The sequence below is a fragment of the Pseudomonas gessardii genome, assembly GCF_001983165.1.
In the GTDB taxonomy this organism is placed as follows: domain Bacteria; phylum Pseudomonadota; class Gammaproteobacteria; order Pseudomonadales; family Pseudomonadaceae; genus Aquipseudomonas; species Aquipseudomonas gessardii.
Window position 1 is genome coordinate 1 of sequence record NZ_MNPU01000052.1, and the last position, 41,549, is coordinate 41,549.

A 41,549-nucleotide genomic window follows, 5' to 3' on the forward strand; every position below is an offset into this window, starting at 1 on the left:
ACGACAAGGGCGGGCACCTTGCCACTGTCGACCTGAATGGCCGGACCCTCACCTCACACCTGTTCCAGGCCGGCCGCGAGCACCAGCGCCAGCAGGGCCAACTGCTCAGCCACTACCACTACGACGACCAGGGCCGCCTGGCCCAACACGAACACGCCCACGGCCTGCGCCGCTACACCTACGACAAAAGCGGCAACCTCACCCGCCGGCTCGACACCCGCCAGGGCCAGCACGACTACCACTACGACCCTCTCGACCGCCTGACCCGCGCCGACCACTCCCAGGCCCCCACCGAACGTTTCACCCACGACCCGGCGGGCAACCTGCTGATGCAAGACCGCCCAGGGCCCGGCATCGTCGTCGGCAACCGCCTATTACTGCAAGGCGACCGGCATTACGACTACGACGCCTTCGGAAACCTCATACGCGAACGCCGTGGCCGCGCGCAGCAGTGGGTCACCGAATACCGCTACGACTGCCAGCACCGCCTGATCGGCGTCACGCAACCGGACGGCAGCCAGGCCAGCTATCGCTATGACCCGTTTGGGCGGCGTATCTGCAAAACCGTGGCGGGCAAAACGACTGAGTTTTTCTGGCAAGGCGACAAGATCATCGCCGAACACACGGCGGGGCAGCATCGCAGTTATCTCTACGAGCCTGACAGCTTCAGGCCGTTGGCTTTGTTGGAAGGGTTTGGTCCGGCCAATACCCAGGCCTTCCACTACCAACTGGACCATCTGGGTACGCCGCAGGAACTGACCAACGCGCAAGGCAAAATCGTCTGGTCCGCCCACTACCTTGCCTACGGGAAAATCACCCGGCTAGACGTGAGCACCGTCGATAATCCACTGCGTTTTCAGGGGCAGTATTTCGACCAGGAAAGCGGGCTGCATTACAACCGGCATCGCTACTACAATCCAGATAATGGCCGCTATTTGACCCCCGACCCGGTGAAGTTGGCGGGTGGGGTGAACGGGTATTTGTATGTGCCCAACCCTACGGGGTGGGTGGATCCGTTGGGGTTGAATACGTGTCCGGGTGGGGATGGGTGTAAGCCAAGCACTGATATTGGAGATCCAGCAAAAAAGAAGGCCAACGCAGGAACACCTTCGGTTTCAGTCGTATCAAACACTACCCCTGAAATGGGCTACCACAAGGAAATCTATGCGAGTAAACCGGTAAAACCAGAAGAAGTCACTCTAAAATGGGGTGAGTTTTTAGGTGATGGCCCCTATACAAACATTCATCCAAGAACTGGAAAACCAGACCCCGACAGGTTAGTTTCTGCAGATGGTACAAGAAGTATTCGTTATGGGCCTCACGAAATGAATAGCAAACCGACCAAGCATCACTACCATGAAGAAACATGGACTTTAGAACTAAAAAACAAAACCATGAACGTCGACAACTCAGTCATCAGAGTACCACTACAGAAGAAATAAAATGATTGTAAAAATACTAAAAATATTTTCTCACGACGACAAACCTTATGTTAATTATGAGACATCTGCCGGATGTGGTGTAGCAACGTGGATAGGCCCGATACCGAAAATCGGAGAGCATATTGATGTTGAATTCGACCTGAATGATATTTTTTGTTGGAAAAATAATATTACCCAATCACCCCAACATGAGGAAAAAATAGAGATCATAGACAGCATTACCTACATAACTGCAGAACTGATCTTAGGGAATGATGATAATTACGCAGCCCTACGCATTGGATCTTCAATAATCCTTATAGACCTGAAAGAAAAACCCGACCATGCTCCAAAATATGTAAACTTAAAAACAACAAGCATTTCACTTTACCCAACAGACGTCTAGACGAGATCCATTCACTTGAAAGTCAATACTTTAATGCGCCCAGTATCGACAGCCTTGTCCAGAACCGGCATATCAGCGATAAAAGTGACGAGCATATTTAATCCGAAATGAAGTTCCGTAAAGATGGAACAGTATTCACACTACCCCCCAGAGGAGGAAGATAAAAATGCTATCCCATCCACTTTCCAGCCATATACCTTTCGATGCAAGCTTGAATTATTTTGTGGGCACTTTTGATATTTATGACCAAGAAGAGAGCAAAGAATTTGAACTATCAAAGTACAACCCAAACAACTCAGAAGATAGAGAAAAACTGATCATCAAATACTGTCTTGATCCAGACGAGCAGCTTTCATACAGACACAGATACACTCTTATGAAAACCTTGAAGCACTCTCTAGACAGCAAAGATTTTAATTTTCACGCTTTCTTTGAGGACAATCATGATGAATATACAAGCATGGCCTGGAATGAAGATGAAATAGAGGATCCTCGAGATTTTTTTGAGGAAATTTATAGATTAGCCAGTGATAAATGGAAAGATGATCTGGACAAAGCCAGCCAGGAAGATCCGTCTAGCTGGTAACGATAAATAGATCCGTCCCTTAGCTCCCCAAAAAAACCTATTGCAGGAACAGTACTACCGTTACTACCCCACAACAGTGAAAGTCAGGGCCATTGTGGCTAAACCATATAGCCAGCAAATTAAACGAACATATAATCGCAGAGCAAAAACCATAATAAAACAAACGAAGCAAAAGTGAGACTCGACAAAAACAATCCTACCCGCCCATTCACCGCATGTCCATATTGAGCACCCTATGCTGACCCCCCCTTTCACAGACAAACCTTTTGAGCCGGCCCTATCATATATATTGGCTGCATTATCAATATACGACCGAGAAGAGACCAAAGGCGAGGCACTTTGGAATTACAACCCTAACAATATAAAAGATAGAGAAACGATCATTAGATCTTTTATTTTAAAAGACCTCATGTACCTGCCCTACCGTCATCGCTACGTATTAATAGCGATACTCAAAGACGCACTGTTAACACCCGGCTTCAATTTTTCCAAAGAATTTGAAAGTGACCATGACGCACACATAACGATGGCTTGGGATGAGACAGAAATAGAGAACCCGCGAGGATTCTTCATGGAAATTTATCGCATTGCAAATGAAGAATGGAAAGATGAACTTCAAAAGGCTAGCCTTGAAGACCAGCATACTTGGTAAATTATTTTTCCTAAAGCCCTTAACCCCTACAACCGACCTTTACACAAAAAAAACACATTAGAGCACATAAAAAAGCCAAATATGAAAAACATGGAAATAAAAATAATCAAGAAAAACAAAATCGAAACCGCGACTATCGAATACGACAAACACACATGCACCTTACATATAACATTCGCCAATCAAACCCATAAGAAATACTCCACCCCTAGTATCTTTCACAGCTTTGGGTTATTACGCAAAGACTTCAGCGACATAAAATTTTTATGCAAAGGCTCAAAAGTCAACGTATTTTACTCTTCATACACAAGACTAAGCGGAGTCGCGCTCCATGAGTCAACATTAGGCGACCCGAACCAAAAATTGGTGCGAATATTCGATCATGAAGAAAACAACCTGACCAACGACATTCAAGAACAAGCTGAATTCCATACCAAGTGGAAAAATTCTTTTCAACCTGACCACCCGATGCCCAGCCACTTTAAGCCCCTTGGAAATATCCGCACAAAAACCATAAAGGCGATCATAGACGGCCAAAAAGTAGACGCGGAGGTAAAATACGACTCTACACGCATGATGTTAGGCTTTTCAGAAGCCGACGATTTCAAAAAAATCTATCGAGAAGCAAACATATATAACTGTTTCGCAAAAATGAGAACCGACCTACCCCATATAGTATTTCTCTGTAAAGGCGCAAAAATAAATGTCAGACCTTCCAGCATGGCCTCGCAGATGGCGGCCGGTTTGGTTGCATATGAGCTGACCTTAGGCAAACACGCCACCCACGAAGATATCGTTCATATATTCGACTACGAAGAACACAATCTGACAAATGACCCGCAAGACCAAGCGACTTTTTATAAGCAATGGTTAATTTCAATAGGTGCGTGCGGATAAACGGGACAAATCTATTTAATCGCGAGTCAATACTGCGATAGATCCGTCCCCTTTATCGGTCCCCTTTATCGAAAAACATCCAGGACCTTAAGATGAAGAAACTTCCCGTTTCAGACGGAACAATAGAAAAACTAATGTGCGATAGAAGCACGCTATCAATAGAGTTTTCAGACTGGCAGGAGCAGCTATGGCTAATAACCTTCCACGAACTAATCGCCTTCCAAGGGATAGGTACGATCGGATCTGAAATATCCGAAATGTACGAAACCACTGACACGCCTCTCTCAGTGGAGGCAACAAGAGTAGATCCAAATGAGACAGGGACTAGTTATTGCTTCACATCCAGTGATGGAGGCGATGTGATTTTTATAGTAATTGCAGGTAGCTATACAGCTGAAAAACTTGACTGCACACAAAACATATACACTACCAAACGTAACAAACGGGACGATTCTATTTGATCGCAAGTCAATGCAATAATAGGTCCGTCCCTTCCCCCCTTACCCAACAAACGTCTAGACGGGAGCTATTTACTTGAAAATCAATACCTTAACGCCCCACTCCCCTTTAACTTGTGCATCTGGATGAAGCCAACCACTAAGGCATGATGCTCGGCAAACGCTTACAGTCGTTATCTGTGCACTTTGTTAAATAGATCCGGCCCATTTATCGGCTCACGAATCGGAGCACCGTGATGAATCATCTAGAAAAAGAATTAGATGAAACTCTAAACACGTTGAACATCGCCTCAAGAAAGCTCAACTCTGAAGAGCTTGAAACATTAATATCCACTTTAACCAAAAAATATTTTAAAACCGAAAAAAATGTACTAGATCCAGTAGATTTCAACGAAAAACACACCGAACACAACCCTGATTTTTGGAAGGAAATACCAGGCCGAATAAAAAAGAACGACCTCATTCTTTTGGTTTTTGAGACTAGTTATAGAGCATGGAAACTCGAAAACGCAAAAGATCTTGCGCTGCTAATAGGCGAAACAACTGGTTATCCGTTCTGGGTCACTGATCATAATCTATCGTTTTTGGTTCATCTGGATGACCATGATTGCGTGCTCTGGGCTTAAACATCAAAGCGAAGTACGGGACAGATCTATTTGATCGCGAGTCGATGCAGTAATAGATCCGCCATTGATCGCCTATCATTCCTGAGTTTGTATGCTTGGATGAAACCATCCACTACGGTGTGATGAGCGTTGATAAAAAGTGACGGACATATTTAATCCCGAGCCAATTAAAAAAGTCCGCCATTAATGCCCCTCTTAACTTGTGCGCCTGGATGAAGCCAACCACTAAGGCGTGATACTCGGCAAACGCTTATAGTCGTCATCTGTGCACTGTGTTAAATAGATCCGCCTTCTTTATCGCCTTAGACGGACTTTTAAAATAAAACGACAGCCAAAACTATCAATAATTCGCGGCTTGCTTTTCACATACAATATAGAAAACACAAAAAATCTGGAAAGAGAGGAAATCATAGTATCAAAAAATGTCAATGACCGAAAAGAACTCTCTGAACTATTCGACACTCTGACAAAGCCTGAATTCTTCACGTATACGAAAGAGGAACAACAATGGTTTATAAATACGATTAGCCACTACCTGTCAATCAACGACACTTTCGACTCCGTTTTTTATCTTTTAGATACTTATTTTGAAGACGAAATAATAGACCAAAGACAGTTCATGGAAGTACTGCTCGAATGCCTTATCCGCTACCACGGAGAGACAACGAAAAATGGATAAACGGGACAACTCTATTTAATCGCGAGTCAATACAGCAGTAAGCTTCCATTGGTCCGCCCACGAGCCATTAATCTCTGCATGAACGGCGGAAAACACTCACGATCAGTGTTCTTGCGCAGCGTTAAACAGATCCGTCCACTTAGTCCGATGGGGCTCACGAAATGAATAGCAAACCGACCAAGCATCACTATCATGAAGAAACCTGAACTTTAGAACTAAAAAACAAAACCATGAACGTCGACAACTCAGTCATCAGAGTACCACTACAGAAGAAATAAAATGATTGTAAAAATACTAAGCATATTTACTTATCGCGACAAACCTTATGTTAATTATGAGATATCTGCCGGATGTGGTGTAGCAGCGTGGATAGGCCCGACGCCGAAAATCGGAGAGCATATTGATGTCGAATTCGACCTGAATGATATTTTTTGTTGGAAAAGTAATATTACCCAATCACCCCGACATGAGAAAAAATAGAGGTCATAGACAGCATTACCTACATAACTGCAGAACTGATCTTAGGGGATGATGATAATTGCGCAGCCCTACGCATTGGGTCTTCAATAATCCTTATAGACCTGAAAGAAAAGCCCGACCATGCTCCAAAATATGTAAATTTAAAAACAAAAAACATTTCACTTTACCCAACAAACATCTAGACGGGAGCTATTCACTTGAAAATCAATACCTTAATACCCCATTCCCCTTTAACTTGTGCATCTGGATGAAGCCAACCACTAAGGCTTGATGCTCGGCAAACACTTACAGTCGTTATCTGTACACCTTGCTAAATAGATCCGCCCCATTTATCCAAAATCTAATTTCAAATGAAGCCATGAACGGTACCGAAATGAAGTTCCGTAAAGATGGAAAGCCATTCACACTACCTCCCAGAGAAAGAAGATAAAAATGCTATTCCATCCACTTTCCATCCATATAGCTTTCGATGCAAGCTTGAATTATTTTGTGGGTATTTTTGATATTTATGACCAAGAAGAGAGCAAAGGAGTTGAACTGTCAAAGTACAACCCAAACAACTCAGAAGATAGAAAAAAATTGATCCTCAAATACTGTCTTGATCCAGACGAGCAGCTTTCATACAGACACAGATACACTCTTATGAAAACCTTGAAGCACTCTCTAGACAGCAAAGATTTTAATTTTCACGCTTTCTTTGAGGACAATCATGATGAATATACAAGCATGGCCTGGAATGAAGATGAAATAGAGGATCCTCGAGATTTTTTTGAGGAAATTTATAGATTAGCCAGTGATAAATGGAAAGACGATCTGGACAAAGCCAGCCAGGAGGACCCATCCACCTGGTAACCCTGGACAAAAAGGAGGATTTATTTAATCGAATTTAAGAAATTCGCCCCCTCCCCCTCAGATTTCTCCGACAGCGTTTTAGGGTTGCCACTCGGAAGACGCCCCAATAATCTTCGGCAGTCGCTGCAAATTCAGCGACCGGGTTTCGCAGCCCGGTTAAACTCTAGACGCACAGCGTCCCCCACAAGATAGCGGGCGCTTTTTTATGCCTGATGTTATGGCGGCTGTGCGCGGGATACCTTCGGGTATGCCGGGTTCCTAGAGTCCCGGTCTGCGAACCTGCGTACAGCTGCCACCCGGTATCGTTTCGCAGCGATGGGTAGTAGCTCCATAACTCTAGGAGCTTTGCCATGATCAAACACAGTCCCAACCCGCCATTAGACTCAACCTCGCTTCACGCGGCTGCTCACCGAGCGATTGACTACTATCTGAACCCTCCTACTGAAACAAAGCGGCCGGCTGAAGACCATGGCATCTTCATCGTGCGCAAAGGAATAGATGCAGAGACGTTGTTGATCAACGCTTCGGAGGACCTTGCGTCGGCTCAAGCACTGGCAACACATTTAGCGTTTGAAATAGACGGCACTGCACGGTGTGTAGCGCTAGGGATATGTCGGATGCTGGAAGGAGTTGAGCTATTGGTGAACAGCGCCATCGTTCAATGTGGAACGGGGGATGAAAAAGGAAGGCCGATTAACCATCCAGATTAATCGGCGATGACCAGTCCGCCATCTCGTCGAGCAACTGGCCGAGCGCGGTATGAAGCACCTCTATATCGATGGCGGCCAGACCATCCAGGCATTTCTTGAAGCAGGCCTGCTCAATGAGTTGATCATCACCCGTATTCCGATTCTGCTAGGTCAGGGAATTCCGTTGTTCGGTCAAATCGGGCATGAATGTGAGCTTCGCCACATCGCCACCTGTACCTCGGACAATGGCTTTGTCCAGAGCCGGTATGCCATCAAGCAGCCTTGACTCACCAAACCACCACAAACAAAAACGCCCCGTACCAGTCGGGGCGTTTTATTCAGTTTGAAGCAATCAGCCGTCAGTCAGCCAAACGCCACGTCGTCCCGCCCTTGCCGTCTTCCAACACCACGCCCATGGCGGTGAGTTGGTCGCGGATGCGGTCGGACTCTGCCCAGTCCTTGTTGGCACGGGCATTCAGGCGGGCCTGGATCAGGGCGTCGACTTGGGCTGCGTCCACACGCCCTTCGGCGCCGGCTTGCAGGAAGTCGTCGGCTTCCATTTGCAGCACGCCCAGCACGCTGGCCAATTCCTTGAGGCGGGCCGCCAGGCCGGCCGCGGCGGCGAGCTCGCTCTCGCGCAGGCGGTTGATCTCGCGGACCATCTCGAACAGCACCGCGCAGGCTTCGGGGGTGCCGAAGTCGTCGTTCATCACCGTGGTGAAGCGTTCAACAAATGCCTCGCCACCGGCCGGCGCCACCACCGGCAGGCCTTTCAACGCGTGGTAGAACCGTTCCAGGGCGCCCTTGGCGTCCTTGAGGTTGTCTTCCGAGTAGTTGATGGCGCTGCGGTAATGACTCGATACCAGCAGGTAACGCACAACCTCTGGGTGATACTTTTCCAGCACGTCGCGGATGGTGAAGAAGTTGTTCAAGGACTTGGACATCTTCTCGCCATTGATGCGAATCATGCCGCAATGCATCCACGCATTGGCGTAGGTCTTGCCGGTGGCCGCTTCGCTTTGGGCGATTTCGTTTTCGTGGTGGGGGAACTCAAGATCGCTACCGCCGCCATGAATGTCAAAGGTCTCGCCCAGGCAGCAGGTGGACATCACCGAGCATTCGATGTGCCAGCCCGGACGCCCGGCGCCCCAGGGCGATTCCCAGCTCGGCTCGCCGGGCTTGGTGGCCTTCCACAGCACGAAGTCCAGCGGGTCTTGCTTGGCTTCGTCGACTTCGATGCGGGCGCCGATGCGCAGGTCTTCGATTTTCTTGCGCGACAGCTTGCCGTAGCCCATGAACTTGGCGACGCGGTAGTACACGTCGCCATTGCCCGGGGCGTAGGCGTAGCCCTTGTCGATCAAGGTCTGGATCATCGCGTGCATGCCAGGGATATGGTCCGTGGCGCGTGGTTCCATGTCTGGCTTGAGGATATTGAGGCGCGCCTCGTCCTCATGCATGGCGGCGATCATGCGCTCGGTCAGCGCGTCGAACGACTCGCCGTTTTCATTGGCGCGGTTGATGATCTTGTCGTCGATGTCGGTGATGTTGCGCACATAGGTCAAGTCATAGCCGCTGAAACGCAACCAGCGGGTCACCAGGTCAAAGGCAACCATGCTGCGGCCGTGGCCGATGTGGCAATAGTCGTACACGGTCATGCCGCACACGTACATGCGCACCTTGTTGCCATCCAGCGGCTTGAAGACTTCTTTGCTCTTGCTGAGCGTGTTGTAGATCGTTAGCACGACGAATCCTTAAGACTGAATCACTGGCCCCACGAATCACGCAAGGTCACGGTACGGTTGAATACCGGCTGACCAGGTTTCGAGTCCTTGATATCCGCGCAGAAGTAGCCTTCGCGCTCGAACTGGAAACGGTCTTCCGGCTGTGCGTCGCCCAAAGACGGTTCGGCACGACAACCGGTCAGCACTTGCAGGGAGTCAGGGTTGATGTTGTCCAGGAAGCTGGCGCTGTCTTCGGCCTTCTCGGGGTTGGCCGAACGGAACAGACGATCGTACAGGCGCACTTCGCACTCGATGCTGGCCGCCGCCGGCACCCAGTGCACCACGCCTTTGACCTTACGGCCTTCCGGGTTCTTGCCCAGGGTGTCTGGATCGTAGGAGCAACGCAGTTCGACGATGTTGCCCTCGGCGTCCTTGATCGCTTCATCGGCGCGGATCACGTAGCTGCCGCGCAGGCGCACTTCGCCGTTCGGCTCCAGGCGCTTGTAGCCCTTGGGCGGCGCTTCCATGAAGTCATCGCGGTCGATGTAGATTTCACGAGCGAACGGCAGCTTGCGCACGCCCAGCTCTTCTTTCTGTGGATGGCGCGGCAGTTCGAGGTGCTCGACCTGGCCTTCTGGGTAGTTGGTGATCACGACTTTCAACGGACGCAGCACGCACATGGCGCGCGGTGCGTTCGCGTCGAGGTCCTGGCGGATGCTGAACTCAAGCATGCCGTAGTCAACCACACCGTCGGAGCGGTTGGTGCCGACCATCTCGCAGAAGTTGCGGATCGAGGCCGGGGTGTAACCGCGACGGCGGAAGCCCGACAGGGTCGACATGCGTGGGTCATCCCAGCCGAACACGTGCTTTTCATCGACCAGTTGCTTGAGCTTGCGCTTGCTGGTGATGGTGTAGTTCAGGTTCAGGCGGCTGAACTCGTACTGATGCGGGTGCGCCGGCACCGGCAGGCTGTCGAGGAACCATTCGTACAGCGGGCGATGGCTTTCAAACTCCAGGGTGCAGATGGAGTGGGTGATGCCTTCGATGGCGTCCGACTGACCGTGGGTGAAATCGTAGTTGGGATAGATGCACCACTTGTCACCGGTCTGGTGGTGATGGGCGTGGCGGATGCGGTACATGATCGGGTCGCGCAGGTTCATGTTCGGCGAGGCCATGTCGATCTTGGCCCGCAGTACGCGGGCGCCGTCCGGGAACTCGCCGTCGCGCATGCGGGTGAACCAGTCCAGGTTCTCTTCTACCGAACGCTCGCGGAACGGGCTGTTCTTGCCAGGCTCAGTCAGGCTGCCGCGGTATTCCTTGGCCTGCTCCGGGGTCAGGTCGTCGACATAGGCCTTGCCGGCCTTGATCAGCTCCACGGCCCAGTCGAACAACTGGTCGAAATACTTGGAGGCATAGCGCACTTCACCGGACCATTCAAAGCCCAGCCACTTGATGTCGCTTTCGATGGCGTCGATGTATTCCTGGTCTTCCTTGGCCGGGTTGGTGTCGTCGAAACGCAGGTGCGTGACGCCACCGAACTCCTGGGCCAAGCCGAAGTTCACACAAATCGACTTGGCATGGCCGATGTGCAGGTAACCGTTGGGCTCAGGCGGGAAACGGGTGACGATCTGCGTGTGCTTGCCCGAATCCAGGTCCGCCTGGATGATCGGGCGCAGGAAATTGACCGGGACGGCAGGTCCGGCCTTGGAATTCGAGGTAGGGTCGACAGTGGGCTTGCTCATAGGATCCTTGAACAGACGAAGTACGTGGCCCGAAGTAGGGCCGATAAAACAAAGGGCTTATCATAGCCGAACCTGTCAACCGCCTGACAGAGCACGACCAAAAACTGCTGCTTTAATTACCCGGGCGGTAAAAAACCACCTCGAAATTCCTGACGGGCACGCTAAACTGCGCGCCTTGGTCGCAGTTTAGCCAACCCGGTTGGGTGCCCAGGCGTCCGAACCCACGAATTCCCTGAAAAGAGTAATGAACATGACTCAAGTCAAACTGACCACCAACCACGGTGACATCGTCATCGAGCTGAACGCCGAGAAAGCGCCGACCACCGTCGCCAACTTCATCGAATACGTTAAAGCCGGCCACTACGAAAACACCGTTTTCCACCGTGTCATCGGCAACTTCATGATCCAGGGCGGCGGTTTCGAGCCCGGCATGAAAGAAAAGAAAGACAAGCGTCCAAGCATCCAGAACGAAGCGGACAACGGTCTTTCCAACGACAAGTACACTGTCGCCATGGCCCGTACCATGGAGCCGCATTCGGCCTCCGCGCAGTTCTTCATCAACGTGGCCGACAACGGTTTCCTGAACCACAGCGCCAAGACCGTACAGGGTTGGGGTTACGCGGTATTCGGTAAAGTCACCGAAGGCACCGACGTCGTGGACAAGATCAAGGGTGTTTCCACCACCATGAAGTCCGGCCACCAGGACGTACCCGCAGACGACGTGATCATCGAGAAAGCCGAGATCATTGCGTGATATTGCTGATTTCAGATTTGCATCTGGAAGAGGAGCGCCCGGACATTACCCGGGCGTTTCTGGATTTACTCCACGGCCGCGCCCGTGGCGCGCAAGCGTTGTACATCCTCGGGGACTTTTTCGAAGCCTGGATTGGCGACGATGGCATGACCCCGTTCCAGCGTTCGATATGCGCGGCTCTACGTGAGCTGAGCGACAGCGGCACCCAAATATTCCTGATGCACGGCAACCGCGATTTCCTGATCGGCAAGGCGTTCTGCAAAGCAGCAGGCGCGACCTTGCTCAAGGACCCCAGCGTCGTGCAGATGTATGGCGAGCCCGTGCTGTTGATGCACGGCGACAGCCTGTGTACCCGCGACCTCGGCTATATGAAGCTGCGACGCATCCTGCGTAACCCCGTCGTGCTGTTTATCCTGCGTCACCTGCCCTTGCGCACCCGCCATAGACTGGCGCGCAAGCTGCGCAGTGAAAGCCGTGCCCAGACGCGCATGAAGGCCAACGACATTGTCGATGTGACGCCCGAGGAAGTGCCACGGGTGATGCAGGCCTTCGGCGTACGGACCCTGGTCCACGGCCACACCCACCGCCCGGCCATCCACAAATTGCAGATTGGCGAACAGGCGGCCAAGCGCATCGTGCTCGGGGATTGGGACAAGCAGGGATGGGCGTTGCAGGTGGATGAGCAAGGGTTTCAACTGGCGGCGTTTGACTTCGTCAATCCGCAGTTAGCGTTGCCTGGCGCATAACCCCAGGCACAACACCGATCAACATGTGGGAGCTGGCTTGCCTGCGATGGCATCACCTCGATGTAACTGATGCACCGAGGTGTCTGCATCGCAGGCAAGCCAGCTCCCACATGTTGATTGCATTGCCCTGCAAGATCAGTGACCTGACGCCGCCGGCCCCGCCTTCGCCATAAACGGCGGCCTGGCCAGCCACACCAGCAGGATCAAGCCCATGAACATCCACCCCAGCAGCGTGAAGTAATCCACGGTGGACATCATGTACGCCTGGCTGGTGAGGATCTGGTCCAGTTGCGCATAGGCCTTGTGGCCGGCGCCGCCCAGGGTGTCCAGTGCATCGCGGGTGGCCGAGTCGTACACACTCATGCTCTCGTTCATGTAGGCATGGTGCTGGTCCGCCCGGCGAATCCAGATCCAGGTGGTCAGCGATGCGGCAAAGCTGCCACCCAGGGTCCGCAGGAAGGTCGCCAGGCCAGCGCCGTCGGCGATCTGGTGCGGTGGCAGGTCGGACATCAGGATGCTCAAGGTCGGCATGAAGAACAGCGCCACACCGATGCCCATGAACAGCTGCACCATGGCGATGTGCTGGAAGTCCACTTCATGGGTGAAGCTGGCGCGCATAAAGCAGCTCAGGCCCATCGCCAGGAATGCCAGGCCGGCCAGCAGGCGCAGGTCTAACCTGTGCGCATACTTGCCGACAAACGGCGACATCAACACCGGCAGGATGCCGATCGGCGCCACCGCCAGCCCGGCCCAGGTGGCGGTGTAGCCCATCTGTGTCTGCAGCCATTGCGGCAGGATCAGGTTGATCCCGAAGAACCCGGCGTAGCCCAGCACCAGCACAATGGTGCCAATACGGAAGTTGCGGTGGGCAAACAGGCGCAGGTTGACCACCGGGTGTTTGTCGGTCATTTCCCAGATCACGAACACCGCCAGGGCGATCACCGAGATAGCTGTACCGATGAGGATGAAATTGGACTCGAACCAGTCCAGGTCATTGCCCTTGTCGAGGATGATCTGCAAGGCACCGACCCCGACGATCAGGCTTAGCAGCCCGACATAGTCCATCGGCTGGTGGCTGGTGACCACCGGGCGTTTCTTGAGCTGCGCACGCACCACCATCACCGCAAAAATCCCGATGGGCACGTTGATAAAGAAGATCCACGGCCAGCTGTAGCTGTCGGTAATCCAGCCGCCGAGGATGGGCCCGGCAATCGGCGCGACCACCGTGACCATCGCCAGCAATGCCAGGGCCATGCCGCGCCTGGCCGGTGGGTACACCGCGATCAGCAGGGTCTGGGTCATCGGGTACAACGGGCCCGCCACCAGGCCTTGCAGGACCCGGAAGCCGATCAGCTCGGGCATCGAAGTGGAGACACCGCACAGGAACGAGGCCAGCACAAACAACAGGGTGGCCCATAAAAACAGCTTCACCTCGCCAAAACGCCGGCTCAACCAGCCGGTCAGCGGCAGCGCGATGGCATTGCTTACGGCAAATGAGGTGATGACCCAAGTGCCCTGCTCCGAACTCACCCCCAGGTTGCCGGAGATGGTCGGCAACGCCACGTTGGCGATGGTGGTGTCGAGCACCTGCATAAAGGTCGCCAGGGACAGGCCAATGGTGGCCATCAGCAAGCTGGGCGGCGTGAAGGAAGCGTTATGGCTCATCAGCGTTGTGCTGCCTTGGGCGCGGCCACGCTGTTGTCATGGATCAACCGGGTGATCATCGCGTCGGCCTCGGCCAACTGGCGGTCATACACCGGGGTACTGAACGATGCTTTTTGCGGCGGCTGTTGCGCCAGCACCGGGCCGCTTTGGTCGTGCAGGTTGACGTTCACCAGGGTCGACAAGCCCACCCGCAACGGGTGCTGGGCCAACTCCTGGGCATTGATATGAATACGCACCGGCACCCGTTGCACGATCTTGATCCAGTTACCGGTGGCGTTCTGCGCCGGCAGCAGGGCAAAGGCGCTACCGGTGCCAGCACCGAGGCTGTCGATGGTGCCGCTGTATTTCACATCGCTGCCATAGAGGTCGGTCTCGATATCCACTGGCTGGCCGATCCGCATATTGCGCAGTTGGGTTTCCTTGAAGTTGGCATCGATCCACAGTTGGTCCAGGGGAATCACTGCCATCAACGCAGTCCCTGGCTCAACCCGCTGGCCCAGTTGCACAGTGCGCTTGGCCACGTAGCCGGTGACCGGTGCAATCAGGGTGCTGCGCGCATAGGCCAGGTAGGCCTGGCGCAGTTGCGCGGCAGCGGCCTGCACATCCGGGTGGGACGAAATCACCGTGTCATCCACCAACGCGGTGGAGGTATTGAGCTGCTGTTGCAGGTTGGCCAGTGAGTTGCTCGCCGCGCTCAGGGCGTCGCGGGCATGGGACAGTTCTTCCAGGGAAATCGCCCCACCCTGTGCCAGGATTCGGCGGCGGTTGAAGTTGTCCTGGGCGGTTTGCACCTGGGCTTTTTGCGCCAGCACCTGGGCCTTCATGCCATCCACATTGCTGTACAGGCCGCGCACCTGGCGCACCGTGCGCGCCAGGTTGGCCTGGGCACTTTGCAGGCCGACGGCTGCGTCGTTGGGGTCGAAGTTGATCAGCACCTGGCCTTCATGGACCAGGTCGCCATCGTCGGCACCAATGCTGACCACGGTGCCGGTGACCAACGGGGTGATTTCCACCACGTTGCCGTTGACGTAGGCATCGTCGGTGCTCTCGCTCCAGCGGCCATACAGCGTGTACCAACCCCACACGCCCACGACGCCGAGCACGACGAGCAGCGCCAGGCCCAGCAACAGGACTTTGCGTTGGCGCGGGTTGCTGTCGTTGGGTTGGGGTTCAGCGGTGTTGTTTGTTTGGGCAGTCGCCATGACCAGTACCTCGGGTTAATCAGTACGCCCTACGCGCTGGAGCGTGATGGGATCACCTGCCGCGATAAGGATTTTTTTGAGGATGTGTTCCAGGGTCTGCAACTCGCCGGGCTCCAGCGCGCCGGCCAGTTGGTTAAGGGCCTGGGCGCCGATGTGCGGCAGCCTGTCCGCCAGGCGTTGGCCGGCGGCAGTGAGCACCAGTTGCACCTGGCGTCGGTCCTGTTCGGAACGCTTACGCGCCAGCAGGTCTTTTTGCTCCAGGCGGTCGAGCATGCGGGTCATCGAGCCGCTGTCCAGGGACAGGTGGCGGCACAGTTCCGCCGGGGTGTCGACGCCAAACTGGGCCATGATGATCAACACCTTGAACTGCGCGGCGGTGATGCCGTGGGGTTCCATATGGGTGTCGATGATGCGGTCCTTGAGAATCGCGGCGCGGCCCAGCAACAGGCCTAAATGGCAGTTATGAAAGTTTTCCGGGGTGAAGTGTGCCATCGAAAGTCACCTTATTACTGCCTAGGCAGCCAATATGTGACGAAATATTACTGCTTAGGCAGCGAATGTCAAACAAATAGTTAGGTTGCTTGGTAACTGGCCGGCAGTGCCAATAGCGATGTCACCTTTATCGCGAACTACCTGTAACAAACTAAGGATCGTCTGATTTTTCCTACACCCGGCTGTCCCTAGAGTGCCGGGATGAGATTAAAGAACTACCTCCATCAGATCAGCCCGGTCCTGTCCACACCCCATGCTGCGCGGCGTCTGCTGCGCATTTTTGCGTTGGTGCTGCTGGTGGGTATCCTCGGTGGCGTGTACAGCTTCCTGTGGTTCACGTTCAACAATGAAGTGTCCCAACGGCGCAGCTATATGAGCAGCGCCATCGCCGAGGCACACACCTTTTTCACCACCCGTGAAGCCCTGCTGGAGAGCCTGAGCCTGTCGGCCACGCGCAAGACCAAGCAGAACCTGCCCGTGTCGAATGAAGAGATCCGCCTGCTGCTGGGGCAGACCCCAGGCAAGCAGTGGAGCATCTGGCTGACCCAACGCATGCGCGACTATTTGCAAGCCAAGCGGCTCAACCTGCTCTATGTCAGCACCGAGGGCCAGGTGCTGCGCCTGTATAACGCCACGGCGGTGCCCGCCGACTTCCCCCGGGCCATGCTGGACCGGTTGCACACCCTCAGGCTTGAGAACACCTTGCAGGAACTCTGGCTGACCCACGCGTTCGACGGGCACTCGCAGTTGTACATTTTTATCCGCCTGGACGAACGAGACGTGAACTCCGGCTGGCTCGGCCTGGAAATGGATGACCGCGAAGTGTCCAGCGCCCTGGATGACCACAGTGCCGGCGAGTTCACCATGTTCAACTCCCAGGGCATGGCGCTGTTCAGCAACAGCCAGAAACCGCCACCGGGGCAGCACCTGCCGCAACTGCACCAGCAGGATTTTTTCGGCTTTGTCGGCCCGGGCTGGTTGCCCGAGCAGTTGGTGCTGCGCAAACAATTGAAATCCTCGGACTGGCAGCTCACCTACTCCATCGACCTGCGGGCGGTGTTGCAGGCTCTGTGGCCGCAAATGGCCGGCGCCCTGTTGTTCTGCCTGCTGAGCATCAGCCTGGTCTGCCTGTTGACCCGGCGCCTGGAGCTGCGCGTCATCACCCCGGCGCTCCACCGCATCCAGGCCCTGGTGGAAAGCGAGCTGTTCAGCCGCGACGTGATCCAGACCGCCCCCGTGGCCCTGTGCGTACTGCGCCGCACCGATGGCCAGGTGGTGCTGAAAAACACCCTCGCCCAACACTGGCTGGGCCACTGTGCCGAGGAACTGGGGCCCGGCTGGATCCGCGACGCGTTCCACCCCACCGTCCCTCGCCTGAGCGACTACTTTGAAACCGCCGATGGCCGCCACCTGTACCTGAGCAGCGCGCCCACCCGCTATAAAGGCGAAGACGTGTTGCTGTGCGCCTTCAGCGACATCAGCGCGCGCACGCAAATCGAAGCGGCGCTGGAGCAGGCACGCCAATCGGCGGATGCCGCCAACCAAGCCAAGACCTTGTTCCTGGCAACCATGAGCCACGAAATCCGCACGCCGCTGTATGGCGTACTGGGCACCCTGGAATTGCTCGCCCGCACCCAGCTGGATGCCCAGCAGAAAAACTACCTGCACGCCATCGAAGGCTCTTCGGCCACCCTGCTGCAACTGATCTGCGATGTGCTGGATGTGTCGAAGATCGAGGCCGGGCAACTGGCCCTGGAGTTGAGTGAGTTCTGCCTGCCGACCCTGGTGCAAGAGGTGGTGCAGGGGTACGCGGCGGCGGCGCAGCGCAAAGGCTTGCTGTTGTATGCCTGCCTCGACCCGCAATTGCCGCAGTGGCTGATCGGCGATGTCAGCCGCGTACGCCAGATCCTCAACAACCTGCTGAGCAACGCGGTCAAGTTCACCGACTCCGGGCGCGTGGTGCTGCGGGTCAAGCCGTTGAGCCGCGACGGTGAACGTGTGTGCCTGCAGTGGCAAGTCTCGGACACCGGCAAAGGCATTGCCCATGAAGACCAGCCGTCTATTTTCGAGCCGTTCTACCAGACCGAAGGCAACCACCAGGTAGTGGCCGGCACCGGCCTTGGCCTGGCGATCTGCCTGCGCCTGACCCACTTGATGAATGGCACCCTGCGCATGGTCAGCGAGCCTGGCCTGGGCAGCAGTTTTTCCCTGATCATGCCGCTGGAACAGCCGTCCGCCAGCAGCACGGCCCCGCAGGCCCAGCCGCTGTTGGCGCCAGAGGTCGTGTATGTGGTCTCGCCCATCCGTGAGCTGGCCGAGAGTATCAGCGGCTGGTTACGCCGCTGGGGCGCCCGGGCGCAGGTCGGCCTGCCGCCCGGCACCGAACCGACGGCAACTTGCGTGTTGCTCGAACTGCACCCCGGCGCCATCGCCGAGCCGCTGACCGCCCAATGGCATGGCCCACAGGTCCTGGCCAGCGCCGATGGCTGGAAGGTCAACCTCAATGACCTGCACGCGATCCACCGGGCCGTTCACCAGGCCCAGGGTGGCCAGGCGGCGCAGCCCCAGGCGCTGACTGAGCTGCGTGACTTATCGCCGCTGCACCTGCACATCCTGGTCGCCGAAGACAACGTCATCAATCAGTTGATCCTGCGCGACCAGCTTGAAGAACTGGGCTGCACCGTGGAACTCGCCAGCAATGGCGAGGAGGCCCTGTCACGCTGGCACGACGATGCATTCGATATCGTCCTGACCGACGTCAACATGCCGGTTCTCAACGGTTACGAACTGGCCGAAACCCTCCGGCGCCGGGGCTGCACCGTCCCGATCATCGGCGCCACCGCCAATGCCCTGCGCGGTGAAGACACCCTCTGCCTGGCCGCCGGCATGAATCACTGCCTGGTCAAACCCTTTACCCTGCGAGCCCTGTTCAATACCCTGGCTCCCTACGGACGAGTTCCCCATGAAGCGCTGTAGCATTTTGATTGTCGAAGACCACCCCTTCCAGCACCTGTTCCTGCAGAACCTGTTCAACCAATTGGGCGACTTTGACCTGACGTACGCGAGCGACGGAGAGCAGGCACTGGCCTGCCTGGGACAACAGGATTTTGACCTGGTGCTCACCGACCTGCTGATGCCGGGCATGGACGGCGTGCAATTTATCCAGGGCCTGGCCGCCCACCCTTCGCGACCGGCCCTGGCGATCATGAGCGCCGCCTCGCGGCGCATGCTGATGGGCGCCAGCCTGGTGGCGAGCAACCTGCAGGTGAAAGTGCTCGGGCTGATTTCCAAGCCGGTGAATGCCGCCGCCCTGCGCTGCCTGACTGACCAACTGAAGCTGCTGCGCCACACCGCACCGGCGCAAACCCAGCCTGGTATCGACCGCCAGGCGATTCTGGCCGCACTGGATAACGGCCAGTTGCAAGCCTGGTTCCAACCCAAGAAAGCCCTGAGCAATGGCCGCATCGTCGCCGCCGAAGCCCTGGTGCGCTGGGATCACCCCGAGTACGGCACGCTGCTGCCCGGCCTGTTCCTGCCGGCGCTGATCGCCTGCGGCCTGGAAGAACGCCTGCTGTGGCGCGTGCTGGAACAGGCGATGGCGGCCCAGGCCGTCTGGCGCCAGGAAGGCTATGACATCCCGGTGTCGATCAACCTGCCCACGCACCTGCTCAACAGCCACGACCTGCCCGACCGCATCCTGGCCTTCGTCCTCGAACACCAAGGCTTGCCCGGGCGGATTTGCTTTGAGTTGATGGAGTGTTCGGTGCCCGACGACATCAGCAATTTCTACGCCGGGACCTGCCGCCTGCGGATCAAGGGGTTCGGCCTGTCCCAGGATGATTTCGGCAAGGGCTACAGCTCTTATATGAACCTGGTGTCGGCACCGTTCACCGAGCTGAAAATCGACCGCGCGCTGGTGCAAGGCTGCAACGCCAATGAGGAATTGGCCCAGGCGCTCACCAGTATCGTCAGCCTGGGCCGCCAATTGGGCTTGACGGTCGTGGCAGAAGGCGTAGAAACCGCACAAGAACTTGCGCTGTTGCGTAAAATCAACTGCACTCAGGTCCAAGGCTTCCTGATCTCCCACGCCGTGCCTTCGGACCAGTTCCAGCACTTGCTGAGCCATGACGGCCCGGCAAACGCTTATTGGCCTTCGCCAGGGTGTTGACGAACGTCGCTCGCTATCGAGGTCATTGTGTTTAAAAGCTGTGCCCCTACTGCCGTAAAGGCGCCGTAATGCATCATCCCAACGCCTTCCTGGAAAAACTGGCCAGCAGTTCGCTGCGCCGCAATAAAGGCTTACTGGTACTCGGCGCCCTGGCGCTGTTGCTGCTGGGCATCAGTTTCCTGGGGGTGCAGCGCATGGTCGATGAACAGCGCGATACCTTGCAGTTCCACTTTGCCCGCCTGATGGAGAACATCCACGAGCAGGAAGTGTTCCTGGGCGCCATCTCCCGGGAAAGCAGCAAGGGCCAGTTGAACCCCAAAGGCATACTGCCCCCCTATCTGCAACAGCCGTTGCCCGAAGAGGGGCCGAATATCTACCTGGGCCGGGGGTTGCGGTTTTCCCTGCCCTATAGCGTGAAAATCAACCCGGACAAGATTGCCGCCAGCCAACACCCCAAAATATTCGCCCTGGGCGCTTACCTGGCCGCCTACTACAGCGCGTTCTGGGCGGCCTCGCACTATCACTCGCCCCAGGTGTTCCTGATCAATGGCCCGGATAACTTCGACCTGACCGTGCCCGCCACCGGCCGGACGCGCGGTGGCGAACAGGTGCAGATGACGACGCTGGTGGACATCATCACCCGCTTGAAAGAACGCCAGCGCCTGCCAAACCCGTCGCAATCGGCTCATCAGGTGCACTGGGAATCTTACCAGCCGCCTCCCGGCCCCCCGCAAACCCCTGTCCTGCTGGCCTATGTCAATATCAACCTGGCCCCCACCGCAATGGCCGTCGAAGGCGCCAACAACTGGGCGGTGGTGGCCTCGCTGTTGAGCCTGTCCCAGGTCAATAACATCGAGCGCTTGCTGCAGTGGTCGATCTACGATCGGGTCACTTTGATCAGCCCCGCCGGCGCGGTCTTGACCGGGGCCGTCCAACCCGGCCAAGCGCTGGACGAAGGCGTCAATGTCACCCGCGACGGCCTGGTGTTCAAGCTGATCAGCCCCGGCGCACAACACTGGACGGCGATCTACGTGATCACGCTGCAACGGTTCCTGGACTACGCCTTCTGGCCATTGCTGGGCCTGGTGGCCCTGGTGCTGGCGATGCTGGGCTGCAGCCGGGCCTTCAATCGCTGGTACAAGGCCCGTGTGGTGTTGCCGGCCCATCAGGCCCACGCCAGCATCGCTGAAAGCGAGGCCTTCAGCCGGGCCGTCATTGACACCGCGCCGACCGGCCTGTGGGTCATCCGCCGCAGCGATCACCACAGGCTGGTGCAAAACCAGCATGCCCGGCAATGGCACGACACCCGGCAACTGATCGACCTGCTGCAACAGCAACCGCCGACCGCACCGGGCCAGGCCAACCTTGAGATCGACGGGCGTCACCTGCATGTCGCCTTCGTGCCCACCCGCTACCAGGGCCAGGATGCCTGGCTGTGTACGGCACATGATGTGACCCGGCATATCGAGGACACCGCCGCCCTGGAAGACGCGCGCCAGGCCGCCGACTCGGCGAACCAGGCCAAGAGCCGCTTCCTGGCGACCATGAGCCATGAAATCCGCACCCCGCTGTATGGCGTGCTGGGGACCCTGGAACTGCTCGGCCTCACCCCGCTCGCCCCGCGCCAGCAGGATTACCTGCACACCATCCAGCGCTCCTCGACCACCTTGTTCCAACTGATCAGCGATGTGCTGGATGTGTCGAAGATCGAGTCCGGGCAGATGACCCTCGAACTTCAGGACTTCTGCCCGCTGGAACTGACCGAAGACAGCGTGCGCACCTACAGCGCGTTCGCCCGCAGCAAAGGCTTGCAGCTCTATGCCTGCATCGATGCACAACTGCCGGCCCGGCTGCGCGGCGACCCGTTGCGGCTTCGCCAGATCCTCAACAACCTGCTGAGCAACGCGATCAAGTTCACCGATAACGGCCGCGTGGTCCTGCGGGTACGGGTGCTGGGCAGCGCAGACGGCCATGTGCGCCTGCAATGGCAGGTCAGCGACTCCGGCGTGGGCATTTCCCCAGCCCAGCAACCGCAACTGTTCGACCCGTTCTACCAGGCCGACGATGCCACCAGCCAGGCCGGGGCCGGTCTGGGCCTGGCGATTTGCAAATGGTTGTGCGAGTTGATGCACGGCCAATTGAACGTGGTCAGCGAGCCCGGCCTGGGCAGCAGCTTTACCTTGCAAGTCGAGCTGCAAACGCTGCCGGGCACCTTGGCCGACTGCCCCACATTCAGCCCCGGTACACCCGCCGTCTATATCCGCGGGCAGGTGCTCGAACAGGCGCAGCACCTGCTGGGCTGGTTCGAGCGCCTGGGCCTGGACAGCCGCCTCGCCATGGCGGACACGCCGCCTTCCACGGCGCTGCTGGTGGACCTGTCGCCCCTGCCCGGCTGCCCGCCCTGGCCCGGCCAACGGGTCATCGCCCTGCCGGGCGGGCCGAACCCGCCACAGATGTGCGGTGCCGATTGGGTCGTCGATGCTGACGATCTGCGCGCGATTGCCTGGGCGGTCTACCTGGCACAGTACGGCGCCGACGCGGACAACCGCCCGGCCCTGCCGGCCAAAGCCCGCCCGCTGAACTTGCAGGTGCTGGTGGCCGAAGACAACCTGATCAACTCGGCGATCATCAAGGAACAGCTGGAGGCCCTGGGCTGTGCAGTGGTGCTGGCCGCCAACGGCGAACAGGCGCTGGCGCAGTGGTTGCCCGGGCGCTTCGACCTGGTGCTGACCGATGTGAATATGCCGGTGATGAACGGCTACCAACTGGCCAAGGCTTTGCGTCAACAGGATGCAACCTTGCCGATTATCGGCGTGACCGCCAACGCGCTGCGCGAAGAAGGCGAGCGCTGCGCCGACGCCGGTATGAATGCCTGGGTGGTCAAGCCGCTGAACCTGGCAACCTTGCGCGCCCAGCTGGAAAAGCACTGCAAGGTCGCCATGCCCGCCCTGGTCGATACGCCACAGCTGTCGCCGAAAATGCGCGAGCTGTTTGTCAGCACCTTGCGCCAGGATGTCCACACCACGCTGGCGGCACTCGAACGCAACGATGCCAACGGCGTGGCGCAGCACCTGCACAGCATGGCCGGCGCCTTGGGCGCCGCGCAGGCCGGCGACATGGCCATGGCCTTTGTCGAGCTGGAATGCCGCCTGACCGGCCTGGCCATGACCCCGGCCCTGGCCCTGGAAGTCCGGCAAAACCTGGCTCGGTTGACGACCTTGCTCGACGCCCTTGAATCCTCTCACTTTGGATAATCGCCCCATGGAAACCCTCAATGTTGTTATCGCAGACGATCATCCCATCGTGCTGGTCGGGGTACGGGAACTGATCGAGCGCGATGCACGCTTTCGCGTGGTGGGCGAGGCCCTGTGCTCGAACACCCTGGTCAGCCTGCTGGAAAGCACCGCCGTGGACCTGGTGATCACTGATTTCAATATGCCCGCCGACTCGCCCTACGGCGACGGCCTCAAGCTGGTGGAATACCTGACGCGGCACTTCCCGACGGTACGTGTGCTGGTGCTGACGATGATCTCCAACCCCCTGATCCTGACGCGCCTGCAGGAACTCGGGGTGCTGGCCGTGATTCAGAAAAACCAGATGTACGAGGAGATCCAGACCGTGCTCAAGGCCATCGGCCGGGGCAACCCGGTTCGCCATACCGGGCCGCAATCCACCTCGGTGATGGACTCGGGCGCCGACCTGGATCAGCGCTTTACCCGGTTATCGCCCAAAGAGCATGAGATTCTGCGTTTATTTGTGGCCGGGCAAAGCGTCAATGAAATTGCCCGCGGGCTGAACCGAAGTGCCAAAACCATCAGTACGCAAAAAATATCGGCCATGCGCAAGTTGGAAGTCAGCAGCGATCAGTCGCTGCTGGCCTACTGTATTGAACGCAAACTTTTTAACTAACAAAAAATACAACTAACAGAACTGGCTGCACCGCTCAAAACTGCGCTTCTAAGGATCGTCTGATTCCTCTCTTAGGGCCGGCTCTATATCGTGCTCCTGCACTTCATAGAACCTCTTAACCCTAATAATGGAATTGAGCATGAAAAAGTTTTCCCTCGCACTTCTGACTCTTTCGATGTTTGCCGCCACTGGCGCCGCCTATGCCGCCGGGGAGGCTCCTGCCCCTGTCAAAGCCGGCAGCGGCACCATTAACTTCACCGGCGTTATTAACAACGACGCCTGCTCCGTTGAAGGTGCGGGCCTGAACAAGAATATTTCAGTGGCAATGGGTGAAGTGTCCATCAAAGATATGGGCACTGCCTCCGCACCGATCGGCAGCGGCAAGTTGAGTGCTGAAAACTTCGATATGAAGATCAACTGCAACGCCGGCACCAAAGTATCGCTGATCTTTGAACCGACCAGAGGCGAAGGCACAGGCCTCGTAGCCGGCACTAAAGTCTTGAGCGTGATCGGTGGCCTGGGCGCTGCCAAGAACGTCGGTATTGCCCTGCTCGATGCCAATGGCGGCCTCATCGACCTGAGCTCGCCAGCCACCGCCAAGATCGAGAGCAACCTGCAAGATAGCAACGCGACCCTGAAATTCTCGGCCGCCTACGTCACCACTGCCGCACTGGACAAAGTCGTTGCCGGTCAAGCGGATGCCACCCTGCCGTTCACCCTGCAATACGAATAAGCCTTCGGGAAACCCATGCCTTGGCGCGGGGCTTTAAAGCCCCGCCCTTTCTTCCCAACCAGCGGTCATCATCATGCTTTCTTTCTCCTCTCGGGCCTTGTGCCTCAGCCTGCTTGGCCTGTTTGCCATCAGCCAGGCCCACGCCAGCATTTCCCTGAGCGCCACCCGCCTGGTGTTCGACGGCAAGCACAAGGAAGCCGGTATTACCGTGCGCAATAGCGGTGACACCGTGCTGATCCAGTCCTGGATCGACACCAACAGCACCGACGCCAACCCCGTGCCTTTTGCAGTAACCCCGCCATTGGCACGGGTCAGTGGCCAGGAGCAGCAGTTGCTGCGGGTGATCTACGAAGGCCAGGGCATGCCGACCGACAAAGAGTCGGTGGTGTGGCTCAATGTCCAGGAAATCCCCCAGGCCTCGGCCACCCCGTACACCCTGCAGCTTGCGGTCCGCCAGCGCATCAAGGTGTTCTTCCGCCCTGCCGGGCTCCCGTCCGATGCCTACCTGGCGCCCACCGCGTTGTCTTGGCGGCTGCAAGAGCGTGCCGGTAAAACGCTGCTGCGCGTTCACAACCCGGGGCTTTATCACGTTTCGATCGCGGATATAACGCTTGAATCAGGACAACTGAAAGATAAGCCGTTCGACTCCACAATGATTGCACCGGGCGAACAAAAAGAGTTCCCACTTAAACAACTGGATCACACCCATACCGCCACGTTGTTATTTAGCAGTATCAACGATTATGGCGCACAAGATCGTTATACCGCGCAACTGTCCAACACTGCCGACTCCCAAGCCAGCCCGAATACAGAGTCGCCTTAATGTAGCTGCCGGACGTGCAGACGTATTGCTCCCGTATTTCTCTTCGCTCCGTTAGTTCGTATCGGAGGTGATATAGGTTTCCTACATGTTTTTACTTATGCGCAGCAGATTCAATCTTGGCGGGAACTACCGTGGACGGCTGACCCCGTGGGCGCCGCTGTTTATTGTCATCACCGCCAGCACAACCTGCCTGGCCGAAGGCAACGAGCAGGAATCCGTTGAGCAGTTCAATACCTCATTCCTGCAGGGCGCACCGTCCTCCGTCGACCTGCAACTGCTGCTGGCCGCCAACAGCGTACTGCCCGGCAACTACCGGGTTGACCTCTACAGCAACGAGACCCTGGTAGGGCGCCGCGATATCGACTTTCGCCGCAACCCCGCCAACGGCCAGGTCGAGCCCTGCCTGACCCTGGACATGCTGCAACAACTGGGCATTGATATGGCCAGGTTACAAGCCACTGACAAGCTCACCGCCGCTGGCCCACAAGCGTGCTACGACCTGCCCGCCCTGATTGAACACGCCAGCGTGCGCTACGACGTGGCGCGCCTGCGCCTGCTGGTCAGTGTGCCGCAACAGGTCATGGAGCGTGGCCGCCGTGGGTATGTGGACCCGGCATTATGGGACGACGGCGTTTCGGCAGCGTTTATCAACTATCAGTTGAGCAGCAACCGCAACCACACCGCCTACACCACCACGCTGTCCAATAATCTGGGCCTGCGCAACGGTATCAACCTGGGCGCCTGGCGGCTGCGCAACGAATCGAACTTCAACAGCAGCACCGGCCGGCCCAACACGTTCACAAGCAACCGCAGCTACCTGCAACATGACGTGACCGCCTTGAAGGGCCAATTCAGTGCCGGCGATATTTTCTCCGATGCCGACCTGTTCGACAGCGTGCGCTATCGCGGGCTGAAACTGGCCTCTGACGAAGGCATGCGCGCCGACAGTGAGCGCGGCTATGCGCCGATCATCCGTGGCGTGGCGCAGACCAGCGCGACCGTGGAGATCCGCCAGAACAACTACATCCTGTACACCGCCAACGTGCCGCCGGGGCCGTTCGAGATCAGCGATATCTACCCCAGCGGCTCCAATGGAGACCTGGAAGTGACAATCATCGAGGCCGATGGCCGGCGCCGGGTGACGCTGCAGGCGTTTTCCAGCCTGCCGATCATGGTTCGCCAGGGCCAACTGAAATACAGCGTCTCGGCCGGCCAGTTCAACAGCAACAGCGACGACCAGGCGTCACCACAATTTGTCAGCAGCACCCTGGCCTACGGCATCAGCAGCAACCTGTCGGGCATCGCCGGGGTGCAGGCCACGGAAAACTTCCAGGCCCTGTCCCTGGGCGCAGGCCGCAATACCCCGATTGGCGCGGTGTCGGTGGATGTAACGCACTCATCCAGCCGTACCGTGGGCGAAAAAGTGCGGGGTAACAGCCTGCGGGCGTTGTATGCCAAGACCTTCACCGGCACCGACACCAGCTTCACCCTGGCCGCCTACCGTTACTCCACCGAAGGCTATCGGACCCTGACCGACCACGTTGAAGCACTCAGCACCGAGGGCCTCAAACGCGTCGGCAACTCGAAAACCCGTACCGACCTGACCATCAACCAGAGCCTGGGCCGCAACCAGCAATACGGTAACCTGTATATGAACGCCAGCGACCAGCGTTATTGGGGGCGTGGCGGCTCCCAGAGCGTGTCGGCGGGTTACAGCAACTACTGGAGCCAATTGAGCTACAACCTGGCGGCCACCTACTCCAAGGATGTCGGCAATTACGGCCCGGCGAACAATGACACCCTGGTCAACCTGTCGCTGTCGTTCCCACTGGGCTCGGCCCCGCGCGCGCCGCGTGCGTTTGTCTCGGCCAGTACGCAAAAGAACAGCAACAGCACCCAAGTGGGGGTCAGCGGTTATCTGTCGGAAAACAGCGACACCTACTATTCGGTGCAAGGTGGCAACAGCAGCACCGGCGGTAGCACGGGATCGGCCAACTTCAGCACCCGCACGTCAATCATGGACATCAGCACAGGTTTGGGCCAAGGCCGCGACTACAACGCGCAAAACCTCAACCTGGCCGGCTCGATCGTGGCCCACGCAGGCGGGATCAACCTGGGGCAAACCGTGGGCGAGACCTTTGCCCTGGCCCAGGTGCCGGATGTGGCTGGGGTCAAGATTGGCAGCTACAACGGAGCCAGAACCGCCAGCAACGGTTTTGCAGTGGTCGCCAACGCCCAGCCCTATCGGGTGAACTGGATCAGCCTGGACACCCGCGACCTGGGCGCGGATATCGAGATTGATAACGCCACCCAGCAAGTGGTGCCACGCCGTGGTGCGGTGGTACTGGCGCGCTACCTCAGCAAGACCGGGCGCCGGGTGCAGTTTGCGCTGTTCGATGCCCAGCACCAGCCGATGCCGTTTGGCGCGGCCATCGAGGATATGGCGGGCCAGCAGATCGCGATTGCAGACCCCAGCGGCAAGGCGCTGGCGTTGATGGAGCAGGATGCGGGCAACCTGGTCATCAAGTGGAACGGGCAGCAATGCCAGGCGCCCTATGTGCTGGGCGAACGTGACAAGGCGCTGAACTTCGAGCGGGTGTCGCTGGTGTGCCAGCCCTAGGCCATAAGATCACGCAAAACAATAGGGGGTGGGTTTGTGTGGGAGCTCCTACACAAGCCAGCTCCACTGTTTGATTGGCGTTTGACCGTCAGAAATCCCGTTTGTAGAAGATATCCAACGAACTGGCCACGCCGCTGGCCACTTCCAGGTACACCCGCTTGCTCAGCAGGTAACGCAAGGCGATGGTGCTGGCCGGCTCGAACACCCCGACCCCGTAGCGCAGGCTGAGTTTTTCGGTGATCTTGCCGCTGGCCACTACCGCCGTGCTGGTGCCGCTGCCCTGGGTGTCCAGTTCAAAGTCCTGGATGCCGAGGTTCTTGGCAATGTCCGAGGTCACGCCGGCACTGCCCATCAACCCCAGGCCCAGCGCCGCTTGCGCCAGCATGTTGTTGTCTTCGCCGGTGGTGCTCAATGGGCGGCCCAGTACCAGGTAAGACAGCGCCTGCTCCTGGCTCATGGCCGGTTCCGAGAAGATCTGCGTGGTCGGCTGCTCGGCACTGCCACTCAAACGGATACCAGCGATCACGTCGTCGGTCTTGCGGATAGCTTCGATATCCAGGTACGGCTGGTCCAGTGGCCCGGCGAACAGCAGGCGCGCACGGCGCACATCCAGCCTCTGGCCGTAGGCGCGGTAGCGCCCGTCGTTGAGCCACAGCTCGCCACGGGTGTCCAGGTTGTCGCCGATATGCACTCGGCCCTGGACCTTGGCGGTCAGGCCGAAGCCGGCAAAGTTGAGCTGCTCCTCGCCCACCACCACGTTGATATCCATGGCCATGGCCATTGGCGGCTTGCCCTCTTCGGTCTGGCTGCCGACGATCACCGTGTCGTCCGAAACCTTGACCGTCGACGGCGGCAGTTCGCGCACGGTGATATCACCGCGCGGGATGTGCACATTGCCAGCAATCGCCAACTTGTCGTCTTTGAGCGTGATCTTCAGGTCAGGCGCCACTTCCAGTTCGGCGTAGGGTTCGACCGTGACCGGCAGTTGCGAGCCTTGCAGACTGAGGTCCACGACCAGGGCCCGGCCCCAGTCGATCTGCCCCTTGAGGCTGCCCTGCCCGGCCTTGCCACTGCGCCAGCCGCCGTTGAGCTGCACGCTTTCGCCGGCGATCAGGGCCTGCACGTTCAGGCCTTCAAGGCTGATGGGCAGTTCGGGCCCGGAAATCTCGCCGGCGATCAGGTTGATGTTGCCGTTGACCTGCGGCGCCAACAACCCGCCGGAGATCCGCCCGTTGCCATTGAGCTTGCCATTGAGTTTTTCCACCATCGGCACAAACGGTCGCGCGACCGCCAGGTCCAGGCCGGTGAGGCTGAAGTTGCCGGAGATCGGCTTGTTTTTCGCCAACGGGTTGATTTGCGCCTGCAACAGCAACTCACCGAGCTTGCCGCCACGGAAATTCAGCTGGGTATCGATGCGCGTGGGGTTGAGCGTGGTTTCCAGCTTGAGGGCGTCGTAGGGGAAATCCAGCCACTGGTCCTTGTCCTTGACCCGCAGTGTGCCGCCACTGGCATCCACCGCGATCAGGCCTTTGGGGCCGCTGGCCGGCAGGTCGAGCTGGATATCGGCGTTGAGCTTGCCCTGCCAGGCAAAATCCTTGGGCAGCCATTGCGCCAGGCTGTCGATGGGGAACTGCTTGAGGTGGTAACGCAGCTTGGGATCGGGCATCAGCCGCTGGTCTTCGCCACACAGGCTGGCGGGCCCGGAGACCCAGCAGTGGGCGGCGAACGTCAGCTTGCCGTCGGCCATGCGCTCGATTTTTGCCGGGGCCTGCAGTTTCCAGTCCTGGCCACCGGCCTGCACATCGCCACTGGCCAGGCGCCCGCGCCAGTTGCCCTTGTCAAGCGTGCCGTCCAGGGCCAGGGCCAGCTTGACCAGGGGGCCCATCAGCTCCAGTTGGAGTTTCTGGCTTTTGATATCGCCCTGGGCGCTGGCGGTCAGGGTGCCGAGCTGGGTGTCACCGGCCTGGATGCCTGTGCCCTTGAGGTCGATCTTCGCGCGTTGGGCGTTGTCCAGCGTTGCGTCCAGGCTCAGGGCTTGCAGGCGATTGTCTTCAAACACCAGTTGCTGGCCCTTGAGGTCGAGCTTGCCCTGGGGCGCCTTCAACGTGCCGGCCACATCGAGCCGGCCATTGACCTGCCCACGCAGCTGCGGCCACAGCTGGGCCAGGCGTGCGAGCTTGATGTCGATCTGCCCGGCCAAGCGCTGTTGCAGGCTGGCGCTGCCGTTGATGCGGTTGTCGCCCAGGCGGATATCCAGGTTGGCCAGGGTCCACTGCTCGCCCGCGCCTTCGGCCTTGGCCGCCAGCACCGCCGTTTGGCCACGCAAGCGGCCCTTGAGGTCGAGGTCGGCGTTGAGCTTGAGTTGCTCGTTCTTGAACTCGCCTTTGCTGCGCAGCGGCCCGGCCAGGGTGCCGGGCAATTCTGCGACCCAGTACGCCGGGTTCAATGCCGACAGGTCCAGCGCCGTATCCCAGGCGATGCCCTCGGCAAATTGCAGGTTCAGGTGGCCTTCGGCCTTGCCTTGGCCGGCAGTCAATTTCAGCTCGGGCAGGAACACTTGCTTGAGGTCGCCACTGAACGGCGTGACCAGGCTGAACTTGCCGGCCGGGCCATCGAGGTCGGCCTTGAAATTACCCAGGTAGTTGCCGTCCTTGTAGGAAACTTCACCATTGAAGGTGCGCAACACCACTTGCGGCTCGTCAACCAGCGGATACAGGCGATGCCAGGGGAAGTCCAGCCAGTCGATTTTCGCGTCTGCGCTGAAACCCTGCTGCCAATCCAGTTGGGCACTGAGCTTGAGGCTTTGCTTGTCCCCGGCCTTCAAGTCCAGGCCGGCGAGCTGCGCGCCCTTGGCATCGACCCGGCCTTGCAGCAGCAGGTCAACCGGGCCTTTTTCCGCTGGTAAAACGGCTTTGCCCAGCAACTGATAACCCTTGCCCAGGTCACCCTTGGCCGTCAGGTCCAGTTGATTGAGTTGCAAGGTATCCGGCAAGTCGGCGGCAGGCTTGAAGCCATCGGCGGTGATACGCAGTTGCGCCGGCAGGTTCTCGAGCAAAGGTTGCAGCTCGCCATTGAGTTTGGCGGGCAGGTAGCCGCTGCTGTCGGCGTCGAGCTTGAGGGTCTTGAGCAAGTCACCGGTGACATTCAGCGCCACCGTCCACGGCGCGCCACCCGGGGCATAGGGCAGGCTCAGGCTGCCGCTCGCCGTCAGCGGCCAATCGCCCGTGGGTTGCAGTACGCCGTTGAGGTCCAGCACCAGGCCGTCGCGTTGCAGATGTACCGCGTCGATCTTCATGCCCTCAGCGGTCCAGTGCGCAGCCAGTTGCAGGCCCTGGAGCTCTTCGCTGCCGTTGAACAGCAGGCTGGCGACGCGCACGTCGCCCAGTTCGATGGCCACGGGCAGGTTCAAGTCCGGCAGGGTGATCGGGCCGCTGCTGTCCTCGGTGCTGGGCGGGAACTGCAGGCTCACTTGCTCCACATCCAGTTGCCGGATGCACAGGGTCATGCGCAGCAGGCACGCCGGCGACCAGTCGAACTTAGGTGCTTTGAGCTCCACGCGGCTGCTGTCTTGTTGCCACAGCAAATGGTCGGCGCTCCACTCCCCGCCCAAACGGCCCTGGAAGTTGTCCACGCTCAAGCCCGGCACCTGGCCCAGGGCCCAGCGACTGCCGACTTGCGTACCCAGTACGCTCCAGACGGCCAGCAGCACCAAGGCGACGAGCGCCACCCCACTCAAACCCGCTATTTTCAAACCACGCTTCACAGCTCAGGCCCCATGGAAAAGTGCAAACGAATGCCGCCCGGGTCTTCCAGGGCATGGGCCAGGTCAAGGCGGATCGGGCCAACCGGCGACACCCAGCGCACGCCAACGCCGACCCCGGTTTTCAGGCTCGGCAATTCCAGGGAGTTAAAAGAGTTGCCCTGGTCGACAAAGGTCGCGATCCGCCATTTTTCGGCGATGGAATATTGATACTCGGCGCTCAGGGCCACCATGTAGCGGCCACCGATGCGGTCACCCTTGTTGTTTTCCGGGGACAGCGTCTGGTACTCGTAGCCACGCACGCTCTGGTCGCCACCGGCAAAGAAGCGCAGGGACGGCGGCACCGACTTGTAGCCATTGGTGGCGCTGCCGCCAAACTGCGCGCGGCCGAGGAAACGGTGTTTGTCCCACACAGTGGTCAAGCCCTTGATCATCGCGGTGCCGTACAGCAGGTTGGTATCCGAGCCCACCCCCTCCTTGGCCACCTTGGTATCGAACTGCAGGCGATAGCCGTTATGGGGGTCGATGCGGTTGTCGCTGCGCAAGTAGGAATAGCTGAGACCGGGCATCAGCAAATTACTCAAGCCGGAGTCATCCCCCAGGCGATATTCTTCGCGCTGCCATTTGAGCGAGATCACCCGTGTCCAGCCGCTGGGCAACTTGCTGTGCCATTCCGGGCCGAGGGTGAGCAGCTTGCTGAGGGTGTCGGTGTTGGCCAGTTCTTCGTTCTGGTAGCCCCCGGCAAAACGCAGCTTGTCGGTCAGCGGCGGGTCGAGGGGAATGTCGTACCACAGGCCGACGTTCTGCCGGGGCGCCGACAACTCGGCCTCCCAGCCATAGCTGTGGCCCTGGGGGTTGACCCAGTGCCGCGTCCAGTTGGCCTTGCCCCGCGGGCCGACGTCGGTGGAAAACCCCAGGCCCAGGCCCATGGTCCGGGGCTTGCGGGTTTCCAGCTGGACCGCCACCGGGATCACGTCATTGGCCGCCGCAGCCGGGGCGGCATCCACCCGGATACCTTCAAAAAAGCCGCTGGCTTGCAGGGCCTGGTTCAATTCGGCAATCAGTTCGGAATCGTAGGGGGTGCCACTCTTGAACGGCACCATGCGCTGCAACAGTTCTTCATCAAACGGGGTATCGCCGGCAAAGTTGACTTTGCCGAGGGTGTAGCGCGGGCCACTGTCGTAGACCAGCTCGATATCGGCCACGCCCGCCTGGGGGTCGACGGAAAGCTTCTGACTCGTGAAGCGGCCACTGAAATAGCCGAAGCGCGAGGCCTGGTTCTGGATCAGGCGCTTGGCGTCTTCGTAATGACCATGGTTGAGGATGGCGCCGGACTTGAGGTCCTGGCTGTCGGGTACACGGAAGGATTTGAGCTCCGCCGCCGGGCCGTCGACCCGGATCGTGACATTGCGCAAATGCACGGGCTCGCCGGGGTCGATGCTGAGGATCAGGCGCGGGTTCTTGCCGGCCTTTACCTCACTGGCAATCTGCGGCTGATAAAAGCCCAGTGCCTGGGCGGCCTTGCGCACCTGCTCCTCGGCGCCACGGCTAAAGCGCAGCAAGGCCTCTTCATCACGCTCGCCAACCCCGCCGATATAACCTTCGATATTGGCCTTCAGCGCGTCGTTTGAAGGCTTGACCCGCACGTCCAGTTCGCTTTGTGCCAAGGCGCCGCAGCTTGTGAACAGCAGAATCAAGCCGCTGGTAACTCTATTTGGAAACTTCATAGGCGCGGATGCTACACGAGCTGGGGAGCACCTTAGAACCTGGAATTGTCTGAATAATTCTCCGTTAAGCCGTTGCAGGTTGTAACACCTGGGGATTGGGGTGAAAAAACACATGTTCCAGGATGGGGCCTACCGCCACCTCTCCCACTTCCTCATAGCCCTGGCGCTTGTAGAACGCCAGGTACAGCGGATTGCCGGTGTCCAGCACCACCCCGTGTGAATGGGGGTCTTCGGCGCACCAGTTATGCACGGCTGCCAGCAGTTGCTCGCCGTAATGCTTGCCCTGGAATTGCGGGTGGATACCCAGCAGCGGCAACACATGCACCGACTCCGATGGCAGGCATGCCAGCACGGCCTGATGGTATTCGAGGTAACGCCGGGTGCCCTTGAACCCGGTACTCAGCCACATGCGCAATTGCCAGGCCCAGCTTTCGGTGATGCCCAGGCGTCGTTGCGGCGGGGCAATCAGGGCGATGCCGATCAGGCGATCATTGACCAGCAGGCCGATGGCCGGCAGATCCTGAAGAAAGTGCTGCTTGACCAGCTCGCGCACGGTGGCCCTTACCCGCTGTTCATAGCCGGAGCGTTCGGCTTCAAACAGGTAGGCAAAGGTCGGCTCATGGCGATAGGCGTGGTACAGCAGCGAGCGTGCTTCGCGGGAATAGCCGCTGTCGAGCAGGTGCACCTGGGCAGTGGTGGTCGAGGTGTCGGGCATCAGTCGTATCTCCCCTGGGCGCCACTCAAAAAGGTCGCGCTCTTGTTATTACGAGCCCGGGGCAACGGAGTCGTTCCCCGCCACTGGCTCCTTGAGAGACATTAGCAGTGCATCTGTCCTACCGCCACGCTGGCCCCCGTCCGACTTGTCGGCTAGCATCGCCCTTTTGCCAGACTGGACTGCCGACCATGAAAATCGTCTCCTTCAATATCAACGGGCTGCGCGCCCGCCCTCATCAGTTGGCGGCCCTGATCGACAAACATCAACCGGACGTGATTGGCCTGCAGGAAACCAAGGTCCACGACGACCAGTTCCCGCTCGCCGAAGTCCAGGCCCTGGGTTACCACGTGTACTACCACGGACAGAAAGGCCACTACGGCGTCGCCCTGCTCTCGCGCCAGGAGCCGCTGGCCCTGCACAAGGGTTTTGCCAGTGACGAAGAGGATGCCCAGCGCCGCTTTATCTGGGGCACTTTCGCCGATGAGCATGGCAACCCGGTCACCATCATGAACGGCTATTTCCCACAGGGCGAAAGCCGCGACCACCCAACCAAGTTCCCGGCCAAGCAGCGCTTCTACGAAGACCTGCAACAGTTGCTGGAAACCCAGTTCAGCAATGACCAGGCGCTGGTGGTGATGGGCGATGTGAATATTTCCCCCGAGGATTGTGACATCGGCATCGGTGCCGACAACGCCAAGCGCTGGCTGAAGACCGGCAAGTGCAGCTTCCTGCCGGAAGAGCGCGAATGGATGGCGCGCCTGAAGAACTGGGGCCTGACCGACAGCTTCCGCCACCTGAACCCGGACGTGGCGGATCGCTTCAGCTGGTTCGATTACCGCAGCCGGGGTTTTGAGGACGAGCCCAAGCGTGGCCTGCGCATCGACCTGATCATGGCCTCCAATGGCTTATTGCCACGGGTCAAGGATGCGGGTGTGGACTACGAGTTGCGCGGCCTGGAAAAACCTTCGGATCATGCGCCGATCTGGCTGGAACTGAGCTGATCTTTGCGGCCACACCCTAAAATGTAGGAGCTGGCTTGCCGGCTCCCACATTTGGATAGGCCGAGTGTCAGTCATATTTTTGAAACCTTACTGTCTTAATCTGCCCGCACTTCCTTTGGCTTGAGAAGGTGCCAGCATGATGCTGCGCGTTTTGTACCTGCTGACACTTTGCAGCGTTTTCCCTCTTGTGGTTTCTGCAACGCCCCTGCCCTTCCCCGAACAGGGCCCGGCCTTGCGCATCCAGGGTTCCAACACCATTGGCGCGGCGCTGGGCCCGGCGCTGGTCAAGGGCTTGATGGAGCAACAGGGCCTGAAGGCCGTGCACAATGAGCCGGCCAGCCGCCCCAACGAACAGCGCCTCGTCGGCACCAGCCCCCAAGGCAAACGGGTCCTGATAGAAATTGCCGCCCACGGCTCCAGCACCGGCTTTGCCGCGCTGAAAAACGCCGAGGCCGACCTGGCCGCCGCGTCGCGCCCGATCAAGGACCGCGAACTGGTAGACCTCGAACCCCTGGGCGACCTGAAAAGCCCCGGCGCCGAACAGGTGATCGCCATCGATGGCCTGGCGATCATCCTGCACCCCTATAACCCGCTACAGGTGTTGAGCACCGAACAACTGGCGAAGATTTTCAGCGGCGAGATCAGCACCTGGGAAGCCTTGGGCGGCCGCGGCGGGCAGATCCGCTTGTATGCCCGTGATGATCAATCCGGCACCTACGACACCTTCAAGGAACTGGTGCTCAGCCGTCGCGGCAAAACCCTCGACAGCGCGGCCAAGCGCTTTGAGTCCAGCGAGCAATTGTCCGATGCGGTCAGCCACGACCCTCAGGGCATTGGTTTTATCGGCCTGCCCTATGTGCGCCAGGCCAAGGCCGTCGCGATCAGTGACGGGGACTCCCAGGCCATGTTGCCGCAGAGCAGCCTGATCGCCACCGAGGACTACCCGCTGTCGCGCCGCTTGTTTTTCTACCTGCCACCCACTAACACCAACCCTTGGGCCGAAGTGCTGGTGGACTTTGCCCAAAGCGCCCAAGGCCAGGCCATCGTGGCCGCCAATGGGTTTATCGCCCAGCAGATCAAGGCCATCACCGTGCAACCACGGGCGCCGATGCCCGCCGACTACCAGGCCATCGCCCGCGAGGCGCAACGCCTGAGCGTGAACTTTCGCTTTGAGGAAGGCAGCGCCAGCCTGGACAACAAGGCGCGCCAGGATCTGGCGCGGGTGGTGGCTTATATAAGCCGCCACGATAAACGGGACAAACGGGTCACCCTGGTGGGCTTTGGTGACGCCAAGAATGACCCGCAACGCGCCGACCTGCTGTCGAAGCTGCGGGCGATGGCGGTGCGCCGGGAATTGGTCAAGAGTGGCGTGGTGCTGCGCGATATCCGCGGTTTTGGCGCGCAGATGCCGGTGGCGGCGAACACCGTGGATGAGGGGCGGATCAAGAATCGCCGGGTGGAGGTCTGGGTTTACTGAAGCCTGCCACCGCTATCGCGGGCAAGCCCGCTCCCACGGAGGTCAATGTGGGAGCGGGCTTGCCCGCGATGCAGGCGACGCGGTCCTACTGACCGCTGCGCATCATTTCCCGAGGCACATATTTGCCAATCTCGAACTTGCCAATCGCCGCGCGGTGCACTTCGTCCGGGCCGTCGGCCAGGCGCAGGGTGCGTTGCATGGCGTACATATAGGCCAGCGGGAAGTCATTGGACACCCCGGCACCGCCATGGATCTGGATCGCCCGGTCAATCACCTTCAGGGCCACGTTCGGCGCCACCACCTTGATCTGGGCAATTTCACTTTTCGCCACTTTGTTGCCGACCGTGTCCATCATATAGGCCGCCTTCAGGGTCAGCAGGCGCGCCATGTCGATTTCCATCCGCGAGTCGGCGATCTTGTCGATATTGCCCCCCAGGCGCGCCAGTGGTTTGCCAAAGGCGGTACGGCTGACGGCACGCTTGCACATCAATTCCAGGGCCCGCTCGGCCATGCCGATGGAGCGCATGCAGTGGTGGATACGCCCCGGGCCAAGGCGACCCTGGGCAATTTCAAAGCCACGGCCTTCACCCAGCAGGACGTTTTCGTACGGCACACGCACGTTGTCAAACAGCACTTCGGCATGCCCATGGGGCGCGTCGTCGTAGCCGAACACCGGCAACGGCCGGACGATTTTCACCCCGGGCGCATCCACCGGCACCAGGATCATCGAGTGCTGCTGGTGGCGCGGCGCATCCGGGTTGCTCAGGCCCATAAAGATCAGGATCTTGCAGCGCGGGTCGCACGCGCCGGAGGTCCACCACTTCTTACCGTTGATCACCCACTCGTCACCCTGGCGCTCGGCGCGGGCGGCCATGTTGGTGGCGTCGGAAGACGCCACGTCCGGCTCGGTCATGGCGAACGCCGAGCGGATCTCGCCGCGCAGCAGCGGCTCCAGCCAGCGTTGTTTCTGTTCTTCGTTGGCGTAGCGCACCAGCACTTCCATATTGCCGGTGTCGGGTGCCGAGCAATTGAACGGCTCCGGCCCCAGCAGGGAGCGGCCCATGATTTCGGCAAGCGGCGCGTATTCCAGGTTGGTCAGGCCGGCCCCCAGCCCGGATTCCGGCAGGAACAGGTTCCACAGGCCTTCGGCCTTAGCGCGGGCCTTGAGCTCTTCCATAATGGCCGTGGGCTGCCAGCGGTCACCTTCGCTGACCTGGCGCTCAAACACCGGCTCGGCGGGGTAAACGTAAGCCTCCATAAACGCGGTGACGCGTTCACGCAGTTCCTGAACCTTGGGCGAATAGGCAAAATCCATGAGCAGCTCCCTTCGTGGAGAGGTTGTTTAGGTCATGCAATCGATGCTAGAACAGCGTTGATAATTTACCTAGCCTATTCTCGGCGTGTATTAACATTCATCACCGATATATGATCGGCGCATGAAAACCTAACAAGAAGAGCGCAACGCAATGAATCTGAGCAAGGTCGACCTCAATCTTTTCATCGTCTTTGACGCGATCTACACCGAAGCCAACCTGACCCGCGCCGGGCAGATCGTCGGTATTACCCAGCCGGCCGTGTCAAACGCCCTGGCACGCCTGCGCGAGACCTTCAACGACCCGCTGTTCGTGCGCACCGCCCAGGGCATGGTGCCGACCCCCATGGCCCAGAACATCATTGGCCCGGTGCGCAACGCCTTGTCGCTGCTGCGGGTGTCGGTGCAGGAAAGCCGGATCTTCAACCCGTTGCAGGCGGCCAAGACCTACCGCATCAGCATGACCGACCTCACGGAGGCGGTGATCCTGCCGCCGCTGTTCCAGCGCCTGCGCCGCCTGGCGCCGACGGTGATCATCGAGAGTTTCCTGTCCAAACGGCGGGAAACCACCAAGGAACTGGCCGCCGGGCGCCTGGATTTTGCCGTGGACGCGCCGCTCAACACCGACCCGCAAGTGCGCCACGTCAAGCTGATGGAAGACCGCTACGTGTGTGCCATGCGCAAGGGCCACCCGCTGGCGGGCAAGGAAAAGCTCAGCCTGGATGACTACCTGGCGCTGACCCACATCCATATTTCCAGCCGGCGCAATGGCCTGGGCCACGTCGACCTGGCCCTGGGCAAGATGGGGATCCAGCGCAAGATCGCCTTGCGCTCGCAGCATTACCTGATGGCCTCCCAGGTGTTGCAGCAGACCGATATGGTGATGACGGTGCCCGAGCGCTTTGCCAGGCGTAACGAGCTGCATTCGTTCAACCTGCCGGTCAATGATGTGCCGTCGGTGGAAACCCACCTGTACTGGCATGAAAGCACCGACCAGGACCCGGCCAACCGCTGGATGCGCGAGCAGATGATCGAGTTGTGCCAACAGGTGACGGCGCGCGAGAAGAAGTTGGATAACCCATAGGGGGGGATTTGCTTGACGTTTACGTCAAGCAGCCATTAGCGTAGCGCCAAGACCCTCCTTGAGCGCCATCATGAGCACCACCTACAGCATCTCCGACCTGGCCCGCGAGTTGGACATCACCACCCGGGCCATTCGTTTCTATGAAGAGCAAGGCCTCTTGAGCCCCGAACGCCGGGGCCAGGAGCGTATCTATTCGCCCCGGGACAAAGTCAGCCTGAAGCTGATCCTGCGTGGAAAGCGCATCGGCTTTTCCTTGGCCGAATGCCGCGAACTGATCGAACTCTACGACCCCAGCAGCGGCAATCAGAAGCAACTGCACAGCATGCTGGCGAAGATCAGCGAACGCCGCGAGCAACTGGAACAGCAGTTGCTGGACATCGAACAGATGAAGCTGGAACTGGACACCGCCGAAGAACGTTGCACCCAGGCCCTGGAACAGACGATCCAGAGCCAGGTCGGCCAACCCCAATAAAAAGGTAGCTCCCATGTCTCTCCCCTCTTTTGTGCGCCTGATCGAAGTCGGCCCGCGCGACGGCCTGCAAAACGAAGCACAGCCCATCAGCGTGGCCGACAAGGTACAACTGGTGGACGCCCTCAGTGCGGCCGGCCTGGGTTATATCGAAGTCGGCAGCTTTGTCTCGCCCAAGTGGGTGCCGCAGATGGCCGGCTCCGCCGAGGTGTTCGCGCAGATCCAGCGCAAGCCGGGCGTGATCTATGGCGCCCTGGCGCCGAACCTGCGGGGCTTCGAGGACGCGCTGGCGGCCGGGGTCAAGGAGGTCGCGGTGTTTGCGGCGGCGTCCGAGGCGTTCTCCCAGCGCAATATCAATTGCTCCATCAGCGAGAGCCTGGAGCGCTTTGCCCCGATCATGGCGGCGGCGCAGCAGCAGGGCATCCGTGTGCGCGGCTATGTGTCGTGCGTGCTGGGCTGCCCTTATGAAGGCCAGGTCGCGCCAGCGCAAGTCGCAGCGGTGGCCCGCGAACTGTATGCCATGGGCTGTTATGAGGTGTCCCTGGGCGACACCATCGGCACCGGCACCGCAGGCGCTACGCGGCGCATGTTCGAGGTGGTGGGCAAGGACGTGCCCCGGGCCAAGCTTGCCGGGCACTTCCATGACACCTATGGCCAGGCCATCGCCAATATCTATGCCAGCCTGCTAGAAGGTATCGCAGTGTTCGACAGCTCTATCGCGGGCCTTGGCGGCTGCCCCTATGCCAAGGGCGCCAGCGGTAACGTGGCCACCGAGGATGTGCTGTACCTGCTCAATGGCCTGGGCATCGAGACCGGTATCGACTTGGATACGTTGCTGGTGGCGGGGCAACAGATCTGCACAGTCCTGGGCCGCCCCACCGGTTCACGCGTGGCCAAGGCCCGTAGTGCCAGTTGAGTACTGTGCCCGTGACGATGTGTTACCTCGCGGCTACACATCGGGTAACACGGGAACATATTTTGTCGCATCTTCTGAAGTAAATTTCCCACTAAAAAATCAAGTTATTGATTTTAAAGGTATTTTAAAAGTTGGCACGGCTTCTGCTATCTCTATGGCATAACAAGAATAAAAAGCACCAAACCTAATAAAAATAAGACGTACCGACTCTGACATAACAAAAACAACACGGCAGAGACGCAGCTAACAGATTTTTTTGGAGAAGATGTGCTTCGCAGGGTACGGCGCAAGCCGCCACTCGCAACCGGGCAGAGAACAATAAAACTACCCCAAGGTAGCTACCCACTGGTTGGATCGCGTGCGAAGAAGCAGATCAGCGCTCAAAAAAATACGTTTGCTCTTGACCCCGGATGGGGGTCGCCAAAACAGCGGTAAAGGGCCACGGTTGCCAAAAACAACAATAGACCGCCCCTCAATAATAAAAAAAGAGCACGTAACAACAAATTAAAGGGGAGCTTCGGCTCCCCTTTGTGCTGTCTGGATGAAAACAATGCCTACTGACACGCCACCGTTAATGTGGGAGCTGGCTTGCCTGCGATAGCGGTGTGTCAGCTACTCAATTGTTGACTGATAAACCGCAATCGCAGGCAAGCCAGCTTGTATGGTTAGACTTGTAGGGGTGGTGGGACTAAAAGCCAGCATCTGACTCTAGCCAGTACAGACCGTGGGAGACTTCGCCCCACCCCTTCACCAAAGCGCCGATAAGG

General features: G+C 58.5%; 32 protein-coding genes and 1 pseudogene. 24 read left to right on the plus strand and 9 right to left on the minus strand.

The features are described 5' to 3' along the window. From BLL38_RS25000 to BLL38_RS25050, 10 genes and pseudogenes are all read left to right on the plus strand, one after another. On the plus strand, window positions 1-1,442 hold a 1,442-nt coding region (locus tag BLL38_RS25000), incomplete at its 5' end, for an RHS repeat domain-containing protein (protein ID WP_139340782.1). A 1-nt stretch (window position 1,443) separates the two neighbouring features. Continuing rightward, window positions 1,444-1,827, plus strand: a complete 384-nt coding sequence (locus tag BLL38_RS25005; protein ID WP_076964732.1) for a hypothetical protein — start codon at window positions 1,444-1,446, stop codon at window positions 1,825-1,827. A 166-nt stretch (window positions 1,828-1,993) separates the two neighbouring features. Then, window positions 1,994-2,413, plus strand: coding sequence for a hypothetical protein (locus tag BLL38_RS25010; protein ID WP_076964733.1), 420 nt, complete (start codon window positions 1,994-1,996; stop codon window positions 2,411-2,413). Window positions 2,414-2,648: 235 nt separating this feature from the next. Continuing rightward, window positions 2,649-3,065: a hypothetical protein gene (locus BLL38_RS25015; RefSeq protein ID WP_076964734.1), complete on the plus strand. Its 417-nt coding sequence runs from the start codon at window positions 2,649-2,651 to the stop codon at window positions 3,063-3,065. A gap of 81 nt (window positions 3,066-3,146) precedes the next feature. Then, on the plus strand, window positions 3,147-3,962 hold the full coding sequence (locus BLL38_RS31525; protein ID WP_232243839.1) for a hypothetical protein: 816 nt from the start codon (window positions 3,147-3,149) through the stop codon (window positions 3,960-3,962). 92 nt (window positions 3,963-4,054) lie between these two features. Next, window positions 4,055-4,423 carry a hypothetical protein gene (locus BLL38_RS25025; protein ID WP_076964735.1) on the plus strand — a complete coding sequence of 123 codons (369 nt, stop codon included), beginning with the start codon at window positions 4,055-4,057 and terminating at the stop codon, window positions 4,421-4,423. 233 nt (window positions 4,424-4,656) lie between these two features. After that, window positions 4,657-5,046 (plus strand): hypothetical protein, encoded by a 390-nt coding sequence (locus BLL38_RS25030; protein ID WP_076964736.1) that lies wholly within the window; start codon window positions 4,657-4,659, stop codon window positions 5,044-5,046. A gap of 1,591 nt (window positions 5,047-6,637) precedes the next feature. Beyond that, entirely contained in the window at window positions 6,638-7,057 is a 420-nt protein-coding gene (locus BLL38_RS25040; RefSeq protein ID WP_076964738.1) for a hypothetical protein, read from the plus strand. Between the two features lie 350 nt (window positions 7,058-7,407). Continuing rightward, window positions 7,408-7,767, plus strand: coding sequence for a DUF6124 family protein (locus tag BLL38_RS25045; protein ID WP_076964739.1), 360 nt, complete (start codon window positions 7,408-7,410; stop codon window positions 7,765-7,767). 22 nt (window positions 7,768-7,789) lie between these two features. Continuing rightward, a pseudogene (locus tag BLL38_RS25050) lies at window positions 7,790-8,032 on the plus strand (dihydrofolate reductase family protein); the annotation flags it as partial. Window positions 8,033-8,105: 73 nt separating this feature from the next. Here BLL38_RS25050 and cysS read toward each other — a convergent pair. Further along, window positions 8,106-9,488: a cysteine--tRNA ligase gene (gene cysS, locus BLL38_RS25055; protein ID WP_076964740.1), complete on the minus strand. Its 1,383-nt coding sequence runs from the start codon at window positions 9,486-9,488 to the stop codon at window positions 8,106-8,108. Window positions 9,489-9,508: 20 nt separating this feature from the next. Beyond that, the gene (locus tag BLL38_RS25060; protein WP_076964741.1) at window positions 9,509-11,209 is read right to left on the minus strand and encodes a glutamine--tRNA ligase/YqeY domain fusion protein; all 1,701 of its coding nucleotides are present in this window, start codon (window positions 11,207-11,209) and stop codon (window positions 9,509-9,511) included. 250 nt (window positions 11,210-11,459) lie between these two features. On the opposite strand from BLL38_RS25060, the gene BLL38_RS25065 reads away from it, so the two are divergent. Next, complete coding sequence (locus tag BLL38_RS25065) at window positions 11,460-11,963, plus strand: peptidylprolyl isomerase (protein ID WP_076964742.1); 504 nt, start codon at window positions 11,460-11,462, stop codon at window positions 11,961-11,963. Next, on the plus strand, window positions 11,960-12,709 hold the full coding sequence (lpxH, locus tag BLL38_RS25070) for a UDP-2,3-diacylglucosamine diphosphatase (RefSeq protein ID WP_076964743.1): 750 nt from the start codon (window positions 11,960-11,962) through the stop codon (window positions 12,707-12,709). The genes BLL38_RS25065 and lpxH overlap by 4 nt, the downstream gene beginning before the upstream one ends. A 135-nt stretch (window positions 12,710-12,844) precedes the next feature. Here the strand turns inward: lpxH and BLL38_RS25075 are convergent, their stop codons facing one another. From BLL38_RS25075 to BLL38_RS25085, 3 genes are read right to left on the minus strand one after another with little or no spacing between them, the layout of a single operon-like run. Beyond that, the gene (locus BLL38_RS25075; protein ID WP_076964744.1) at window positions 12,845-14,374 is read right to left on the minus strand and encodes a DHA2 family efflux MFS transporter permease subunit; all 1,530 of its coding nucleotides are present in this window, start codon (window positions 14,372-14,374) and stop codon (window positions 12,845-12,847) included. Further along, window positions 14,374-15,576: an HlyD/EmrA/EmrK family protein gene (locus BLL38_RS25080; RefSeq protein ID WP_076964745.1), complete on the minus strand. Its 1,203-nt coding sequence runs from the start codon at window positions 15,574-15,576 to the stop codon at window positions 14,374-14,376. Before BLL38_RS25080 ends, BLL38_RS25075 begins: the two co-directional genes overlap by 1 nt. 15 nt (window positions 15,577-15,591) lie before the next feature. Then, window positions 15,592-16,068, minus strand: coding sequence for a MarR family winged helix-turn-helix transcriptional regulator (locus tag BLL38_RS25085; RefSeq protein WP_076964746.1), 477 nt, complete (start codon window positions 16,066-16,068; stop codon window positions 15,592-15,594). Between the two features lie 201 nt (window positions 16,069-16,269). Here BLL38_RS25085 and BLL38_RS25090 point away from each other — a divergent pair, with 201 nt between their 5' ends. The 7 genes from BLL38_RS25090 to BLL38_RS25120 all read left to right on the plus strand — a co-directional run bounded on the left by BLL38_RS25090 (window position 16,270) and on the right by BLL38_RS25120 (window position 28,321). Further along, complete coding sequence (locus tag BLL38_RS25090) at window positions 16,270-19,044, plus strand: ATP-binding protein (protein ID WP_076964747.1); 2,775 nt, start codon at window positions 16,270-16,272, stop codon at window positions 19,042-19,044. Next, window positions 19,031-20,236, plus strand: coding sequence for a response regulator cyclic di-GMP phosphodiesterase PvrR (gene pvrR, locus BLL38_RS25095; RefSeq protein ID WP_076964748.1), 1,206 nt, complete (start codon window positions 19,031-19,033; stop codon window positions 20,234-20,236). Before BLL38_RS25090 ends, pvrR begins: the two co-directional genes overlap by 14 nt. A gap of 68 nt (window positions 20,237-20,304) precedes the next feature. After that, window positions 20,305-23,490: an ATP-binding protein gene (locus BLL38_RS25100; protein ID WP_076964749.1), complete on the plus strand. Its 3,186-nt coding sequence runs from the start codon at window positions 20,305-20,307 to the stop codon at window positions 23,488-23,490. A 7-nt stretch (window positions 23,491-23,497) separates the two neighbouring features. After that, a complete protein-coding gene (locus tag BLL38_RS25105) occupies window positions 23,498-24,145 on the plus strand; it encodes a response regulator (protein ID WP_076964750.1) in 648 nt (215 codons plus the stop codon). A gap of 139 nt (window positions 24,146-24,284) precedes the next feature. Then, window positions 24,285-24,878, plus strand: coding sequence for a fimbrial protein (locus tag BLL38_RS25110; RefSeq protein WP_076964751.1), 594 nt, complete (start codon window positions 24,285-24,287; stop codon window positions 24,876-24,878). 73 nt (window positions 24,879-24,951) lie between these two features. Next, window positions 24,952-25,701 (plus strand): fimbrial biogenesis chaperone, encoded by a 750-nt coding sequence (locus BLL38_RS25115; protein ID WP_076964752.1) that lies wholly within the window; start codon window positions 24,952-24,954, stop codon window positions 25,699-25,701. Between the two features lie 97 nt (window positions 25,702-25,798). Then, entirely contained in the window at window positions 25,799-28,321 is a 2,523-nt protein-coding gene (locus BLL38_RS25120; protein ID WP_076964753.1) for a fimbria/pilus outer membrane usher protein, read from the plus strand. Between the two features lie 88 nt (window positions 28,322-28,409). On the opposite strand, the gene BLL38_RS25125 is transcribed toward BLL38_RS25120, so the two are convergent. The 3 genes from BLL38_RS25125 to BLL38_RS25135 all read right to left on the minus strand — a co-directional run bounded on the left by BLL38_RS25125 (window position 28,410) and on the right by BLL38_RS25135 (window position 34,523). Continuing rightward, window positions 28,410-32,084, minus strand: coding sequence for a translocation/assembly module TamB domain-containing protein (locus BLL38_RS25125; protein ID WP_076964754.1), 3,675 nt, complete (start codon window positions 32,082-32,084; stop codon window positions 28,410-28,412). Further along, window positions 32,081-33,808: an autotransporter assembly complex protein TamA gene (locus BLL38_RS25130; RefSeq protein WP_076964755.1), complete on the minus strand. Its 1,728-nt coding sequence runs from the start codon at window positions 33,806-33,808 to the stop codon at window positions 32,081-32,083. The genes BLL38_RS25125 and BLL38_RS25130 overlap by 4 nt, the downstream gene beginning before the upstream one ends. A gap of 64 nt (window positions 33,809-33,872) precedes the next feature. After that, the gene (locus BLL38_RS25135) at window positions 33,873-34,523 is read right to left on the minus strand and encodes a GNAT family N-acetyltransferase (protein WP_076964756.1); all 651 of its coding nucleotides are present in this window, start codon (window positions 34,521-34,523) and stop codon (window positions 33,873-33,875) included. Window positions 34,524-34,711: 188 nt separating this feature from the next. Between BLL38_RS25135 and xthA the strand changes: the two genes are divergently transcribed. After that, window positions 34,712-35,524: an exodeoxyribonuclease III gene (gene xthA / locus BLL38_RS25140; RefSeq protein ID WP_076964757.1), complete on the plus strand. Its 813-nt coding sequence runs from the start codon at window positions 34,712-34,714 to the stop codon at window positions 35,522-35,524. A 136-nt stretch (window positions 35,525-35,660) separates the two neighbouring features. Beyond that, window positions 35,661-37,001: a substrate-binding domain-containing protein gene (locus BLL38_RS25145; protein ID WP_076964758.1), complete on the plus strand. Its 1,341-nt coding sequence runs from the start codon at window positions 35,661-35,663 to the stop codon at window positions 36,999-37,001. 85 nt (window positions 37,002-37,086) lie between these two features. Here BLL38_RS25145 and BLL38_RS25150 read toward each other — a convergent pair whose 3' ends face one another. Beyond that, a complete protein-coding gene (locus tag BLL38_RS25150; RefSeq protein ID WP_076964759.1) occupies window positions 37,087-38,316 on the minus strand; it encodes an acyl-CoA dehydrogenase in 1,230 nt (409 codons plus the stop codon). Between the two features lie 151 nt (window positions 38,317-38,467). Between BLL38_RS25150 and BLL38_RS25155 the strand changes: the two genes are divergently transcribed. From BLL38_RS25155 to BLL38_RS25165, 3 genes are all read left to right on the plus strand, one after another. Beyond that, on the plus strand, window positions 38,468-39,397 hold the full coding sequence (locus BLL38_RS25155; RefSeq protein WP_076964760.1) for a LysR family transcriptional regulator: 930 nt from the start codon (window positions 38,468-38,470) through the stop codon (window positions 39,395-39,397). A gap of 70 nt (window positions 39,398-39,467) precedes the next feature. Then, the gene (locus BLL38_RS25160) at window positions 39,468-39,869 is read left to right on the plus strand and encodes a MerR family transcriptional regulator (protein ID WP_154220670.1); all 402 of its coding nucleotides are present in this window, start codon (window positions 39,468-39,470) and stop codon (window positions 39,867-39,869) included. Window positions 39,870-39,882: 13 nt separating this feature from the next. Beyond that, window positions 39,883-40,782: a hydroxymethylglutaryl-CoA lyase gene (locus tag BLL38_RS25165; protein WP_076964761.1), complete on the plus strand. Its 900-nt coding sequence runs from the start codon at window positions 39,883-39,885 to the stop codon at window positions 40,780-40,782. The last annotated feature ends 767 nt before the right edge of the window (window positions 40,783-41,549 follow it).

Excerpts from the sequence above, each read along its gene's own strand:
- BLL38_RS25110 (WP_076964751.1), top strand. The coding sequence starts at position 24,285 with ATGAAAAAGTTTTCCCTCGCACTTCTGACTCTTTCGATGTTTGCCGCC.
- BLL38_RS25165 (WP_076964761.1), top strand. The coding sequence starts at position 39,883 with ATGTCTCTCCCCTCTTTTGTGCGCCTGATCGAAGTCGGCCCGCGCGAC.
- pvrR (WP_076964748.1), top strand. The coding sequence starts at position 19,031 with ATGAAGCGCTGTAGCATTTTGATTGTCGAAGACCACCCCTTCCAGCAC.
- BLL38_RS25085 (WP_076964746.1), bottom strand. The coding sequence starts at position 16,068 with ATGGCACACTTCACCCCGGAAAACTTTCATAACTGCCATTTAGGCCTG.
- BLL38_RS25135 (WP_076964756.1), bottom strand. The coding sequence starts at position 34,523 with ATGCCCGACACCTCGACCACCACTGCCCAGGTGCACCTGCTCGACAGC.
- BLL38_RS25155 (WP_076964760.1), top strand. The coding sequence starts at position 38,468 with ATGAATCTGAGCAAGGTCGACCTCAATCTTTTCATCGTCTTTGACGCG.
- BLL38_RS25045 (WP_076964739.1), top strand. The coding sequence starts at position 7,408 with ATGATCAAACACAGTCCCAACCCGCCATTAGACTCAACCTCGCTTCAC.
- BLL38_RS25120 (WP_076964753.1), top strand. The coding sequence starts at position 25,799 with ATGCGCAGCAGATTCAATCTTGGCGGGAACTACCGTGGACGGCTGACC.
- BLL38_RS31525 (WP_232243839.1), top strand. The coding sequence starts at position 3,147 with ATGAAAAACATGGAAATAAAAATAATCAAGAAAAACAAAATCGAAACC.
- BLL38_RS25065 (WP_076964742.1), top strand. The coding sequence starts at position 11,460 with ATGACTCAAGTCAAACTGACCACCAACCACGGTGACATCGTCATCGAG.
- BLL38_RS25015 (WP_076964734.1), top strand. The coding sequence starts at position 2,649 with ATGCTGACCCCCCCTTTCACAGACAAACCTTTTGAGCCGGCCCTATCA.
- BLL38_RS25040 (WP_076964738.1), top strand. The coding sequence starts at position 6,638 with ATGCTATTCCATCCACTTTCCATCCATATAGCTTTCGATGCAAGCTTG.
- BLL38_RS25025 (WP_076964735.1), top strand. The coding sequence starts at position 4,055 with ATGAAGAAACTTCCCGTTTCAGACGGAACAATAGAAAAACTAATGTGC.
- BLL38_RS25105 (WP_076964750.1), top strand. The coding sequence starts at position 23,498 with ATGGAAACCCTCAATGTTGTTATCGCAGACGATCATCCCATCGTGCTG.
- BLL38_RS25075 (WP_076964744.1), bottom strand. The coding sequence starts at position 14,374 with ATGAGCCATAACGCTTCCTTCACGCCGCCCAGCTTGCTGATGGCCACC.
- xthA (WP_076964757.1), top strand. The coding sequence starts at position 34,712 with ATGAAAATCGTCTCCTTCAATATCAACGGGCTGCGCGCCCGCCCTCAT.
- BLL38_RS25160 (WP_154220670.1), top strand. The coding sequence starts at position 39,468 with ATGAGCACCACCTACAGCATCTCCGACCTGGCCCGCGAGTTGGACATC.
- BLL38_RS25115 (WP_076964752.1), top strand. The coding sequence starts at position 24,952 with ATGCTTTCTTTCTCCTCTCGGGCCTTGTGCCTCAGCCTGCTTGGCCTG.
- BLL38_RS25150 (WP_076964759.1), bottom strand. The coding sequence starts at position 38,316 with ATGGATTTTGCCTATTCGCCCAAGGTTCAGGAACTGCGTGAACGCGTC.
- BLL38_RS25100 (WP_076964749.1), top strand. The coding sequence starts at position 20,305 with ATGCATCATCCCAACGCCTTCCTGGAAAAACTGGCCAGCAGTTCGCTG.
- BLL38_RS25060 (WP_076964741.1), bottom strand. The coding sequence starts at position 11,209 with ATGAGCAAGCCCACTGTCGACCCTACCTCGAATTCCAAGGCCGGACCT.
- BLL38_RS25130 (WP_076964755.1), bottom strand. The coding sequence starts at position 33,808 with ATGAAGTTTCCAAATAGAGTTACCAGCGGCTTGATTCTGCTGTTCACA.
- BLL38_RS25005 (WP_076964732.1), top strand. The coding sequence starts at position 1,444 with ATGATTGTAAAAATACTAAAAATATTTTCTCACGACGACAAACCTTAT.
- BLL38_RS25090 (WP_076964747.1), top strand. The coding sequence starts at position 16,270 with ATGAGATTAAAGAACTACCTCCATCAGATCAGCCCGGTCCTGTCCACA.
- BLL38_RS25080 (WP_076964745.1), bottom strand. The coding sequence starts at position 15,576 with ATGGCGACTGCCCAAACAAACAACACCGCTGAACCCCAACCCAACGAC.
- BLL38_RS25145 (WP_076964758.1), top strand. The coding sequence starts at position 35,661 with ATGATGCTGCGCGTTTTGTACCTGCTGACACTTTGCAGCGTTTTCCCT.
- BLL38_RS25010 (WP_076964733.1), top strand. The coding sequence starts at position 1,994 with ATGCTATCCCATCCACTTTCCAGCCATATACCTTTCGATGCAAGCTTG.
- BLL38_RS25030 (WP_076964736.1), top strand. The coding sequence starts at position 4,657 with ATGAATCATCTAGAAAAAGAATTAGATGAAACTCTAAACACGTTGAAC.